Here is a 55,338-nt window from a genome sequence, read left to right on the forward strand (position 1 = left end):
CGTGGAAGGCAGATCATGACGCCCGGAGAGGAACTCCTGGAAGGCGATCTTGGCCTTGATCACCGGTCGCCGCCACCGCTCCTCCCGCCGTAGGGCCTTGGCCAGCTTGCGCGGTGACTGCTTGGCGTAGAGCCAGCGGGCCCACGGGGAGTCGGGGCGTGCCAGCCGTACCGCTCCCACCAGCAGCATCGGCGGGACGAACAGGCCCGCCATCCCCGTCCAGATCTTGCCCTTGAGCAGCGTGATGACGGCCAGCAGGAGATTGGCCACGATCAGCACGGCAGGATTGACCGGCGTGCCGTAGTCCCAGGTGAGGGGGCGCAGGCCGATGAGGAGCAGGCCGGTGACGGCGACCGCGATGAAGACCGCGTCCACCGAGGTGCGCCCCTCCTCCTCCCAGTACACGTCGTGCAGGTGCAGGATCAGCGCGAACTCGTCCAGCACGAGCGCGGACCCGATGCCGAAGATGCAGGCGGCGGCCGCGTAGCCGGGCTGCGAGGCGGAGGAGACGATGAGCCCGGAGACGCCGCCGACCAGCATCAGCACGACCCCGAACACGACGTGGTGGATGTGCATCTCCCCCACGTTCACGTTGCGGAACCAGCCGACCTTCGCCCTGATCAGGCGGACGTTGATGCGGGTGGCGATGAACGCGACGATGAGCGTGACGAAGTAACAGAACAGCGGCAGCCGTCCTGTGGAAACAATGCTCTGCTCGAACCAGCGCTCCATGACTCTAGAAACAGATGGTACGAGCCGTTCGCCCATTCCATGAATCAGGAGAGGAATGCCCGCAAAAGAGCTGCCGTGCCCTCCAGATGCTCGCTCACTGCCCGGCGGGCCGCCTCAGGATCGCCGGCGAGCACGGCGTCCACGATGGCCTGGTGCTGCACGGCCGCGTGCTCGAGGTTGACCTGGAGCATCGGGATCGCGTTCAGCAGGTCGCTGACCCGCGAGCGGGCGTCGGCGCACGCCGTGGCGAGCAGGGTCGAGCCGGTCAGCTCGGCGATGGACAGGTGGAAGGCCGTGTCGAGGCGGCGGTAGTCCTCGATCGGGGCCGCGTTCAGGTCCGCCAGGCGGCGGAGGAGCACGTCCCGCTTGTCGTCCGTGAGATCGGACGCGGCCAGCACCTGCGCCGCCCCGCACTCCACCGCCAGGCGGAACGTGAGCGCGTCCGACAGGTCGTCCCTGCCCATCTCGGCCACGACCTGCCGCAGATCGCCGGGATCGGGCTTGGGCGGCACGTACGTGACGAACGCCCCGCCGTAGCGGCCACGGCGCACGTCGAGATAGCCGGCGTCCGACAGGGCGCGGATGGCCTCGCGCAAGGTGACCCTGCTGATGCCGAGCTGGACGGCCAGCTCGCGCTCGGGCGGCAGCTTGTCGCCGGGCGCGACCACGCCCAGCTTGATCGCCTGGAGCAGCCGTTCCACGGTCTCCTCGAAGGCGTTGCCGGCCCGCACCGGCCGTAACACCGTCATCAAACGCGCCGACTCGTCCAACGTGTCCTCAGGTCTTGACAAGAGATCCGGTCATACTTCTCAATGGTCTGACACTAGCCCAATCAGCGGAGAGCGCCGCGGCCCAGATCGGAGCGGGATAGCGTGAGCGAGGAATCGAGCACCGGGTTCCTTTCCGTCAGCGAGCTGCGCGACGAGGTGGCGGCCGGGCGCATCGACACCGTCCTCCTCGCGATCGCCGACATGCAGGGCAGGTTGCAGGGCAAGAGACTGTCCGCACGCTATTTCCTCGACGAGGTGCTGCACCACGGCTCCGAGGGCTGCAATTACCTGCTGGCCGTGGACGTGGACATGAACACCGTCTCCGGGTACGCCATGTCGTCCTGGGAGCGGGGCTACGGCGACTTCGTCATGAAGCCGGACCTGGCGACGTTGCGCAGGGTGCCGTGGCACGAGGGGACCGCGATGCTGATGGCGGACCTGGGCTGGGAGGGCGGCGGCGACGTGACCGCCTCGCCCCGGCAGATCCTGCGCAGGCAGCTCGCCCGCCTCGCCGAACGCGGCCTGGCCGCGTACGTGGGCACCGAGCTGGAGTTCTGCGTGTACGAGGACACCTACGAGGACGCGTGGAAGCGCGGCTACCGCGACCTGTCCCCCGCCAACCTCTACAACGTCGACTACTCGCTCCTCGGCACCGCCCGCGTCGAGCCGCTGCTCAGGCGGATCAGGCGGAGCATGGAAGGCGCCGGTCTCTACGTCGAGTCCGCCAAGGGCGAATGCAACCTGGGCCAGCACGAGATCGCCTTCCGCTACGACGAGGCGCTCAGGACCTGCGACCACCACGTCATCTACAAGACCGGCGCCAAGGAGATCGCCGCCCAGGAGGGCAAGTCGATCACCTTCATGGCCAAGCCCAACCAGCGCGAGGGCAATTCCTGCCACATCCACATCTCACTGCGGAGCAGCGAGGGCGATCCGGTGATGGCGGGCGAGGGGCCGTACGGGCTCTCCCCGCTCGGCGCCCGCTTCGTCGCCGGTCAGCTCGCCTGCCTGCGCGAGCTCACCCTCATGTACGCGCCCAACATCAACTCCTACAAGCGCTACGTCCCCGGCAGCTTCGCGCCCACGGCCGTCAAGTGGGGCGTGGACAACCGCACCTGCTCGCTGAGGCTGGTCGGCCACGGCCTGTCGCTGCGCGTCGAGAACCGGGTCCCGGGCGGCGACGTCAACCCGTATCTCGCGGTGTCCGCGCTGATCGCGGCCGGGCTGCACGGCATCGACAACGAGCTGCCGCTGGAGAACGCGTACGAGGGCAACGCCTACGACTCCGGCGCCGAGACCGTCCCTCACACGCTGCGCGACGCGCTGGCGCTGTTCGAGGGGTCGAAGCTGGCGCGCGAGACGTTCGGCGAGGACGTGGTCGAGCACTACGCGAACAACGCGCGGGTGGAGCTGGCCGCGTTCGACGCGGCGGTGACCGATTGGGAGCTTTTCCGTGGTTTCGAGCGGATGTGAATGGGGCGCATGAAGATCGTTAATCCGGCCACGGAGGACGTCGTGGCCGACGTCGAACTGGCCGACGCCGCCGAGGTCGACCGGGCCGTGGAGCGTGCCAGGACGGCGTACGAGAGCTGGCGTAAGGTGTCGCCGGGCGACCGCGCGCGACTGCTGCGCAGGTTCGCGGACCTGGTGGACGAGCACGGCGAGGAGCTGGCCCGCCTGGAGCTCGTCAACGCCGGCCACCCGATCGGCAACGCCCGCTGGGCGGCCGGCAACGTGCGCGACGTGCTCCACTTCTACGCCGGCGCCCCCGAACGCGATCACGGCAGGCAGATCCCGGTGCCCGGCGGCGTGGACATCACGTTCCAGGAGCCACTGGGCGTCGTCGGTGTCATCGTGCCGTGGAACTTCCCTATGATGATCATGTCCTGGGGCATGGCCCCAGCGCTCGCGGCCGGCAACACGGTGATCGTCAAACCGGCCGAGTGGACCCCGCTGACCGCGCTGAGGCTGGCCGAGCTGGCCCTCGCCGCGGGCCTCCCCGAGGGGGTGCTCCAGGTTCTGCCTGGGGCAGGGGAGGTGGCGGGTGCCCGCCTGGTGGAGCACCCCGGCGTGGCGAAGATCGTGTTCACCGGCTCGACCGAGGTGGGCAAGGAGATCGCCGCCAAGGCCGCGCGGCACGTCAAGCGGGTCACGCTGGAGCTGGGCGGCAAGTCCGCGAACATCGTCTTCGCGGACGCCGATCTCGACAAGGCCGCGAGCACCGCCCCCTACGCCGTCTTCGACAACTCCGGCCAGGACTGCTGTGCCCGCTCCCGGCTCCTCGTCCAGGCAGAGGTGTACGACGCGTTCATGGAGCGCCTGGCGACGGCCGTACGCGGCGTCAAGGTCGGCGACCCGCTCGACGAGAGCACCGAGATGGGCCCGCTGATCAGCGCCGAACACCTCGACCGCGTGCGCGGCTTCGTCCGCGGCACCCCCTACCTGCAGGGAGCCTGCCCCGACGGCAAGGGCTACTGGTTCCCGCCGACCGTGCTGACGCCCGAGGTGACGGACCCGGCGTTCACCGAGGAGATCTTCGGGCCGGTCGTGTCGGTGGTGCGCTTCGAGGACGAGGCCGAGGCCGTACGGATCGCGAACGACACCCCCTACGGCCTGAGCGGCTCCATCTGGACCCGGGACGTCGGACGGGCGCTCCGCGTGGCCAGGGCGGTCGAGGCGGGCAACCTGTCGGTCAACTCGCACTCGTCGGTCCGCTACTGGACTCCGTTCGGCGGCTTCAAGCAGTCCGGGCTCGGCAGGGAACTCGGCCCCGACGCCCTGGCGGCGTTCACCGAGACCAAGAACGTCTTCATCTCCTGGGAGTGAATTCAGTGCAGCGTTTGCAGGACCGGGTGGCGGTCATCACCGGCGCGGGCAGCGGCATCGGGCTGGCCACCGTGCGCAGGTTCGCCGAGGAGGGCGCCAAGGTCGTCTGCGTGGACATCGACGAGGAGGCGGGCGTCAAGGCGGCGAACGAGGTCGGCGGCCTCTTCGTCAAGGCCGACGTGACCAGCGAGGACGACGTCGTCAGGATGTTCAGGACGGCCTTCGACACCTACGGCAGCGTGGACATCGCCTTCAACAACGCGGGCATCTCGCCCCCCGACGACGACTCCATCCTGGAGACCGGCATCGACGCCTGGCGCCGGGTCCAGGAGGTGAACCTGACCAGCGTCTACCTCTGCTGCAAGCACGTCATCCCGTACATGCGGCAGCAGGGCAAGGGCTCGATCATCAACACCGCGTCCTTCGTGGCGGTCATGGGCTCGGCGACCTCGCAGATCTCGTACACGGCCTCCAAGGGCGGGGTGCTCGCGATGACGCGCGAGCTGGGCGTGCAGTTCGCCAGGGAGGGCATCAGGGTGAACGCGCTCTGCCCCGGGCCGGTGAACACGCCGCTGCTGCAGGAGCTGTTCGCCAAGGACCCGGAGCGGGCGCAGCGGCGGCTGGTGCACATCCCCGTCGGGCGCTTCGCCGAGGCGTCGGAGATCGCGGCGGCGGTGGCGTTCCTGGCCAGCGACGACGCGTCGTTCATCACGGGCAGCGAGTTCCTGGTGGACGGCGGCATCTCCGGCGCGTACGTCACGCCGCTCTAGCTCTGGGGGATCATCGTGCAGCGTCCCGTCATCGGCATCACGTCGTACGTCGAGCCGGCGAACTTCACGGTCTGGGCGGACATGACCGTGGCGCTCCTGCCGTACATGTACGTGGAGCAGGTCGTACGCGCCGGCGGGCAGCCGGTCGTGCTGCCGCCCGCCGGCGAGCCCGCGCAGGTGGTGGGCCGCCTGGACGGGCTCGTCCTGGCGGGTGGCGGGGACATCGACCCGGCGAGGTACGGCGAGCCGCCCGGGGATCACACCGGCTATATCCGGAAATTTCGTGATGAGGCGGAGTTTGCCCTGATCGGTGCGGCCCTCGACGCGGGCCTGCCGTACCTGGGCATCTGCCGCGGCCTCCAGGTGCTCAACGTCGCCCTCGGAGGCAGCCTCCACCAGCACCTGCCCGACGTGGTCGGGCACCCGGGCCACTCCCCCGCGCCCGGCCGCTTCGGCCCGCTGCCCGTCACCGCCGTGCCCGGCACCCGCGTGGCCAAGGCGCTGGGCACCGAGCCCGTGACGGTCCCCCACTACCACCACCAGGCCATCGACCGCCTCGCACCCGGCCTCACGGTCGGCGCCACCGCCGACGACGGCACGATCGAGGCGGTCGAGCTGGACTCGGCCCCCTTCGCCGTGGCCGTGCAGTGGCACCCGGAGGCCGCCGAGGACTGCGCACTCTTCGAGGCCCTCGTCGCCGCCTGCTGACCGCAGGGTCCACGGCGACCGGACGGAAGCCACCATTCGCCAGAGCGGTTCGTGAGAGGCCGGAACGCGACAACACCCCCATCACCGCACTAGGCTGACGAACATCACCGGCAAAACCGTGCGGGAGAGCACCCTGACAGCCGGTCAGGGTCCCTGAAGGAGCAAGCCCTCCCCGCAAACCTCTCAAGGCAAAGGACCGCGCGGTATGTGGTGACCTCTGGAAAGCAGGCCTGCGTGGCCTCGCCGAAGGTGAAAGTCCGGCAAAACTCGGGCGAAGCTCTCAGGCATCGATGACAGAGGGGGAGGATGCTGGCATCCGATCCTGTCCAGAGGTGCGACAAATGTCCCGACCCACACCGCTACGAGACGTTCACGAGAGCCTCGGCGCCATGCTCACCGACTTCGCGGGGTGGCTCATGCCGCTCCGGTACGGGAGCGAGTCCGCGGAGCACAACGCCGTCCGGCAGGCGGCCGGGCTGTTCGACCTCTCGCACATGGGCGAGATCTTCCTGACCGGGCCGCAGGCGGGCGAGGCCCTCGACTACGCGCTGGTCGGCCACCTGTCGGCGTTGGCGCCCGGGCGGGCCAGGTACACCATGATCGTGAACGAGCGCGGCGGGGTGCTCGACGACCTCATCGTCTACCGGCTGGGCGACGAGGAGTTCATGGTCGTAGCAAACGCCTCTAACTACGAAAAAGTCGGAAATGAGCTGAAAGAGCGGTCGAAGGCGTACGACGTGGTGGTCGAGGATCGCTCGGACCAGTACGCGCTGATCGCCGTACAGGGACCCCGAGCCCAGGAGATCCTCGCCACGCTCACCGACGCCGACCTCGACGGCCTCAAGTACTACGCGGGCCTGCCCGGCGTCGTCGACGGGCGGCAGGCGCTCATCGCCCGCACCGGTTACACCGGCGAGGACGGGTTCGAGCTGTTCGTCGCCAACCAGGACGCGGTGCCGCTCTGGCACGCGCTCATGGCGGCGGGCGAGCCGCACGGCCTCAAGCCCGCCGGCCTGTCCGCCCGCGACACGCTCAGGCTCGAGGCGGGCATGCCGCTGTACGGCAACGAACTCGGCGTCGGACTGACCCCGTTCGACGCGGGGCTGGGCAAGGTGGTGAAATTCGACAAGCCGGGCGACTTCGTCGGCAGGTCGGCGCTCGAGGCGGTCAAGGACGACACGCCGCGGCGCCGTCTCGTCGGCCTGGTCGCGCGGGGACGCCGGGTGCCGCGCCACGGCTACCCGGTCACCAAGGACGGCGCCGTCGTCGGCGAGGTCACCAGCGGTGCGCCCTCCCAGACCCTGGGAAAGCCCATCGCGATGGCCTACGTGGACGCGGGCGTCGAATCAGGCCTGGCCGTGGACATCCGGGGCAGCCAAGAACCTATGGACCTGGTTGAGCTGCCCTTCTACAGGAGGAACAAGTGAGCAACATCCCTGACGACCTGAGCTACACCAAGGAGCACGAGTGGGTGGCGGGCCTCGACGACGGCCTCACCGTGACCGTCGGCGTCACGGCCTTCGCCGCCGAGTCCCTTGGTGACGTCGTCTTCGTGCAGCTCCCCGAGGTCGGCTCCACCGTCGAGGCGGGCGACTCGGTCGGCGAGGTGGAGTCCACCAAGTCGGTGAACGAGATCTACACCCCCGTCGGCGGGGAGATCGTCGAGGTGAACCAGGTCGTCGTGGACGACCCCAGCCTGGTCAACAGCGACCCGTACGGCGATGGCTGGATGTTCCGGGTGCGCGTCGAGGGCGAGGCCGAAGACGTGCTCTCCGCCGAGGAGTACAAGGCACTCACCTCAGGCGAGTCCTGACCTGTTCGCCGGGGCCCGATCCCGGGCCCCGGCACCGTACGAAAGGCAGCGCTCATCAATGGCGATCAGCGTCTTCGACCTCTTCAAGATCGGCATCGGCCCGTCGAGCTCCCACACGGGAGGCCCGATGGCGGCCGCGCACAAGTTCGCCCGCGGGCTGCACGAGGACGACCTGCTCCCGCAGGTCGCCCGCGTCGAGGCCATCCTGTACGGCTCGCTCGGCCTGACCGGCAAGGGCCACGGCAGCGACAAGGCGGTCCTGCTCGGCCTCTCCGGCGAGAAGCCCGAGCTGGTGGACGTCGACTCCATCGACGGCCGGCTGGCCGAGATGCGCGAGTCCGGCACGGTCAAGCTGTACGGGACGCAAGAGATCCCCTTCGTCGTGGGCGAGCACCTCGTCTTCGAACGCAAGATCTCGCTGCCCGAGCACCCGAACGGCATGCGCTTCACCGCGTACACGGCCGATGGCGAGAAGCTGAGAGAGAAGGTCTACTTCTCGGTCGGCGGCGGCTTCGTCGTGGACGAGAAGGCCACCGGCGCCGACCGCATCAAGCCGGACGACACCGTCCTGCCCTACCCCTTCACCACCGGTGAGGAGCTGCTCAAGCACTGCTCCAACACGGGCCTGTCCATCTCGGCCCTCATGCTCGAGAACGAGAAGGCGTTCGGCCGCACCGAGGAGGAGATCCGCGCCGGCCTGCTGCGGCTCTGGCAGGTCATGTCGGAGTGCGTGCACCGCGGCATCTCCAAGGAGGGCGTCCTGCCCGGCGGCCTCAAGGTCAAGCGCCGCGCCAACCAGCTCCACCGCCGCCTGCAGTCCGAGCCGCCCGAGAAGGACCCGCTGCAGGCCATGGACTGGGTGACGCTCTTCGCGCTGGCGGTCAACGAGGAGAACGCCGCCGGGGGCCGCATCGTCACCGCCCCCACCAACGGCGCCGCCGGCATCATCCCGGCCGTCCTGACGTACTACACCCGCTTCGTGCCACGCGCGGACGAGGAGGGCGTGGTGCGCTTCCTGCTGACGGCCGGCGCGATCGGCGTGCTGTTCAAGGAGAACGCCTCGATCTCGGGCGCCGAGGTGGGCTGCCAGGGCGAGGTCGGCTCGGCCTGCTCGATGGCCTCGGCCGCCCTCACGGAGGTCCTCGGAGGCACACCCGAACAGGTGGAGAACGCCGCCGAGATCGGCATCGAGCACAACCTGGGCCTGACCTGCGACCCGATCGGCGGCCTGGTCCAGATCCCGTGCATCGAGCGGAACGCGGTGGCCTCCAACAAGGCCATCACGGCCGCCCGGATCGCCCTGCGCGGTGACGGCCGCCACTTCGTGGCCCTGGACAAGGCCATCAAGACGATGCGGGACACGGGGCGGGACATGCTGGACAAGTACAAGGAGACGTCACGCGGCGGCCTCGCCGTCAACGTGATCGAGTGCTGACGGTCGGCGACTGCGGGTGGCCGTGGACCTTACCGATACCTCTGGGAATGTCAGAGCGAGCAGGTAACGTGAGAGCATGACGTCGCATCACCACGACAAGGTCGTCACCATACCTCGTGACGAATACGAGGCGCTGAAAGCCGAGGTCCGGCGGCTGCGTCGAGAGGTAGGGCGTCAGCAGGCCATGCGCGCCATCATGGACAACGCGGCCGACCCGGGCCAGGTGCGAACGTTCACCCGCGACGAGTTTGCCGCCGAGTGGGGCATCGTTGGCTGACGTTGCGGCAGCCCATACGCACAATGAACAGCGTGGCGCGGGAACTCATATTTGTAGGGCCGGTGGGATTCGAACCCACACTAACAGCCACCTAAAGACTGCGCCTCTGCCATTGGGCTACGACCCCTTTTTCGCCTTCCCCTTGCCCGCATAGTTTTCGGTCTGGGAATGGCAATTCGGACATAGGAAGCGTAGATTCTCCACGCGATTGTCGAGCCAGTCACCGTTGATGTGGTCGACGTGGAGCGTCAGCGGCCTTCCCTGCCACGTGTCACCGATTCTACAGCCTACGCAAGTGTACGGGATCCCGGCCTCGCACATTGCACGGCGAAGCGCGGGTGCCTTCTCTCGGATAGAGCCGGGCGGCCGGAGCGCCAGAACCTGCTGGTACGGGCGGAGAGTAAGGGAACGCCGCCCCTTACCGTGAGCCTGGCCGACGAAGTGGGACGTGTCAATGTCGAAGTGCTTCAGCCGCCGACTGATGTGAGCGTGACTGCCGCCCGTCCACTTGATGCCCAGGTGACGGAGCACATCGGCGACGCTGCGAGACTTGACCGCGGCCTCGGCGAGCAATTCTCGGGAATACTTGATATACGCTGCCACGGGGCAAGTCTAGAAAACGCCGCTGACATTTCCACAGGAAAAAGGAATTTCCATATCAGGACAATTGACGCATTCATTGTGAGACGCGGGCCCTCGAGGGAGGACCCGCGGGCAGTGGTCAGCTCAGGCCGAGCTTCTTCTTCAACGAGGCCACGTGACCCGTGGCCTTGACGTTGTAGAGTGCCTGCTCGACCTTCCCGTCCGCGTCGATGACGAACGTCGAGCGGATGACCCCCACGACCTCCTTGCCGTAGAGCTTCTTCGTGCCGTACGCCCCGTACGCCTGGTGCACGGCCAGGTCGGGGTCGGACAGCAGCGGGAAGGTCAGGGCGTCGCGCTCGGTGAACTTGACCAGCTTCGCCGGCTTGTCCTTCGACACGCCGAGGACGACGAAACCCTCGGCGGTCAGCTGGTCGAGGCTGTCGCGGAAGTCGCAGGCCTGCTTGGTGCAGCCGGGCGTCATCGCGGCGGGGTAGAAATAGAGGATCACCCGCTTGCCGCGGTAGGCGTCAAGGGAAACAGCGGTGCCGTCGGCGGCGGGTAGCGTGAACTCGGGCGCGGCGTCGCCGGGCGCGAGCTTGGTTTCGGTCAATGTGCCCTCCTGAGTTCCTTCCCGCCAACTTACCGGCCTGGCCGCCGTGCCGTACGGCGTGCCGACCTGACAGACTGATCACGACCAGAACGGACGGAGCTCGCACGGCACGCGGAGCGGGCGCGGCCCCGCGTACGGTCGAGAGGAGAGACATGGCTGACACCGATCCCGACGAGCTGGAGCGGCGGATCGCGCGGACGCGCGCGGAGTTGGCGCAGACGGTTGACGCCATTGCCGACCGGGTGAGCCCCAAGCGGGTCGCCGAGCGCACGGTGGCCGACGTCAAGACCCGGGCCACGAACTTCGTGGTGTCCGTGGGCGACGCGCTGGGAGTGACGCCGCGGCCGGCCGCCTACGGCGACGACACTGACCAGGTGTGGGAGGAAGAGCGGCCCGACCTGGCACCGGTGCTGATCGGGGTCGGGGCCGTGCTGGTCGTGGGGGCGGCCATCATGCTCTGGCGCCGCCGCAACCGCCGCTGACCCGCCGGGACCGGGGCGGTCAGAGGAAGGTCCGGCCCTCGCCCCGGTAGGTGGGCACCGACTCCACCAGGGTGTCGCCGTCGATGAGGTGGAGCGTGTCGAAGCGCTCGCACAGCTCACCCGCCTTGGCATGCCTGAACCACACCCTGTCCCCGATCCGCAGGTCCTCGGCCGCCTGGCCGAGCAGCGGGGTCTGCACCTCTCCCGCTCCCTCGTCAGGCGCGTAGCGGAGCCCGGCGGGCAGGTACGGCTGGGGCAGGCGGCTCGGCCCCGGGGCGCCCGAGGCCAGGTAGCCGCCGCCGAGCACGGTCACCGTGTCAGGGCCCGGGCGGCGTACCACTGGAAGGGCGAACAGCGCGGCCGGGTGCCCGGTGAAGCGGCGGTAGAAGTCGAACAGCCTCGGATGGAAGAAGCCGGATCCGGCCGCCACTTCCGTGATGGCCTTCTCCCGCACGGTGCGCTCGACCGATCCGGTGCCGCCGCCGTTGACGAACTCGAGGTCGGCGACCTGGCGGACGGCGTTCACGATGCGGCCGCGCCTGAAGACGAGGTCCCTGGCGGAGCGGGCCTGCATGATGCGGATGGCGCGGCTGTAGGCGGCGTTCGCGGGCGGGGCGTCGCCGACTCCGGCGATCTGCGCCTCGTACGCCAGGAGCCCGGCCAGCCTGAACCCGGGGCGCTTGGCGACGGCGGCGGCCAGGTCGGCGGCCTCCTCGGGCTCGCGAATCGGCGAACGGAGAGCCCCCGCCCGAAACTTCCCACCAAAGGCGACATATCCGGCATCGATGTCGATACATATCCGGATTTCGGCCCGAGAGTGCACTCCCGCCACGGCCGCCTCGATGAAGTCCAGGTGGGCGAGCGAGTCGATGGTCACGGTGATGTGCCTGGCCGCGTCGGAGTCCCCGGCCAGCTCGGCGAGCGCGTGCCGGTCGGCCGTCGGGTACGCCACCAGGAGGTCGGTGAAGCCCTGGGAGGCCAGCCACAGGGCCTCGGGGAGTGTGAAGGCCATGATGCCCTGGAAGCCGTCCATGGCCAGGATGCGTTCGAGCACGGGGCGGCTGCGTACCGACTTGCTCGCCACCCGGATCGGCTTGCCGGCCGCCCGCCGCACCAGGTCCGCCGCGTTGGCCCGCATCGCCTCAAGATCGAGGATCGCGAGCGGTGGTTCGAGGACCGCTGTGGCGCGGTCGTAGCGCTGGCGGTCGTCCATATGAGCAGCCTAACGGCATATCCGGCAAGTGAATATGAGCGCCGTTCGCATTACTGCCCGTCCCCGTAATGTTCGGGCAAACGGACGGCGAGGGCGCGGTTCCGGTCACGCGCCACCCATGTACGTCTGTCGTTGTGATGACCACGCTTCAGCAGACAGCGCCCGGCGCCGCCGCCATCACGACGCGGCAGACCGGGCTGCGCAGGGCGAGAAGGGCGCTCAGGCCGGCGCGTACCCTTCCTGGAGCCTTCGTCGCGCTCGCGCTGGCCGCCGGCTTGGGGGCGACGGCGGCCGAGGTGGTGTCGGGGCTGCTCGGCCACCCGCTCGGCTGGGTGCCCGTGAACGACCTCGTGGACCTCGCAGGCAAGACCACCTGGCCGGAGCTGTCCACCGCCGCCCTGGTCACGGTGGGGGCGGGCCTGCTGATGCTGCTGCTGGCGCTCGTACCGGGCCGCTCCGGGCTGGTGCCGGTGGAGACAGCCGACCCGCTGATCGTCATCGGCATCACCCGCTCGGGCCTGCGCCGCACGCTACGCGCGGCCGCCCAGCAGGTGGCGGGGGTGAAGAAGGCCCGGGTACGGCTGCGCCGCCGCACCATCGAGGTCACCGTCGTGACGGAGTCGGAGAGTTCGGGCGCCATGCTCAGGCAGATCGGCACGGCGGTGGGCGACCGGCTCGCAGGCGTGGGCACGCTGGGCACGGGCGAGGTCGTGGTCCGGCTGCGCAGGAAGGGGCGGTAGATGCGGCAGTACACAGGCAACCGCACAGGCCTGGCCGTCGTGGGCGGGACGCTGCTGAGCCTGGGCGTCTACGCCTGGCTGCGCGGCCACGACCGCTTCTTCGACCTGCCGCCCACCGCGAAGGTTCTGCCCGCCCAGGCCCGCAAGGTGCTCGACGAGCCCTGGACCCTGTGGTCGCTGGCCCTGAGCCTGATGCTGCTGGCCCTGTTCTCGCTCCGCTGGCTGCTGCTCAGCCTCGGCTGGGGCCGCCGCCGCGTGCCGAACGGCACGGGCACCGCCATGCTGTTCGTCGGGCTGAAGAACGTGGAGGGGCTGGGCAGGGCGCACGTGCGGGTCGGCGAGGACGGCCTGCGCATCGGCCTCACCTGTCCGTCGTCGGCGGATGTGGGCGCGGTGGTGGGCAAGCTGGACCAGGAGATCGTCGGCAGGATCCGCCGCGAGATCCGCAACGACGACGCGGGCACCGTGGTCCGCCTGCACGTCCGCCGTTAGCTCCGCCTAGCCGGTGCGCGTCGGCAAGGGCTCGGGGGCCATGCTGAAGGTGGGGTCGGGGGGCGCCGAGGATCTGGGGCAGGGTCGCGCGGTGCTTCCTCTTCACCGCGCGACCCGGCTTCGCGATCATGATCCGCCATCACGATCTCCCTTTACTCGCCCGCTAGAGGGGCGCTCCCAGGAACCAGAATGCCCAAATCACCGTAAGACCGGCGTAAGACCCGGCCCTGCCCCGCGTCATGTAAGACCTGGGTCGTAGTCGCACTTCCACCTCCAGGCGGAACAAAGGTCAGATGGAGGTACATATCGTTAGGGTGTGTTCGGCAGGGTACGGGCGTGGTCGAGGCGCCATGAGAAGCCGGCGGCCACCCTCCGGGTGCTGCCGCTCGCCGCGCTCTGCGCGATCCTGGCGATCCCGTACGCGAGCATGCAGCCGCCGGTGGGCAGCACCAGCACGCACCTCAGCGTGGCCGGATATCTGGCCCTGTCGGCGGCGCTGCTGCTGCCGCTGCTGTGGCGGGACCGCCCGATCGCCTCGTTCGCCGTCGTCTCACTGGTCAGCTTCGGCCAGTGGGTGCTGCAGGTCGCTCCGCTGCCCGCCAACCTCGCGGTGCTCGTCGCGCTCTGGGCCGTGGCCTACCGGTGCTCGTTCCGCTGGGCGCTGGCCGCGTGCCTGGTGGCGGAGCTGGGGGTGTTCCTGGCGCTGGTCAACTGGGACACGCCCACGTTCGGCATGTTCTTCAGCGGCTCGATCTTCGTGGTGACGATCTGGCTGACCGGCCTGTACGCCAACACGCGCAGGCGCTACCTCGAAGGACTGGAGGAGCGCGCCGAGCGGGCCGAACGCGAGCGCGACCAGCAAGCCAGGATGGCCGCGGCGGCCGAGCGCGCCAGGATCGCCAGGGAGCTGCACGACGTCGTGGCCCACAACGTCAGCGTCATGGTGGTGCAGGCCGACGGGGCGGGCTACGCCCTCGACACCGACCCGGAGCAGGCCCGCCTGGCCGTCAAGGCGATCTCCAAGACGGGCCGCGCGGCCCTCGCCGAGATGCGCAGGCTGGTCGGCGTCCTGCGCGAGGACGAGGCCACGACCATCGACTACACCCCGCAGCCCGGGCTCGGACAGCTCGAGGAGCTGGTACGTGGCTCGGCCGTGCCCGCCCGGCTCGAGGTCGCCGGGTTCCCGCGCGACCTGCCCGAGGGCCAGCAGCTCGCGGTCTACCGCATCGTCCAGGAGGCGCTGACGAACGCGCTCAAACACGGCGGCCCCGGCGTACGGGCGGTCGTGGAGATCGACTACAGCGGCCCCGAGCTGGTCGTGCGCGTGACCGACGACGGCAGGGGCGCGGCGGCGCCCAGGAGCCCCGACGGCCACGGCCTGATCGGCATGCGCGAGCGGGTCGGCATGTACGGCGGCGCCATCTCGGCGGCCCCTCGCCAGAGCGGCGGCTTCGAGGTGCTGGCCAGGCTGCCCATGGTCAACGCGGCGTAGAGGAGGCGGCAAGGTGATTCGGGTGATGCTCGTCGACGACCAGGAGCTGCTGCGGGCCGGGTTCAGGATGGTGCTGGCGGCCCAGCCGGACATCGAGGTGGTGGCGGAGGCCGGGGACGGGCTGTCGGCGCTGGAGAAGCTCGAGACCACCGAGGTGGACGTCGTGCTCATGGACGTGCGCATGCCGAACATGGACGGCGTCGAGGCCACCAGGCACATCAACGGGCCGAAGGTGCTGATCCTGACCACGTTCGACCTCGACGAGTACGCGTTCGCGGCGGTCAAGGCGGGTGCGGCCGGGTTCCTGCTGAAGGACGTGCCACCGGCCGACCTGGTCAGCGCGATCAGGGTCGTGCACGCGGGCGACGCCGTGGTGTCGCCGAGCACCTTAAGGCGGATGCTGGACAGGTTCGCCGCGCAGTTGCCGACGGACGAGCCGGTGCCGGGGGCCGACCTGACGCCACGCGAGCGCGAGGTGCTCCTCATGGTGGCGCGCGGCCGGTCCAACGCCGAGATCGCGAGCGGCCTGGAGGTGGCGGAGGCGACGGTGAAGACGCACCTGGGGCGGGTGCTGGCCAAGCTGGGGCTGCGGGACCGGGCCCAGGTGGTGGTGTACGCGTACGAGGCCGGGCTGATCGTGCCGTCGCGTCGACCGAAAGTCTGACCGGGGTCATCCAGAGGCCTACACAAAGTCCATCCACAAGGCCCATAAATCCCGAACTTTCCACTCCTAGCGTGATGCGCATGAATGTGACGCTCACGCAAGCCCCGCCCGCCGTGGTGGCCAGAGATCTCACCAAGGTGTACGGCCAGGGCGACGCCCAGGTGCACGCCCTCCACGCGGTGAACGTGTCCTTCGCCACGGGCGCGTTCACCGCCATCATGGGCCCGTCGGGCTCGGGCAAGTCCACGCTGATGCACTGCCTGGCCGGGCTCGACACCGCCACGTCGGGCACCGTGCACATCGGCGACGTGGAGCTCACCGGGCTGAGCGACCGGCAGCTCACGCTGCTGCGGCGCGAGCGGATCGGGTTCGTCTTCCAGGCGTTCAACCTGCTGCCCACGCTCACCGCCGAGCAGAACATCCGCCTGCCCCTCGACATCGCCGCCCGTCAGGCGGACCAGCCGCTGTTCGAGCGGGTCATCGAGACCGTGGGCCTGAAGGACCGGCTCTCGCACAGGCCGGCCGAGCTGTCGGGCGGCCAGCAGCAGCGGGTGGCCGTGGCCAGGGCGCTGATCAGCAAGCCTCAGGTGATCTTCGCGGACGAGCCGACGGGCAACCTCGACTCCCGCAGCGGCGCCGAGGTCCTGTCCTTCCTGCGCGCCTCCGTACGCGAGCTGGGCCAGACCATCGTCATGGTCACGCACGACCCGGTGGCCGCCTCGTACGCCGACCGCGTGGTCTTCCTGCGCGACGGCGAGCTGGTCACCGAGATCACCGCGCCGACGCCGCAGTCGGTGCTGGACACGCTCGTGAAGCTGGAGGGGTGAGGTGCTGAAGACGGCACTGGCCGGGCTGCGCGCGCACAAGCTCCGGCTGCTGCTCACCTCACTGGCGATCACGCTCGGCGTGGGGTTCATCGCGGGCACGTTCGTCCTGAACGACACCATGCAGGCCGGGTTCGCGCAGCGCGTCACGGCCGACGCGGCCAAGGTGGACGTGGCCGTGCTGCCCAAGGGCCCGGACGCCGTGCTGCCCGAGCGGGTCCTGGAGCGGATACGCGCACTGGACGGCGTGACCGAGGCGCAGGGCCTGATCCGCGCCGCCGCGCCCGTGCTCGGCAGGGACGGCAAGACCGCCGGGAACGCCCCGACCACCGCCCTGTCCGTCGTCCGCGGCCCGCTCGACCGCACCGACATCGTCTCGGGCACCGGTCCAGGGACCGACGACCAGGCCGCCGTGCTCGACAAGAACACCGCCAAGGCCCAGGGCTTCCACCTCGGCGACACGATCACCGTGCTCGACGACAGGCAGCGCCCGCACCGGTTCAAGCTCGTCGGCCTGCTCGACCCGGGCGTGGACCAGGAGCTCTCCTACACCGGGGCGGTCGGCTTCACCGCTGCCACCGCGCAGCGGATGACCGGCGCGAAGGGCTACCGCGAGATCGACGTCGCCGGCACGGCTCCCGGCCTGAAGCAGGCCGTCGCGGCGGCGGTCGGCGGCGCGTACGCGGTCAGGACCGGCGACGAACTGGCCGGCGACCTGGCCAGAGCGGCGGGGGTGGAGATCCGCTCACTCACGACGGGGCTGCTGCTGTTCGGCGTCGTGGCGATGATGGTGGCCGCGCTGGTCATCTACAACACCTTCAACATCCTCGTCGCCCAGCGCACCAGGGAGATGGCGCTGCTGCGGTGCATCGGCGCCACGCGCGGGCAGGTGTTCGGCTCGATCCTGCTGGAGTCCGTGGTGGTCGGCGCGCTCGCCTCCGCGCTCGGCCTGGTCATCGGGTACGGCCTGGCCTCGCTCACGCTGACCGTCCTGCGCGCGCTCGACGCCCCGATGCCCACGAACGCGGCCGTCACGCTCACGCCCGCCACGATCGCGCTCGGCCTGGCCGTCGGCGTGGTCGTCACGGTGGGCGCGGCCCTGCTCCCCGCCAGGTCGGCCACCGGGGTCGCGCCGATCGCGGCGCTGCGCTCCCAGCTCGAGGAGCAGACGTTCCGGTCCGGCCGGCTGCGCGGGCTCTTCGCCGCGCTCTTCCTGGTGGCGGGCCTCGCCACGACGTCGGTGGGCGTGTTCGTGCTCCCACCGGGCCAGCAGGTCGCGCTCTTCGTCGTGATGGCCGGGGGCGCGCTGACGTTCCTGGGGGTGTTGATCCTCGGGCCGGTGCTGGTCAGGCCGCTGAGCGCGCTGGCCGGCTGGCTCCCGGGCAGGCTGTTCGGGGTGCCGGGGCGGCTGGCGGTGGACAACTCGGGCCGCAACCCGAGGCGGGCCGCGACCACCACGATCGCGCTGACCATCGGCGTGACGCTCATGACGCTGATCTCCGTGGTCACCGCCTCCACCAGGCTGACGATGACGGCCAAGCTCGACGACCAGTTCCCGATCGACTACCTGCTGGCGACTCAGGAAGGCGACGCGGCCGTCCCCAGGTCCGTGGCGTCGCAGCTGCGCGGCCGGCCCGAACTGGCGTCCGTGGCGCAGATCCGCGACGCCAAAAGCACGGTCGGGGGCAAGCGGCTCAAGGTCGGCACCTTTACCGGCCCGATCAGCCCGTATGTCATCGCCGGCTCCATGAACGGCTTCGGCGCCGGACAGGCGGCGGTGGACGACGACCTCGGCATGCGGCTCGGCGAGTCGATATCGGTCAAGACGCCCAAGGCCGGCACCGTCTCGCTGAAGGTGGTCGCCCTGCTCGACGGTAGCCAGTCGTCACTGCCGCCGGTCACGGTCGCGGAGGCCGCGTTCGACACCTACTTCGGGGCCGTGCCGGACTCCCGCGTCCTGATCAACATCCGGGACGGGGTGCCGCCCGAGCAGGCGCGCAAGGTGGTGGACGCCGCCGTCGCGGCCTATCCGACCGTGCGGGTGACAAGTTCGACGGAGGTACGCGGCCAGTTCGACGAGACGCTGGACATGCTGCTCATGATCGTCACTGGGCTGTTGGGGCTGGCGATCCTGATCTCGCTGCTGGGCATCGCGAACACGCTCTCCCTGTCGGTCCACGAGCGGACCAGGGAGTCGGCGCTGCTGCGGGCCCTGGGCCTGACCAGGGCGCAGCTGCGGCGGATGCTGTCGATCGAGGCGCTGGTGCTCGGGCTGATCGGAGCCCTGGTCGGCGTCGTGCTCGGAGGCGTCTTCGGATGGGCCGCCATCAGGGCGATGCTGGACGGCGCCGTCTTCACCGTGCCTGCCGGGCAGATCGGGCTCTTCGTGGTGCTGTCGGGAGTGGCCGGGATGCTGGCCGCGGTGCTTCCGGCTCGCCGCGCGGCCCGTGCTTCGATCGTCGGCTCCCTCGCCACCGGCTGATCCGGACAAATTGCTACGCAGTCCAATAAAAGCGAAGAAGTCGCATAAAAGCGAAAAACGCGGAAAGGGGGAGCGCGCGGTCGGTCGGGCGTCTCATGGGGGCGGCGCCCGGCCCTCCCCTTGAGGACGTCAGCGGGGCGTGAGGCCGGGCCAGAGGTCGGCGACCGTCTCCGGGTCGAGGAGCGGCCGGGCCACCACCTCGCCCGTGGCCCGGTCGATCACGATGCACCCGCCCCCGATCGTCTCCGGCAGCCTCGCCGGATCGTCGAGATCGAGATCGCGCACCCAGGCGACATAACCGTCATGGAACCCGTACACCCCGACCGGCACCGCCTCGTCGTGCGCCCGCACCCCGTTGAAGTACTCCTCGGCTATCGCCCGGGCCTGGTTCAGGTTCATCGCGGCCGCCCCTGCCGGTCGAGCAGCACGCAGAACACCCCGGTCACCGTCGTGTACGGCGGCTCGACGGACATGTGCCCCCTCTGAGCGTCGATCCAGATCACCTCGCCATCGGCGTTGACCGCGTTCCAGGCATGGGAGCCGCCGCCGGGCCAGCGCACCGCGATGACGGCGCCCGCCCCGTGGCCGGCGTCGAGCAGCCGCCGCGCGATCATCGGGTAGCCGTGCCGGCCCTGCCCCGCGTACTGGAAGCGGTGCCCCACCCACCGCTCGATCCGGTGGAGACTGCCCTGCTCGCCGGTCAGCAGGGGCCGGCCGACCCGGTCGTACTCGGGAAATCTCGGGGCGGCCGTGGCGGGCTCGCCGTGCCAGGTGGACAGCACCGCCAGCGCGCAGTCAGCGGCGTTGGAGGCCCTGAACGGGTCATCGGCGGGGCCGCCGCCGTTGATCAGCCGCACCCAGGTGCCGCGCGGGTCGGGAAATCGGTCGCCGGGCCGCAGCGCCTCGGCGAGGTCCCGCTCCACCTGCGGGTCCGGCTGCGCGAGCCCGCCGGGCACCCCGTACGGCCTGGAGTCGGCGAGCCTGGGCGGCCGACGCGGCCCGTCGAACCAGTCACCCTCGCCGGCGTCAAGCCGGTCGGCCAGTGGTTCGCCGTCGTACAGAAAAGCGTCGGACTGCGAATCGGCCGGCGGGGAGGCGACGGGCGCCAAGGTGGCCGGGCCCTCCGGCGAGTAGCCGTCCCGCGCCGTGACGCCACCGGCCTCGGCGGCGCGCTCGTAGTCGAGCCACCGCACCCCCTCCGCCACCAGGGGGTTGTACTGCCCGTCTCGGACACTCGGCTTGCGCTCGCGGAACACGGCCTGCCTCCTGTCATGCTCGACGACCGATCGTAGAGGCGTCACCGTGACAAGGAGGGGAAGTCGGCAAGATTCTCCGCAGGAACCACCGGCCGTACCTGCGGAAACAGGGACAAGTCAGGCCTGGGCCACCTGCACCGTGATGGTGTGCCAGCCGGTCGCGCCGTCGGGCGCGGGCGGGGCCTCCTGCTCGGTCTGGGTACGCCCGGCCGCGTCGGTCGCCCGTACCTGGATCGTGTGCCGCCCGGGTGCGGCGTCCCAGTCGATCGACCACTGCCGCCAGGTGTCGGGGCCGGGCACCTCGGCCGGCCGCGCCTGCCGCCACTCCCCGCCGTCGACCCGCACCTCCACGGCGTCCACCCCGGTGTGCTGCGCCCAGGCCACTCCGGCGATCGTGGTGCGCCCCGGCTTCAGGGAGGCGCCCGACTTGGGGACGTCGATCCGCGACTGGGTCTTGATGGGACCCTTGGCCGCCCAACCCCGTGGCGTCCAGTACGCCTCGTCCTGGTCGAACCTGGTCACCTTGAGATCCACGACCCATTTGGTGGCCGACACGTACCCGTACAGGCCGGGCACCACCTGCCGCACGGGGAAGCCGTGCTCCACGGGCAGGGCCTCGCCGTTCATCGCGATGGCGAACAGCGCGTCGCGGCCGTCCATGACCACGTCGACCGGGGTGCCGCAGGTGAAGCCGTCGGCCGAGGTGGACAGGAGCATGTCGGCGCCGGACTGGAGCCCGGCCTTGCGCAGCACCTCAGCCATGCGGGCGCCGAGCCAGCGGGCGTTCCCGACGTACTCGCCGCCGACCTCGTTGGAGACGCAGGTGAGCGTGACGTCCGCCTCGGTGAGCGGCATGGCGAGCAGGTCCGCGTACGTGAGCTCCACCGGCCGGTCGACCATGCCGTGAATGCGCAGCTTCCAGTCGCGGGGATCCACCTGGGGGACGATGAGCGCGGTGTCCACCCGGTAGAAGTCGTGATTTTTCGTGATGAACGAGGACAGGCCGTTGATGCGGAGGTCGGCGCCCGCCGGGACGGGCTTGGCGGGCGTCACCGGCTTGGGCAGTGCCACGCCCACCCGCGCGGCATCCACGACCTGCCGCCCGCCGAGCTGCCTCCCCAGCACGGCGGCCGCCCCGGCGACCACCACTCCGCCGGCGGCGCCGGTCAGCAGCCGCCGCCGGTCGAAGGCCCGCAGGTCATCCCCCGCCCGCATCACGGCGGGCCGCTCCACCGCCGCACCGGCGGCTGACGAAGATGCCTCGGCATCGCCGCCGGCATCGGCACCGGCGTCCGGTGTCGCGCGCCGTACCAGCCAGGAAAGCGCCCACGCGCCCGCCGCCACCCCCACGAGGGTCGGCAGCAGGTCCAGGACCCCGGCGCCAGGCCGGGTGAGCACCGCGACGGCGCCGATCACCCCGAACGCGGCCAGCCCGGCGAAGCCGTAGGCGAGCCGGCGCAGGGCCAGCACCCCGATGAGCGCCGCGACCGCGGCGAGCACCACCAGGACGCCGCCGATCAGGACCGTCTTGTCGTTCTCGCCGAACGCGCTGATCGCGAACTCCTTCACAGGAGCAGGCGAAAGATCGACCGTCACATCCCCCACGGCCACGACGGGAAACGTCTCCGGCCCGACGAACGCGGCCACGAGCTGGGCCACTCCAAGGGCCACACCACCGGACACCAGCCCCGCGAGGGCCCCGGCCCAGGCGGGCGCCACCGAATTACGCTGCACAATCCGACGCTACGCCGTCCGGCCCCACACGGTTCTTACGCGGTGATTACGAGCTGAGCAGCTCCCGCACCAGCGGCGACAGCGCGCGGAAGGCCCGCCCTCGGTGGCTGATCGCGTCCTTGTCCTCCGGCGACATCTCGGCCGTCGTGCGCTCCTCGCCGTCGGGCACGAAGATCGGGTCGTACCCGAACCCGTTGGACCCCCGGGGCGAGCTGACGAGACGGCCCGGCAGCACGCCCTCCACCACGCGGGTCTCCCCCGACGGGAGCGCCAGCACGGCGGCGCAGGCGAAGTGGGCGGTCAGCCTGTCGGCAGGCACGTCGGACACCTGCGCGAGCAGCAGGTCGAGGTTGGCCTGGTCGTCGCCGTGCCGCCCGGACCAGCGGGCGGAGAAGACGCCCGGCATGCCGCCGAGCACGTCGACGCAGAGCCCCGAGTCGTCCGCGACCGCGGGCAGACCCGACCCCTGGGCGACGGCGTGCGCCTTGAGCAGCGCGTTCTCCTCGAAGGTGACGCCGGTCTCGGCGACCTCGCCGATCGAGGGGAACTCCTCGAGGCCCACGATGTCGAAGTCGGCCAGGATGCGGCGCAGCTCCGCGATCTTGCCCGCGTTGCGGGTGGCCAGCACGATCTTCATGAGCCCAGGGCCTCGTGCTGGATCAGCGTGAGCTCCTCGCAGCCGGCCACGGCCAGGTCGAGGAGCTGGTCGAGCGCGCCGCGGTCGAACGGGGCGCCCTCGGCGGTGCCCTGCACCTCGACGAAGCTGCCCTCTCCGGTCATCACGACGTTCATGTCGGTCTCGGCGGCCACGTCCTCGGTGTAGCAGAGGTCGAGCATCGGCACCGAGCCGACCACCCCGACGGAGACGGCCGCGACCGAGCCGATCAGCGGGTCGCCCGGGCACATGCGGCGCTCGCGCATCCACGCGACCGCGTCGGCGAGCGCGACGTAGGCGCCGGTGATCGCGGCGGTCCTGGTGCCGCCGTCGGCCTGCAGCACGTCGCAGTCGAGCAGGATGGAGTTTTCGCCCAGCGCCTTGTAATCGACGCAGGCCCGCAGCGAACGCCCGATCAGCCGGGAAATCTCATGAGTCCTGCCGCCGATTTTGCCGCGGACCGATTCGCGATCGTTGCGAGTATTGGTCGCCCGGGGCAACATGGCATATTCGGCCGTAACCCAGCCCTGGCCGCTGCCTCTGCGCCACCGGGGCACACTGTCCTGGACGGAGGCGGCGCACAACACCCGCGTGTTGCCGAATTCGACCAGCACCGAACCTTCGGCGTGGTCCAGCCAATGCCTGGTGATGGTGATCGTGCGTAGCTGGTCAGGGTTGCGGCCATCCTGTCTGGACATGCAGATCACCCTATCTCCGGGCCACGACACTCTTGACCAAATGTGTCCACCACATGGATCCTTACCGAATGACAACGGGGGTGTTGCGAAACCCTGACTTCCTCCGGTTCCTCAGTTCGCATGTCGCGGACGAACTTGGGGCGAATATCTCACGTGTGGCACTCCCCCTGGTGGCCGTGCTCACGCTCCACGCCGGGCCGGCGGCGGTCGGCGCGCTGTCGGCGCTGCAGACGACGGCGTTCCTGCTCATCGGTCTGCCCGCGGGGGTATGGGTCGACAGGATGCGCAAGCGCCGCGTGATGATGGTCACCGACCTGGCGAGGTTCCTGCTGCTCGGCAGCATACCGCTGGCGGCCCAGCTGGGGCTGCTGTCGATCGGCGTGATGTTCGCGGTCGCCCTGCTGGCGGGCGCGAGCCAGGTCTTCAACGACGTGGCCGACCAGACGTACCTGCCGGAGCTGGTCGGCACCGGGCAGCTCAGCGACGGCAACTCGAAGCTGGAGGTCGTCCGCTCCGGCGCGTTCCTGGCGGGGCCGGGCATCGGGGGCGCGCTGGTGCAGCTGCTCGGTGCGCCGTGCACGGTGGTCGCCACCGCGCTCGGCTCGCTCGGCTCGGTGCTCTTCCTCGGCTCGGTCAAGGTGCCCGACAAGCCCCCCGCCGTCGCCGAGCGCACCCCGTTGCTGCGCGGCATCGGCGAAGGTCTCGCGTACGTGTGGCACGACCGGCTGATGCGCATGTTCGTGGCCTCCACGGCGGCCGTCAACCTGTGCGTCAGCGCCGTGCTCGGCCTGTCGGTCTTATTCCTCGCCGACGAGGTCGGGCTCGCGCCCGGCGTCGTCGGCGTGCTGCTCATGTCGGGCGGCATCGGTGGCCTGATCGGCGGCCTGAGCGCCGGCTGGCTGTCCAGGCGGTACGGCATCGCCAGGACGACGTGGCTGGCCGTCAGCGTGGCCTCGCCCTTCGGCCTGCTGCTGCCGCTGACACAGGCCGACTGGCGGGCGGTGTGCTTCGCCATCACTTCCATGGCGCTCTCTTGGAGCGCGACATTGATGAACGTGGGTCAGATCACCTACCGGCAGACCGTGACCCCCGAGCACCTGCTCGGCCGGGTCAACGCGTCGGTGCGGTTCATGGTCTGGGGCATCATGCCGCTGGGCGCGCTGCTCGGCGGCCTCGTCGCCCAGCAGATCGGCGTCCGGGACGCCCTGTGGGTCTTCATGGCGGGCAGGCTGCTGGCGTTTCTCCCGCTGCTGTTCTCGCCGCTCCCCCGAATGCGCGACTTCGGCGAGGTTCAGTCCAGGTCGTAGACCGCGCCGCAGCGCGCCAGCTCGACCGGGCCCGCGAAGCCCCCTCCCATCGCCTGCTCGAGCACCGTGCTCTGGTCGTTCCACGGGACGAGATGGGTGAGCACGAGCCGGCCGACCTCGGCCCTGTCGGCGTGCTCGGCGGCCTGACGGCCGGTCAGGTGCAGGTCGGGAGGCAGGTCGGGGCCCTCGACGAACGACGCCTCGCACAGCATCAGGTCGGCGCCCGCGGCCAGCTTCACCAGTTCGGCGGACTCGCCGGTGTCGCCGGAGTAGACCACGGACCTGGTGCCGTCGGACACGCGGAAGCCGTACGCCTCGACCGGGTGGTTGACCAGCCCCGCGGTCAGCGTGAACGGCCCGATCTCGAAGGAGCCAGGCGCCAGCGGCACGAACTCGAAAGCGGTCTCCATGCCCGGCTCGTCCGGCATCCCGTACGCGGCCGAGAGCCGGCGCGGCGCGTCGGCGGGCGCGTAGACGGGCACCAGGGGGTACGGCGCCGCGGGCCCGTACGTGCGGGCCACGTGGTATCCGCACATGTCGAGACAGTGGTCGGCGTGCAGGTGGGTCAGGCAGATCGCGTCCACGTCGTACACTCCGATGTGGCGTTGGAGCGCGCCGAGCGATCCGCTGCCGAGGTCGAGCAGCATCCTGAACCCGTCCGCCTCGACGAGGTAGCAGGATGCGGGGCTGTCGGGGCCGGGGAAGCTGCCCGAGCACCCGACGATGGTCACCTTCATGTGGGCTCCTTCCGGGCGGCCGAGTGGCCGTTAGAGGTAGTACCCCCCACTGGTGCGACTTCGACCACGTCGATCTCCGGGCCCAGGAAACGCCGCCCGTGCCGGGCGAAGAGCAGGGAGTCGCCGGTGGCGAGGAAGCGGTGCCGGGGGGTGGCCTCGCCTCCCGCCGCCAGATCGCGATCGTGCAGGATCCGGTAGACGTCCTTGGCCGTCTCCTCGGCGCTGGAGACCAGCGTGACCCCGTCGCCCACGACGTAGGAGATCGCGCCGGTGAGCAGCGGGTAGTGGGTGCAGCCCAGGATGAGGGTGTCGCATCCCGCGGCCCTGATGGGCTCCAGGTATTCGCGCACGACCTCGATGAGCTCGTCGCTCATCGTCTCCCCTCGTTCGACGTACTCCACCAGGCGCGGGGCGGCCACGCCGGTGAGGCACACGTCGGGCGCCGCGGTGAAGGCGTCGTGGTAGGCCATGGAGTCGATGGTGGCCCTCGTGGCGATCACGCCGACCCTGCCGGTGCGGGTGGCGCGCACCGCGCGCCTGGTGGCGGGCTGGATCACCTCGACGACCGGCACGTCGTAGCGCTCGCGCGCGTCACGCAGCACGGCCGCGCTGGCGCTGTTGCACGCGATCACGAGCATCTTGACGCCCTGCTCGACGAGGTGGTCCATCACCTCCAGGGCGTAGGCGCGGACCTCCGCGATGCGTTTCGGCCCGTACGGCTGGCGGGCCGTGTCGGCCACGTACGTAATGGACTCGCAGGGCAACTGGTCGATGATCGCACGGGCGACCGTCAGGCCGCCGACCCCGCTGTCGAAGATCCCAATACTCGCGTCCGGCACGCTCTAGAGGGTAGGCGACCTGCGTGATCAACTCTGCGTAAGAATCCTCACACCTATGAGAAGTGGCCTTTGAATCGGTGTCGTCTTCGTCACATTCCTGGTGATCAGCCTCTTCCGACCCGGGCCAGCTGGCGCGACTGGGCGACGAGGCGGCCGGCGGAGTCGCGTACCTCGACCTCCTCGTCGAACCAGCCGTCCGAGATGAGCCGGCCGCCGCCGAGCAGCGTGAGCCAGCCGGGCGCGGGCAGCGCGCGCAGGTGCCAGGTCAGCTCCACGGTCGGCGCCCAGCCCCGTGCGCCCGCGGAGAACACCACGGGCGGCAGCGCGTCCACGGCCAGCGCCAGCACGTACGGGTCCGGGTCTTGGGGCTCGGCCATCCTGAAGTACGCCCGCGACTCCGGCCTGCCGGTCGGCTCGCCCTTCAGCCAGCCGATGGTGGGCGGGTCGAAGAGCAGCTCCATCTGGGCGTTCAGGGTCATGCCCGAATCGGGCTTGGGATCGGGAAGCCTGACGCACTCCGCACGACTCGGCATGTCCTGGGCGGGCGCCTCGAAGACCGGCTCGGCCTCGTTCAGCGTGGCAGTCGTGATCAGGCCCTCGATGTGCGCCACGCCGTCCTGCACGAGCGTGGCCCTGGCGAAGGCGGCCGTCCTGCCCGCTTTGAGCGGCTCGATCCGGACCTGCGCGGGCCCGGCGATCGGCGCCTTCAGGAACTGCGCGGTCGTGCTCACCGGATGCTCGAACGGCGAGGCGTCCACGGCGGCCCGGAGCATCACGGCCATGAGGTAGCCGCCGTTGAGCGGGCCGCCGATCGCGTAACCGGGATCCAGGCACACGTCGTACACGCCGTCATCGACCTTGATCGCCTGTGTCGCCTCGTCGAACTTGGTCATCCACGCCTGCCTCAAATCCAGAACACTATTCTGGAGGCATACTCTAGTGCATCCCGCTATCAGCGCGCCTACCTGCGAAAACGTGATACGGCTGAGAAAGTTCGATCATGTCGAGTGTCACCGAACTCATCGGTCAGTCCGTCTGGGACTCCAATGGGGTGTGGGTCGGCCACGTGGTGGACATCCGCGTGGTCAAGCACAAGGGGGAGCTGCAGCAGAGCCACACCGTCTACGGACTCGTCGTCTCGAGCATGCGCGCGCCGCTGCTGCTGGGCCTCACGCGCGAGCGCGCGGACCGCCCGGAATGGCTCTCCCGGATCCTGTCCCGTCTGGCCTATGCGGGTTGCACGTTCGTGCCGTGGGAGTCCATCGCGGAGTACGGCGAAGGCGAGGTCCACATCAGCACGCTGAGAAAGGAGCTCACCCGGGTCTGAATCTCACTTCAGCACATTTCAAGCGCCCGTCAAGCAACATCAGCTAACTTCTTTTGGGTCCAAAGTCCACATTGTGAGTTGAGTGATGTCTGCGAATAATCCCCCCTACGGCCAGGATCCTGACCGGACCGCGACGTACAACTGGAACCAGGGGCAGCAGCCGGAGAACCCTCCGGCATCGGGCCAGCCGTACCCGCCGCAGCAGCCCTACCAGCAGCCGTACGGCCAGCAGGCGTCCTACGGCCAGCAGCAGCCGTACAACCCTCAGCCCGGCTACGGGCAGCAGCAGCCCTCCTATGGCGACCCCTACGGTCAGCAGGGCCAGCAGAATTGGCAGCAGGGCCAGCCGCAGGCACAGAGCGGCTGGCAGCAGCAACCGCAGCAGGGCTGGCAGCAGGAGCAGCAAGGGTGGCAGCAGGGCCAGGGATGGCAGCAGGAGCAGCAGGGTTGGCAGCAGGAGCAGCAGGGTTGGCAGCAGGACCAGTACGCCCAGGGCGGCTGGCAGCAGCAGGGGCCTGAGGGCTTCGGCCCCGCGGAGCCGGCCAAGAAGGGTCGCAAGACGTGGATCATCGCCGCCGCGGCGGCGCTCGCGGTGATCCTGCTCGGCGGCGGCGCGGTGTGGGCCACGGGAGCCATCGGCGGCGGCGGCACGCAGCCGAACGAGGTGCTGCCCGCCAACTCGATCGCCTACGTCCGGCTCGACATGGACCCGGCGGCGAACCAGAAGCTGGCGCTGTTCCAGGTGGCCAAGAAGTTCACGATGACCAAGGACACCTTCACCGGCGAGGACCCGCGCAAGGCGATCTTCGACATGTTCAACGAGGGCTCCGACTCCAAGATCGACTTCGCCAAGGACGTCGATCCCTGGCTGGGCAGCAGGGCCGGTTTCGCGGCCGTGCCCTCGGGCAAGGAGCAGCCCGACTACGCGGTGGCCATCCAGGTCAAGGACGAGGCGCAGGCCAAGGCCGGCATCGCCAAGGTCATGAAGGGCGAGAAGTACGGCATCGCCTTCCGCGAGGACTACGCGCTGCTCAGCTCGACCCAGCAGCTGGCCGACAAGTTCGCGCAGTCCGACACCAGCCTGGCCGACAACAGCGAGTTCAACGACGACATGGGCGCGGTCGGCGAGCAGGGCGTGCTGTCGTTCTGGGCCAACATGGGCGGGCTCATGCAGCTGGCCAAGGAGGAGATCCCGGCCGAGCAGGCCGCCGCCGTCGAGCAGTTCAAGGAGGCCAGGTTCGCCGGCGCGCTCCGCTTCGACAGCGCGTACGTCGAGCTCGCCGGTGTCATGCGCGGCGCCAAGGGCCTGAACGCCGAGGGTGACCTGCCCAAGGCCGAGCTGGGCACCCTGCCCGCCACCACGGCGGGCGCCGTGTCGGTCTCCGGCCTCGACCAGATCATCACCAAGCAGTGGGCCGACATCCAGAAGCAGGCCGCGGCGGCCGGCGGCGCGGAGGTCAAGCAGTTCATCGAGCAGGCGCAGAGCCAGCTCGGCCTGCAGCTGCCCGGCGACCTCGCCACGGTCGTCGGCCAGAACTTCACGCTCGCGGTGGACAGCCAGGGCCTGGGCGGCGAGCAGATCAAGGGCGGCGTGCGCGTCGTCACCGACCCCGCCAAGGCGCAGGCCGTCCTGGACAAGGTCCAGAAGGCGCTGGGCTCCCAGGGCCAGGGTGCGCCGCAGATCGCCAAGGTCGCCGGCGACGGCGTCCTCGCGGTGGCGACGTCGGACGAGTACGCCAAGCAGCTGGCCGGGGAGGGCTCACTCGGCGACTCGGAGACGTTCCAGACGGCCGTCGCCAACGCCGATGACGCCAACTTCGCGGTCTTCGTGGACCTGGACAAGGTCGAGAACCTCTACCTCAAGTCCATGGACGGCGACGACAAGGCCAACGCGCAGGCGCTGCGGGCCATCGGCATCAGCGGCACCCGGACCGACACCGAGGCGACGTTCTCGGCGCGGGTCCTGTTCAACTGACGCAAAAGAGAAGGCCGCCGGTCATGGGACCGGCGGCCTTCTCTCTGTCGTCTCACGCCCAGAGCTGGCCTTCGAGGCGCTCTTCGGCCTCGTCCAAGGTGCCCTCGTAGGCACCCGTGGACAGGTATTTCCAGCCGCCGTCGGCCACCACGAACACGATGTCCGCGCGTTCGCCCGCCTTGACCGCCTTGTTGGCCACCCCCAGCGCCGCGTGCAGCGCCGCGCCGGTCGAGACCCCGGCGAAGATGCCCTCGGAGGCGAGCAGCTCACGCGTGCGCCGCAGCGCGTCGGCCGAGCCCACGGAGAAGCGGGTGGTCAGCACGGACTCGTCGTAGAGCTCGGGGATGAAGCCCTCGTCCACGTTGCGCAGCCCGTACACCAGCTCGCCGTAGCGCGGCTCGGCCGCGACGATCTGCACGCCCGGCACCCGCTCGCGCAGGAACCGGCCGACCCCCATCAGCGTCCCCGTCGTGCCGAGCCCGGCCACGAAGTGGGTGAGGGTGGGCAGGTCCTCGAGGATCTCGGGGCCGGTGCTCTCGTAGTGGGAGCGCCAGTTGGCCGGGTTGCCGTACTGGTAGAGCATCACCCAGGAGGGATTCTGGGCCGACAGCTCCTTGGCCACGCGTACGGCCTCGTTGGAGCCGCCCGCGGCCGGCGAGGAGATGATCTCCGCACCCCACATGCGCAGCAGCTGGCGGCGCTCCTCCGAGGTGTTCTCCGGCATCACGCAGATCAGCCTGTAGCCCTTGAGCCTGGCCGACATCGCGAGCGAGATGCCGGTGTTGCCGCTGGTGGGCTCGAGGATCGTGCAGCCCGGGGTGAGCCTGCCGTCCTTCTCGGCCTCCTCGATCATCCAGAGGGCCGGCCTGTCCTTGATCGACCCGGTCGGGTTGCGGTCCTCCAGCTTGGCCCAGATCCGCACCTCCGCGGAGGGCGACAGCCGCGGCAGGCCGACGAGCGGCGTGTGGCCGACCGAGTCGATCAGCGATTCGAACCGCATGTCACCCGCCTGCGACGGCAGGCAGCACGGTGACCGTGTCGCCGTCGGACAGCGGCGTGCCCAGGCCGCCCAGGAAGCGCACGTCCTCGTCGTTCAGGTAGACGTTGACGAAGCGGCGCAGGCTGCCCGCGTCGACCAGGCGCTCCTTGATGCCGGGGTGACGCGACTCAAGATTGCTGATCAGCTCTTCGAGGGTGGCGCCCTCGGCGTCGACGGCCTTGGCGCCGCCGGTGTAATTACGCAGGATGGTCGGAATGCGAACTTCGATGGCCATCGCGCTCAGTCTCCTCAGGTCAGGTCGTCCCATCGGCAGCAACGCCGACGGCTGAAGGGGGATTCCGGGCAGGGGGCTTCCAGGAAGAAACCTGCTCAGACTGCTGCTGCCGCCGCCCTACTCTCCTGCCCGGCCAGGACCGTAGCGGCAGTGAGACGGCAGATTTCTCAGCGACAGTCGTAAACGACGACAGCCGGAGTGTGCGCGAAGAGGAAGCTCTGCACCGGCCTGGCCATCATGGGAGAAACCTTACCTCTTCCTCCGTAATCACTCCGTCGAGGATCCGGTACGAGCGGAACTCGGCCTTGTCCTCGTCCCGCGTGGAGACCAGCACGTAGTGGGCGTCCGGCTCGGAGGCGTAGGACACGTCGGTGCGCGACGGGTACGCCTCGGTGGCGGTGTGGGAGTGGTAGATCACGACGGGCTCCTCGTCGCGGTCGTCCATCTCCCGCCAGACGCGCAGCTGCTCCATGGAGTCGAAGCGGTAGAAGGTGGGCGAGCGTTCGGCGTTCTCCATCGGGATGAACCGCTCGGGAACGCCGTTCTTGCCCGCGATGACGCCACACGCCTCATCGGGGTGGTCGGCACGGGCGTGGGCGACGATCTTGTCTGCCAGTTCCTGCGCGATCGACAGCATGCCCGGAAATTACCAGAGCGCCCGTACCAGGCTGTCCTGGAGGTAGGTCAGCCAGTCGTAGGTGACGTAGGCCGGGTAACGCGGATCGTCCTCGGACATCATGGCGATCTCGTCGTGGACCTCCTCGGTCACGTCGAGCTTGGTGCCGAGCGTGAGGCGTACGTCGTTGAGCGAGCGCAGCCACGCCTGGGCCTGCTCGGGTGTGAGCTCGGCCCGGCCCGACTTGGCGGTGTCGAAGACGGTCTGGGCGTCGGCCCGCTTGCCGTCGCGCAGCGTGGCCTCGGTGTAGCGGCGGAACTCCGCCGACTCCTGCTCGTCCTCGTACGCCGACGGGAACAGCCTGGCCAGCACCGGGTCGGACGGCGCCTCGCCCCCGCCGATGCCCAGCGCGCGCTCCAGCGGGTCGTCGCTGGTCTGCCCCGGCTCCACGATGCCCAGCATCATCGAGACGAGCGAGCGCAGGAGCGAGACCTCGGCGGCCTCGAACTCCGCGATGACGCCGCCGCCCTTGCCCGGTGAGAATCCCGATGTCACCCGTGCCGCCGCCTCACTTGACCGAGTCCGGCTGGAGCGTCGCCCACAGGCCGTAGGAGTGGAGAATCTGCACATCGCGTTCCATCTCTTCCCGCGTGCCGCTGGACACGACGGCCTTGCCCTTGTGATGAACGTCCAGCATGAGTTTCTCGGCCTTCTCCTTCGTGTAGCCGAAGACCGTTTGGAAGACATAGGTCACGTAGGACATGAGGTTGACGGGGTCGTTCCAGACGATGGTCACCCATGGCAGATCGGGTCGGACGTCCGATGACGGACGCTCAACGGCGATTGGAGCGGTGCTACCCACATCCCCGAGTCTGCCCTATCTGGGCCGTAGTCTTCGAGTCGTGAGGATGGCCATGAGCACTGCGTTGCTGACAGATCACTATGAGCTGACGATGCTACAGGCGGCCCTGCAGAGTGGGGCCGCACACAGACGCGCCGTTTTCGAGGTTTTCGCCAGACATCTACCAGGCGGCAGGCGCTACGGGGTTGTCGCCGGGACGGGACGTGTCCTGGACGAACTGGAACGCTTCCGTTTCGGTGAGGAAGAACTCACCTATCTGCGGGAGAACCACGTCGTCGACGGCTCCACTCTGGCGTTTCTCGCCGATTACCGGTTTTCCGGGAACATCTACGGCTACCGCGAGGGCGACCTCTACTTCCCCGCCTCTCCCATCATGATCGTGGAGGGCACGTTCGCGGAGGCCGTGCTGCTGGAGACGCTCGCCCTTTCGATACTCAACCATGACTGCGCCATCGCCTCCGCCGCCTCGCGCATGACCAACGCGGCGGGCAAGCGGCCGATCATCGAGATGGGCTCGCGCCGTACGCACGAGGGCGCCGCCGTGGCGGCCGCACGGGCCGCGTACATCGCCGGGTTCGCCTCCACCTCCAACCTGATGGCCGGGCACGTGTACGGCGTCCCCACGGCCGGCACGGCGGCGCACGCGTTCACGTTGCTGCACGACACGGAGAAGGACGCGTTCAAGGCCCAGATCGCCTCGCTCGGCCGCTCGACGACGCTGCTGGTGGACACGTACGACGTGGCCGAGGCGGTACGCACGGCCGTCGAGCTGGCCGGGCCGGAGCTGGGCGCGGTCCGCATCGATTCGGGCGACCTGGCCGCCGCCGCGCAGGAGGTCCGCGAGCAGCTCGACGCGCTCGGGGCCTTCAACACCCGCATCCTGGTCACCTCCGACCTGGACGAGTACGCCATCGCCGCGCTCGCCGCAGCCCCCGTGGACGGCTACGGCGTCGGCACCTCCCTCGTGACGGGCTCCGGCGTCCCCACGGCGGCCCTGGTGTACAAGCTGGTGGCGCGTGAGACGGCCACGGGCAAGCTGGAGGCCGTGGCCAAGCGCTCGGTGGGCAAGCCGTCGCGCGGGGGCCGCAAGCAGGCGTACCGGCTGCTGGACGAGTCGGGCAACGTGGAGACCGAGCTGGTCACCACCGGTGGCCTGGCCCCCGAGGGCGGCATCCCGCTGCTGCACGAGCTGGTGCGCGACGGCGAGGTCGTGGGCAGGGAGCCCCTGTCGGCCGCCCGCGAGCGCCACGCGCAGGCCGTCGCCAGCCTCCCCCAGGAGGCCCTCCACCTCGGCCGGGGATATGCGGCGGTCCCCACGGAATTCGCCTGACATATGGTGCTACGTATGGGTACCGCGTTGATCATCGTGGATGTGCAGAACGACTTCTGCGAGGGCGGCAGTCTGCCCGTGGCCGGAGGCGCCGAGGTGGCGGCGGCCATCACCCGTCACGTGGCCGAACACGGCTACGACCACGTGGTGGCGACCCGCGACTACCACGTCTCCCCCGGCGCCCACTTCTCCGGCACGCCCGACTACGTCGCGACGTGGCCCGCGCACTGCGTGGCCGGCTCCCCGGGAGCGGACTTCCACCCGGCGTTCGACGTGTCGGGCGTGGAGGAGGTGTTCAGCAAGGGCGCGTACGCGGCCGCGTACAGCGGTTTCGAGGGCGCCTCCGGCGACGGCGTGCCGCTGGCCGAATGGCTGAGGCAGCGCGGGGTGCACGAGGTCGACGTGGTGGGGATCGCCACGGACCACTGCGTGCGCGCCACGGCGCTCGACGCGGTGAAGACCGGGCTGGCGGTGCGGGTGCTGCTGGACCTGACGGCGGGCGTGGCCCCCGCGACCACGGAGGCGGCGGTGGCGGAGATGAAGAAGGCGGGCGCCACTCTCCGGGGAGCGCCTGTCGTGGAGTGAATTCGCCACTGATCACGATGCGTACATGATGGGCAACGCAGAGGTCATGTGATATTCATGAGGGCGAACCCTCTCCGGAGCCGTAGTAATACGGAGAGTCACATACTTCTTTTCGTGTGAGGTCCTTTCATGTTGGCCGTCTCCCTGGGTGTGGCCTGGCTCCTGCTCGGCCCCCTGTGCCTGTGGCTGCTCGTGAGGGGCCGCGCCGGCGAGCGGGTGGGCGCCGTCGTGGCGCTGGCGCTGCTGGAGGGGGGCACGATCGCGATGAGCGACATCCATCCGGCCATGCCGCCCGCCCACGCCGTCGCGGCGCACGTCGAGCCGTCCTGCGACGGACGTGTGCCGGTGCCCCGGTCCGCGAAGGTGGGGCGCGAGATCGTGCTCACCTGGCCGGCGGCCCCGCACGAGTGCCAGGCGGCCGAGGCCGTCGTACGCACTCAGGGGCGGAAGATGCTGGTCTGGCTGTACGAGGGGCCGAGCATCGGCCGGCGCGTCTCCGTGCTCACGGTTCGTCACCAGCGCGTTTTCACGCTGCCCGTCCGCGTGGACGGCGGTAGAGCGGTGCTCAGCGTTCCGATGCGCGGAAAACCGCATGATGTTCTGACCGATGGGCGCACAGGGCGGCGCATCCCGGAGCACTCCCCGCAGGCGGCCTGAGCTCAGGTCTTGGCCACCGCCAGCCGCAGCGCGTCGTCGAGCCGGGCGAAGACCTCGAACGCGTGCCGCAGCCCGGTGATCGACAGCACTCTGGCCATGACTCCCTGGACCCCTCCGAGCAGGAGCCTGGTCCCCCTGGCCTCGCACCGCTGCAGGACCCCGAGGAGCTCGTTCACCCCCATCGAGTCGCAGAACCGCAGCTCGCCCAGGTCCAGGATCAGGAAGGGTCTCGGGGGCAGGTCCCAGATGGGCTCCATGTGCTCGCGCAGCACCGGCAGCGCATAGACGTCGAGCTCACCCTCGAGCCTGACGAGAACCGCAGTTCGGGTGAGGCCGGAAGTGACGCTCAACGTCGGCTTTCTGGTGGCCTCAGACGACATGGGCAAAGTCCTTCTGCGTATCCCGAGACAAGCCAAAAGTGGTTGTTGCCGTATCGGTCGAGTTTCTAACAAGAGGGCATGGTTCTGTGGCGAAATGCACAGAGTTACGGAGCGTAACAGGGGCCGATCGGCAGAGCTGAGGCGGTCCCCACCCCCCGCCGTACTTCGGCCGGGGAGCGGGGACGGCGATCGCTCGGGACGTCGATGAAGAGCGGGGTCAGCGGCGTTGGGTGGCCCAGCGGCGGATCGTGTCGATCCGCTCCTGGATCTGCTCCGCCGTCGCCTGCGCGATCGGCGGGCCGCCACAGGAACGCCGCAGCTCCGAGTGGATGACGCCGTGCGGCTGCCCCGTGCGGTGGTTCCACGCGCCCACCAGGCCGTTGAGCTCGCGCCTCAGCTCCGCGATCTGCTCGTGCGGCGCCAGGGTCTCGCTCGGCTGCTCCACCGCCTGCTTGCGCTTGGCCGCCTGCTGGTCGGACTGGCGCTTGCGCAGCAGCGTCGCCACCTGGTCGGGCTCCAGCAGCCCCGGCAGGCCGAGGAAGTCCTCCTCCTCGGCAGAGCCGATCTCCGCGCCCGTGCCGAACTCGCCTCCGTCGAACAGCACCCGGTCGAACGTGGCCGACGTCTCCATCGTCTCGAACGGGAGCTCGTCGCCCAGGACGTCGGGATTGTCCTTCTGGCGGTTGGCCTGATCGAGAAGGCTGTCGTCGAGGCCGTCCTCCGGGGGCCGCTTGTTGAGCACGTGGTCGCGCTCCACCTCCATCTCGTTGGCCAGCCCCATGAGGGTGGGCACCGAGGGGAGGAAGACCGAGGCGGTCTCGCCGCGCTTGCGCGCGCGCACGAAGCGGCCCACGGCCTGGGCGAAGAAGAGCGGGGTGGAGGTGGAGGTGGCGTAGACGCCCACGCACAGGCGGGGGATGTCGACGCCCTCCGACACCATGCGTACGGCCACCAGCCAGCGGGCCTGCGAGGCCGCGAACTCCTTGATCTTCTTCGACGCCCCGGGGTCGTCGGAGAGCACGACCGTGGCGCCCTCGCCGGTGATGTTGCGCAGGTGCCGGGCATAGGCCCGGGCGGTCTCGTGGTCGGTGGCGATGACCAGGCCGCCCGCGTCGGGCACGCCCCTGCGCACCTCCGTGAGACGGCGGTCGGCGGCCTGCATGACCTGGCGGATCCAGTCGCCCTTCGGGTCGAGCGCGGCCCGCCACGCCTGCGAGAGCTGGTCCTTGGTGAGCGGCGTGCCGAGCGTCGCGGCGATCTCGTCGCCCGCCCGGGTGCGCCACTTCATCTCGCCGGAGTACGCCAGGAAGATGACCGGGCGCACGACGCCGTCGTCGAGCGCGGGACCGTAGCCGTAGGAGTAGTCGGCGACGCTGCGCTTGAGGCCCTCGACGTCCTCCTCGTAGCCGACGAAGGGGATCGGGTTGTCGTCCGACCTGAACGGGGTGCCGGTGAGCTGGAGGCGACGGGTGGCGGGCTCGAACGCCTCGCGCACGCCGTCGCCCCACGACTTGGCGTCGCCCGCGTGGTGGATCTCGTCGAAGATCACCAGCGTCTTGCGCGCCTCCGTGCGTGCTCTGTGCAGCGCGGGGTGCATGGCGACCTGCGCGTACGTCACCGCGACACCCGTGTAGTCGCGCGAGGTGGCGCCCTGGCTGTTCTTGAACTCGGGGTCGATGGCGATGCCGACCCGCCCGGCGGCATCGGCCCACTGGCGCTTGAGGTGCTCGGTGGGCGTGACGATGGTGATCGCCTTGATCACTCCGTTGGCGATCAGCTCGCTGGCGATCCGCAGGGCGTAGGTCGTCTTGCCCGCGCCCGGCGTCGCCACGGTGAGGAAGTCACGCGGCTCGCGCCTGAAGTAGAGGTCGAACGCCTCCTGCTGCCAGGCACGCAGTTTGGGCGCGGTGCCCCATGCGGCTCGGTCTGGATAGGAAGGCGATAGGTGGGACGCGGCGAAGGTGCTCACCGCATCACCTCTGGGGTTCGTGTGCTTCGCTTTCTCACAGTGACCCAAGGGTAATCGGGCCCACCGACAAGACGTGCCGTGAGTCGAGGATTCTGGCCAAGGTCATCTCCACGTGCTATGCGGCTTATCTGATCTTCGCCATGACCGAGTCCAGCGCCTGTCTGCGAGCGGTGTCCTCGGGTTGGAGCAGTCCGACGAGCAGGACTCCGTCGCCGCTCCGAGTGAGCAGTGTCACTCTCATGAACGCCGGCCGGTTGACCACATCCTGATATTCCGCCCGCAGCGCCCGCGTGCACCCTCCCGGAAGTTCCTTGTTCTCGACGACCGTCACCCGGTCTCCCTTGAGCAGCAGCCGGGAGTACAACTCGGCGGCCTCCGTGGTGGCCTTCTCGGCGTCCTCCACGGGCCCCGGGACGGGCCTGGCCATGACGAGCCCGCCGCTGCCGTCCCTGATCACCGACGTGAACCCCGTCACCGGCGCCACCGCCTCCTGACTCCACCCCTGCGGCAACGTCACGGACACCCTGGCCAGCGAGTCGCTCAGCCGGCCGCTCTCCACCGGTGGCGCGGTGATCCGCAGCACGACCGCGCTCGCCCCCGCCACCAGGGCCACCCCGGCCAGCACCGCCGCCGCCACGCCTGCCCACCGCCGGCCCGGTCCTGGCGCCCGCATGCGCGGCCCCGGGTCCGCCGGGGTGCCGCGCAGCCGGGCGGACGGGGGAAGCGAGTCCCAGGGGTCCTCGTCGCGCTGCACGGTCCTGTGGATGCGCGGGTTCCAGGGCTCGACCGGGTCGGGGTCCAGCGGGGAGGGCCCGGCCGGGTCGGGGCTTCGGCGCGGGTAGGGCTCGCCGCGTACCGGCCGCAGGTCGAGCGGATGCGGGTGCCGGCGTATCGGCTCGGTGTCACGGACGGGCTCCGGCTCTGGGTCCGGCACGGCCTCCAGGGGGCCCACGCGCCCGCGCCGCGGCTCCTCCTCGTGAGGCGGGCCCCACGTGTACCGCGGAGGAGTACGGCGGTGCCTCGGGCCCGGCTGAGGCGGCCAGACACGGCGATCATCCTCCATGGCACCTCCCTGTCCCGCTGTCCTATCACTCCTCAGGACGGGCGGCAGGAGAACCGTGGTGGCTGTGACAGGAGGGGCGGAATTCAGCGGGTGCGTCCGGCGAGCGCGGTGGCGCTCAGCGCGATCGCGGCCATGAGGAACGAGATCACCACGAACCCGGTGGAGATCTGGGCCGGTGCGTGCCCGATCAGGTTGACCAGCGCGCCGCCGATCCCGACCGACAGCGCGGAGCCGAGCATGTCCGTGACCGACAGGGCGGCCGAGTTGGCCCCCTGCTCGTTCACCGGCGACTGCTTCAGCGCCGTGACGCTGACCGTGGTCATGCCGAACCCCATCCCGAACCCGGCCACGATCCACGCGGGAACCGCGATCCACCCGGTCACCCCAGGAAGGACACAGAGCACACAGATCAGGATGGCGACGGTGACGCACCCGGCCCCCAGCCGGATCCTCTTGTACGCCTCCCCCTCCTGCCTGCTCTGCAGGTACGACCCCGTGGACCACCCGATCGCCCCGGTCGTCAGCGCGATCCCCGCGTAGCTCGGGTCGAAGCCCTTCACCTCTTCCAGCGCCAGCGGGATGAAGGAGTTCACCCCGAAGAAGGCGGCCGAGAAGAACCCGCGCATCAGCACGGTCGTCGCCAGCCCGCGCCCGAACCGCAACGCCCGGGGCGGCAGCAGCCGGTACAGCCCGTACACGAGGAACGCGAGCCCGGCCACCGTCTCGACGGCCGCCGGCACGACGTCCACGTGCAGCCGGTCCGCCCCGTGCAGCAGCGCCCCGGCCCCGCCCGCCGTGGCGGTGGCGGCCAGCGTCATCGCCAGCGGCCTCGACCGCGGCCCCTGCGAGGGCGCAGCCTCGGACGAGGAGGGCATGCGCAGCGCCGGCACGAGCATCGCCAGCGCGGGCACGACCAGCGGGATGATCCCGAAGAAGACGTAGCGCCATCCCCAGTGCCCGGCCACGAACCCGGCCACGGCCGGCCCCACCATGGCGGGCACCACCCAGGCCGCGGAGACGGCCGCGAACACCTTGGGCCGCAGCCCCGACGGATAGACCCGGGCGATCATCACGAGCAGCGCCACGATGGAGGCCCCCGCCCCGAGGCCCTGCACCGCCCGCGCCACGAGGAACAGCACCGCCGACTGCGCCGCGCCGGCCAGCGCCATGCCCGCCACGAAGAGGACCACCCCGGCCAGGAACGGCAGCGCGTAGCCGCGCCGGTCCGACCAGAGCCCCGCCACCACGTTCGCGAACAGGCTGGCGATGAGGAAGGCGGAGATGCTGATCCCGTAGAGGTTGAGGGCGTTCAGCTCCTTCGCCACCGTGGGCATGATGACCGCGACCGACATGCCCTCGAAGGCGACCAGCGTGATCGTCAGGACGATGCCGACCGTCGCGGTGCGGAATTCGGGTGCGAGGATGCGCGTGGGCGTGTGCGGAGTGTCGAGTGCCTTCGGTCCTGTCACCTACACATCGTAATTTGTCGGACACCTAAGCCGATGTCGCGTGCCGGTACACCGCCCACATCTCGTGCATGCGCTCGGCCTGCGCCCGCGTGAACTCCGACATGCACCGGTCGTACGCGTAGTCCATGAAGTTGCGGGTGGGGTCGGTGCCCGGGTTCGTGCAGGTGTCCTTGGCCGGCGGGCAGCCCTCGGTCGGCCCGGCCTCCATCGGGGTGTCGTCGATGCCGTCTCCGGGCGCCGCGCAGCCGTTCTCGAACGGGTGGAAGAGGCCGAGCCAGTGCCCGACCTCGTGAACCCCGGTGAATCCGCGGTTGTACTCGGCCATCGGGCCGCCGGGCAGGCTGCGCCAGTCGATCACGACGCCGTCGAGGCCGGGGGACTCGGCGTACCAGAAGGGGTAGCTGGCGAAGCCCAGCATCTGCTCGCTGAGCTGGGCGATGTAGAGGTTGAGCGTGGTGGCGTCGCCGCGGTGCAGCTTCGCCTTCATCGGCCGCTCGTTGCCGATGGGGTCGGCGAACCACAGGGCGTTCTCGTCGACCGTGACGCCCTCGAGCTTGAAGCGCACGCCGGTGTCCACGCCGCCGTAGCCGCCGCCGTACGCGGAGTTGAGCGCCTTGATCTGGGCCGCGACGTCCTGGTCGGAGACCCGGCGCGCGCCGGCGGTGATGATGTGCACCCAGATGGGCACGGTGATCCGGGCGGGCGGCGTGGCGCCGCTCAGCCTCCTGGTCAGCTCGGCCATGACCCTGGCCACGTCTTCCGGCTTGGGCGAACGTGGCCACGGCCCCCGTGACGGCCCCCGTGACGGCCCCCGCGCGGCATGGGCGGCGCAGCCTGCCGCGCGCGCGGCCTCGAGCCGGAGCGGCGGCGGGTGCCCGGCCGCGAGCAGGCATGCCAACGAGACGGCGGCCACGCGCCGGGCCATGCGATCCCCCACTACGAACGCGAGCTGGTCTGGCTACCGACCGTAACTCGACGTGGTGGGATTACCGCTCAGCAACACTCACTGCTTGTCGTCGCCGCCGTCGCCGCCCTTGGGCAGACCCTCGTAGATCTCCTTGCACTCCGGGCAGACCGGATATTTCTTGGGGTCCCGGCTGGGCACCCAGACCTTGCCGCACAGAGCGCGGATGGGCGTGCCCGTCACCATGCTCTCGGTGATCTTGTGCTTGTCCGCGTAGTGGGCGAACCGCTCGTGATCGCCGTCGCCGTGCGACGTCCGCGGCGTGGTCTCCTGCTCTGGGAGGATCTTCGTGGTGCTCACCCACTGATTTTATGCCCGCCCGCCCGTTGGTCCCCCACACAGCGGTACGGCCCCCGCCGCGTGGCGAGGGCCGTACGTGAAACCGGGGGTCAGCCCACGTGGACCGGCGCGCTCTCGGTCTTCCTGCCCGCCTTGACGAACACCGTCAGCGCGGCGGTCAGCACCGCGATGCAGGTGCTCACCAGGAAGGCCACGTGCATGCCGTCCATGAAGGAGTTGTGCACGGCGTCGCCGATCTGCTGCGGCAGGCCGGGCGGCACCTTGCCGAAGGAGGCCGCCTTCTCCAGACCGGCCAGCTGGTCGGGCTGGAACATCTTGGCGGCCGGGCCGAGGTAGCCGGGCAGCTTGTCGGAGATCTCGCCGGCCATCACGGCGCCCAGGATCGCGGTGCCGAGCGCGCCGCCGACCTGCATGGCCGACTGCTGCACGCCGCCCGCGACGCCGGTGAGATGCACCGGGGCGTTGCCCACGATGATCTCCGTGGCGCCCACGAACACCGGCGACATGCCGAAGGCCAGCAGCACGAACGGGATGGCGCTCTGGAGGAACGACGCGTCGATGCTGAGCTGGGACATCAGGAACATCGCGAGGGCGGTGATCAGCAGGCCCGTCGCCATCGTGATCTTCGGCCCCAGCTTGCCGATCGCCATGCCGGCCAGCGGCGAGGCGACGATCATGCCGGCGCTCATCGGCAGCATGCGCAGACCGGCCTCAAGCGGGGACAGGCCGTGCACGCCCTGGAAGAAGAAGCCCAGGAAGAACATCGCGCCGAACATGGCGAACGCGACCATCATCATCAGCACGGTGCCGATGGAGATCGAGAGGTTCTTGAACAGCGACAGCGGCACCAGCGGCTGGCTCGCCCTGCTCTGCCAGAAGATGAACGAGCCGACCAGCACCACGAACACGGCACCGAAGGTCAGCGTCGTGCTGTCGCCCCAGCCCCACGTAGGAGCCTTGATGATCGTCCAGACGAGCGAGAACATCGCGCCGGACAGCAGCAGCACGCCGAGCCAGTCGATCCTCGCGAGCGTCTGCGCGCGGTTGTCCTTGATCAGGATGGTGCCCAGGACAAGGGCGGCGAGGCCGACGGGGGCATTGATGAAGAAGACCGTCTCCCAGCTCGCGTTCTCGACCAGCAGGCCGCCCACGATCGGGCCGGCGGCACTGGACAGGCCGATGATCGCGCCCCAGGCCCCCATCGCCTGGTTGAGCTTCTCGCCGGGGAACGCTCCACGCAGCAGCGCCAGGGCGGCCGGCTGAAGCAGCGCGCCGAACAGACCCTGCAGCACCCGCAGGGCGATCAGCGCGCCTACCGGGCCGAGACCGGGAATGATGTCGGCGAGCTGGGCGCTGAGTCCGATGCCCACCGAAGACAGGGCGAAGCCGGCCACGCCGATCAGAAAGACGCGCTTGTGCCCGAACAGGTCGCCCAGCTTGCCGGCGGTGATCAGGAACACCGCCAGCGCCAGCAGATAACCGCTGGTCACCCACTGCAGATCGGACAGCGAGGCCTTGAGGTCAGCCTGGATGGACGGGTTGGCGATGCCCACGACCGTGCCGTCGAGCATGACCATGATGACGCCCAGGCTGACCGCCAGCAGCACGAGCCACGGGTTGCCACCTGTCCCCGGTTTCGCGGGGCCGAGCGACGGCGGCGCGTCTACCGCCTTCGCGTGAGCCATGAAGTCCCCCTAAGTAAGCCCCCACCGGGGCAAAGAACGCGTAGTCGAATCGACAGGTAATCTATGGCAGAGGATGACTTATCACAATCGATTTTCGATCGTCACACTATGACTTATGGCACACTGTGACAGAAAGGTGTCGAGGGAGTGGCCACTGTGGGTCTTCGGGAACGCAAGAAGGAGAAGACGCGCCTGGCGATCCTCGACGCCGCGCTCGAGCTCTTCCTCGAACAAGGATACGAGTCGACCACGGTGGAGCAGATCGCGGGGGCCGTCGACATCTCCCCTCGCACCTTCTTCCGTTACTTCACCAGCAAAGATCACCTTGTGCTGTGGTTCCACGACCACGGCGAGGAGATCATGCTCGAGACCCTGGACTCCCGCCCGGAGGACGAGCCGGCGTTCACCTCGCTCATGCACGCGGTCCGCGCGGTGCTGCACGACATCGAGAGCTCAACGCCCGATGAGACGGAGAGGTTCCTGAAGCTGCGGCGGCTCCTTGACGACCAGCCGCGCCTGGTCGGACTGTCGGTGGCCAGAGGCGCGACGACGGAGCGCAACCTGGTCGAGGCGGTCGCCGCCCGCCGGGGCGTGAACCCCGACGAGGACCAGCTCTCGCACCTGATCGTCGCGTTCGCCTCCTGTGCCATGCGCGTCGGCTTCGAGTGCCCGCGCCACGACGCCACCGTGCCGGAGATCACGCGGCGGATGGCGGAGACCATCGAGCTGGCCGAGCGCTCGCTGCGGCCCGGCTGGGACCGCTGAGGTCAGTTCATCGTCGGGTCGTCCGGGCAGGTCGCCACGAAGGCCAGCTCGCCGCGCTGGCGTCGCAGCACGTGCCGCCAGAGCGCCCTGGGGTCGGCGTGGAAGGTGTCGCCGGCCTCGGAGTCGACGACATACCAGGCGCCTTCGGCGATCTCGCTCTCCAGTTGGCCGGACGACCAGCCCGCGTAACCGGCGAAGATGCGCATCTGCGCGATCTCCCCTTGCAGGATCTCGGGCGGCGCGTCCAGGTCGACCGTGCCCAGCCGCGAGACGGCCGGAGTGCCCGCGTGCAGTCTGCGCCAGCCGAGCGGCTCCTGGCCGCTGGGCACCGCCGCCAGCGCGAGCGCGCTGTCCGTCTGCACGGGCCCGCCCTCGAAGAGCACGGACGGCCCTGTCACCAGCGGATCCCACACGGGGAGCACCTGGGTCACCGAGATGTCGCTCGGCCTGTTGAGCACCACGCCCAAGGTCCCGCCGTCTTGATCGTGTTCGAGGATCAGCACGACACTACGCCGGAAATTGGGGTCGTCGAGAAGCGGCGTCGCCACCAACAAACCGCCGACGTAGATCGCTTCCGCCATACCTCCATCATGAAGGGTCCGGGGCGCTCTGCGCTCCCCCAGTGCGCTCATGTTACTTTTGGTGCTCGCTTGGGCACCTTACGTAACAAAGATCGCGCCGAGGGGAGTTCAATGCGCACAAGTTCACGTGCCGTCCTGGCGGCGCTCGCGGTGTGCGGTGCGCTGTTCCTTCCCCACCAGGCGCATGCGTGGCCGTGGCCCGACCGCGGCGACGACCCGTTCACCCTGACCGTGGACGACGTGGCCTGCCGCTCGGGACGCGCGGAGGTCACCCTGCGGAACCTGACCTCCGCGCCCGTGCGTTTCGACGTCCAGGCCGACGGGGAGAGCGTGGCGACCGGCTCGATCGCGGCCCGCAAGACGGTCTCGAGGCAGGTCCGGGTGCGCAAGGGCAGCGCGGCCGAGATCGAGGCGTACTGGGTCGACGGAGGCCGCCAGAACGCGCTCATCGACTCCACCCGCGTCACGAACGACTGCCCCTGGGGTCACCACCGCGGCAACCTGCCCTTCACCGGCCCGCCCGCCGACCTCATGGCCAAACTGGCCACGGCGGGGGGCCTGATCGTGATGGGTGGCATCCTGTGGTGGTACGGCTCCATCTGGCCGCGCTCGACCCCCTAGGGCGCCGTCTCCCGTACGACGAACGCCCCGGCCCTGGCGGCGGTCAGCGTGCGTGACACCGACCGTTCGGCGTCCTCCCGGGTCACCGGCTCCCTCGTGACCACCAGCCGGTAGTAGAGCGGCGCCGAGATCGCCCGGATCACCTCCCCGCCGTCCGTGCCCTCGGGCAGCTCGCCCCGCTTGACGGCCAGGTCCACGACGCCGGCCCACTCCTCGATCCGGCGCAGATAGAAGACGCGCAGCGCGCCGGCGGCCTGCTCGTCGCAGGTGGCGGCGGCGATCACCGCCTGGAACGTGGCCCCGAGCCGCCCGTCGGTGATCGCCCCCAGGACGGACAGGGCGTTGGCCCGTAGGTCCTCTTCGACGTCACCCGTGTCGGCATGGGGCGTGGACTGGTTCGCCAGCTCGGTCATGAGGTCGGTGACCAGGCCTGCCCTGCTCCCCCAGCGCCGGTAGACCGTGGTCTTGCCGACGCCCGCCCTGGCCGCGACCTGGTCCATGGTCAGGCCGTGGAAGCCGTGCTCGACCAGCTCGTCCTGCGTGGCCTCCATGACGGCCGCGCGGACCCTCGCCGTACGGCCCCCTGGCCGCACGGTTCCCGCCGAACGGGAAGGTTGGTCCATCAATGCTCCTTGTCGCAACGTTCCATTTTAACGGAACTTCCATTCCATTAAGGATCAACATCGCGTTTTCCCCTCCTCCTGGACGCGGATGCGGGGTGATCGGTTCCACCCCACAATTCGTTCGGCAATACCGAACGCAACTGCGCTATGGTTCGGGTTGTGGGAGAGACGATTCAGTCGGTCGAGCGGGCGGCCGCGATCCTCCGCCTGCTCGCCTCAGGGCCGCGCCAGCTCGGTGTGGCCGAGCTGGCCAGGGCGCTGGGGCTGCCCAAGGGCACGCTGCACGGCATCCTGCGCACCCTGGTCCACGTCGGGTTCGTCGAGCAGGACCAGGTCAGCGGGAAGTACCGCCTCGGCGCCACGCTGCTCCATCTGGGCAGCAGCTACCTCGACGTCAACGAGTTGCGCACCCGCGCCATCAACTGGGCCGACGCCCTGGCCGGGCGGAGCAGGGAGAGCGCCTGGATCGGCACGCTCCACGAGGGCCACGTGCTGGTGATCCACCACGTGTTCCGGCCGGACGACAGCATGCAGACCCTCCAGGTGGGTACCTACCTGCCGACGCACGCCAGCGCGCTCGGCAAGGTCCTGCTCGCCCACGACCCGTACGGCGAGGCGCCCGCTCCGCCGCTCCAGCCGTACACGAAGCACACGATCGTCGACCCCGCGGTGCTGGAGCAGGAGCTCGACCTGGTCAGGACGCGCGGCTGGGCGGCCGAGACGGAGGAGCTGACCGAGGGCGAGGTGGCCATCGCCGCGCCTATCAAGGACCCGCGCGGCCTGGTGGTGGGCGCCATCGGCATCCGCGGCGCCGTCGAACGGCTGGCCGCCGACGGCGTCCTGCACATGGAGTTCGTCTCGTACGTACGGGACGCCGCCCGCGCGATCACCCGCTCACTTGAACATCCCTAAGGCCACGAAATAGCATTCGTTCGGCATTGCCGAACCTGAACCAAGCGAGGAACCTCGTGCCTCGATCTCACTACGTCGCAGCCATCGACCAGGGCACCACGTCCAGCCGCTGCATCGTCTTCGACCAGGCCGGCAACATCGTCTCCGTCGCCCAGCGCGAGCACCGCCAGATCTTCCCCAAGCCCGGCTGGGTGGAGCACGACGCGGCCGAGATCTGGCAGGCCGTGCAGGGCGTGCTGGCCGATGCCGTCGGCGGCGCCGGACTCGAGGACGGGCAGATCGCCGCGCTGGGCATCACCAACCAGCGCGAGACCACCGTGCTGTGGGAGCGGGCCACCGGCCGCCCCGTCTGCCCCGCGATCGTCTGGCAGGACACCCGCACGGACCAGCTGACCCGGGCGCTGGCCGAGCACGAGGGGCTGTTCAAGGAGAAGGCCGGGCTGCCGCTGACGACGTACTTCTCCGGGCCGAAGATCCGCTGGCTGCTGGACGCCTATGGGCTGCGGGAGCGGGCGGAGCGCGGCGAGGTGCTGTTCGGGACGATGGACAGCTGGCTGCTGTGGAACCTCACCGGCCGCCACATCACCGACGTGACCAACGCCAGCCGGACGATGCTGATGAACATCCACACGCTGGCCTGGGACGACGAGCTGCTCGCCGCGCTCGGCGTGCCCCGCGCGATGCTGCCGGAGATCCGCCCGTCCGCCGAGGTCTACGGGCACACCGCGGCCGGCGTGCCGGTCGCCTCGGCGCTCGGCGACCAGCAGGCGGCGCTGTTCGGGCAGACGTGCTTCGCGCCCGGCGAGACCAAGAGCACCTACGGCTCCGGCAGCTTCCTGCTGATGAACACCGGCCAGGAGCCCGTCGTCTCCAAGCACGGCCTGCTGACCACCGTCGGCTACCAGATCGGCGACGGCCCCGCGACCTACGCCCTGGAGGGCGCGATCGCGGTCACCGGCTCGCTGGTGCAGTGGCTGCGTGACAACCTGGGCCTGATCTCCAGCGCGGCCGAGATCGAGACGCTGGCCAGGACGGTCGACGACAACGGCGGCTGCTACTTCGTACCGGCCTTCTCGGGGCTGTTCGCGCCGCACTGGCGCTCGGACGCGCGCGGGGTGATCGCGGGGCTGACCGGGTTCGTCAACAAGGGGCACATCGCGCGGGCCGTGCTGGAGGCCACGGCGTGGCAGACCCGCGAGGTGGTCGACGCGATGAACGCCGACTCGGGGCTCGATCTCACCACGCTGCGCGCCGACGGCGGCATGACCGCCGACAACCTGCTCATGCAGACGCTCGCCGACGTGCTCGCGGTGCCGGTGATCCGCCCCATGGTGGCCGAGACGACCGCCCTCGGCGCCGCCTACGCCGCGGGGCTGGCGACCGGCTACTGGCCCGACATCGAGAGCCTGCGCGCCAACTGGCACAAGGCCGCCGAATGGCGCCCAGCCATCGACGAGGCCGCCCGCGAGCGCGAATACCGCAACTGGAAGAAGGCCGTGGCCCGCACCCTCGACTGGGTCGAGCAGTAGGGAGTTTGGACATGAGGACCACGACCGGCGCCGACCGGGCGGAGATCCGCGAGGAGCTCTCCCGCACCGCCTACGACCTGCTCGTCATTGGCGGTGGCATCCTCGGCACGTCGGTGACCTGGATGGCCGCCCAGGCCGGGCTGCGGGTGGCCATGGTGGACGCGGGCGACTTCGCCGGCGCCACCTCCAGCGCCTCGTCCAAGCTCGTCCACGGCGGCCTGCGTTACCTGCAGACCGGCAACGTCAGGCTGGTCGCCGAGAACCACCGCGAGCGCCGCGCCCTGGCCGCCGACATCGCCCCGCACCTGGTCAAGCCGCTGACGTTCCTGGTGCCCATCTACAAGGGCGGGCCGCACGGGGCGGCCAAGCTGGGTGCGGGGGTGTTCCTGTACTCGGCGCTGTCGGTGTTCGGCGACGGCATGGGCAAGGTGATCACTCCGCACCAGGCTCTCTCCAAGGTTCCGGCGCTGCGCACCGAGGGCCTGCGGGCCGCCGCCGTCTACGGCGACCACCAGATGAACGACAGCCGCGTCGCGGTCATGACCGTCCGGGCCGCCGTGGACGCGGGCGCCGTCGTGCTCAACCACGCCGAGGTCGTCGGACTGCGCCAGACCGGAGCGGGCACGGTCATCGGTGCCGAGCTGCGCGACCGGCTCGACGGCACCGAGTTCGGCGTCTCGGCCCGGCTCGTGCTGAACGCCACCGGGCCGTGGGTGGACCACCTGCGGCGCATGGAGGACCCGGGCGCGGCGCCGAGCATCCGGCTGTCCAAGGGAGCCCACCTGGTCCTGCGCCGCCACGAGCCGTGGAAGGCCGCGCTGACCACGCCGATCGACAAGTACCGGGTGTCGTTCGCCATCCCGTGGGAGGACCACCTGCTGCTCGGCACCACGGACGAGGCGTACGAGGGCGACCCGGGCGCGGTGGGCGTCACCGAGGCCGACATCGCCCAGATCCTGGACGAGGCCGGCCACGCGGTACGCGACTCCCAGGTCAGGCGCGAGGACATCACCTACGCCTTCGCCGGCCTGCGGGTGCTGCCCGGCGGGCCCGGCCAGGTGACGGCGGCCAAACGGGAGACGGTGGTGACCAGGGGCGTGGGCGGCATGCTCTCGGTGGCGGGCGGCAAGTGGACCACCTACCGCCACATCGGCAGGCATGTCCTCGACACGCTCGCCCACCTGCCGGGGCAGCCGCTGGGCGACGACCTGGCAGACATCCTGCCCGCCGTACCGCTCCCGGGCGTGGCCAGCCCCGACGCCGTGGCCATGCGGCTGTGGACCGACCGCGACCCGGGCGCGCGCATGGACCCGCTGGTCGCCAGGCATCTGGCCACGCATTACGGCTCGATCGCGTTCGACCTGGCCCGGCTCATCCGCGAGGACCCCGCGCTCGGCGAGCGCATCCACCCGGACGGTCCCGACATCTGGGCCCAGGCTGTCTACGCGCGCGACCGCGAGTGGGCGGCCACGGTGGACGACGTCGTACGCCGCCGCACGACGCTCACGGTCCGCGGCCTGGACACACCCGACGTACGGGACAGGATCCAGGAGTTGCTCGGCTGATCCCAGGGCCGACACGAGGGCCTGACAGTGGTCTGGCCGTCCGGCGGCTGGGAAGGGGGGTGGCATGTGCACTCCCATGAACCAAGCCCTGATCCGTCACTTCTGCGATCTTCGCGACGGCATCCACGGCCAGGCCGTCTCGCGGGAGGACAAGGAGCGCCTGTTCGCCACGGCCACCGAACTGCTGGACCCGGTGGCGCGCAGAGCCCTCGACGAGGTCAACGCCGACCTGCTGCTCGGCACCGGTGAAGTGGTGGCGAGCGGGGTCACCCGGTCCCGCGAGGGCGGGCTCAACGCGATGTGGTCGCTGACGTGGCCGGAGCAGCGCGCCAGCCACGTCCAGCCGATCGCCGTCGTGGCCCATTACGGGTGCGACTTCCACCACCCGCACCTGCGGGGGAACACGGTCGGTGACTGGCCGTTGAACGTCTTCGACGCGGCGGACGCGGAAGCGCAGCTCGACACGTTGCGCGTGATCGCCGCCGGCGACGCCCACAACCTGGTCTTCCAGGAGAGCTACCACCTCATGCCCGCCATCGAGACCCCGGTCTCCTGAGGGATGGGTGCGTAACACCCCTGAACGCCCCTCCGAGCAACGCGGCGTTCCCGGATCAAGGCGCTCATCCACGGGCGGCGGGTGGCGCCGCCCGTGGCTCGCCGTACCGAGCCTTACGCCTCGGTGAAGCCCCGCGCACGTCCGCCGGCGGATTCGCGCACGGCGGCGGCGACGGCGGCCGCCACGTCGGGGTGGAACACGCTGGGGATGATGTAGTTGGGACCCAGCTCCTCCGGCGTCACGACGGCGGCGAGGGCGCCGGCGGCGGCCAGCAGCATCTCCTGCGTCACCCCGTCCGCCTGCGCGTCCAGCAGCCCGCGGAAGACGCCGGGGAAGGCCAGCACGTTGTTGATCTGGTTGGGGTAGTCGGAGCGCCCCGTGGCCACCACGGCCGCGTGCTCGCGGGCGTCGTCGGGCGACACCTCAGGCTCCGGGTTGGCCAGCGCGAACACCACCGCGTCCTTGGCCATCGTGGCGATGTCGTCACCGGTCAGGATGCCCGGCGCGGAGACGCCCACGAAGACGTCGGCGTCCTTGACCGCCCCCCGCAGGTCGCCCGAGTAGCCTTCGGCGTTGGTGTGGTCGGCGATCCACTGCAGCGACTCGTCGAGGTCGTCGCGCCCGCGGTGCACGGCACCCAGGTAGTCGCACACGACCACGTTGCGCGCGCCGGCCGCCAGCAGCAGCCGCAGCACCGCGTTGCCGGCCGCGCCCGCGCCCGCCATGGTGATCTTGACATTCTCGATGCCCTTGTTGACGACCCGCAGCGCGTTGGTGAGGGCGGCGAGCACGCAGATCGCCGTGCCGTGCTGGTCGTCGTGGAAGACGGGGATGTCGAGCAGCTCGCGCAGCCGCCGCTCCACCTCGAAGCAGCGCGGCGCGCCGATGTCCTCGAGGTTGATCCCGCCGAACCCGGGCGCGATCACCTGCACCGTGCGGACGATCTCGTCGACGTCCTGCGTGTCGAGGCAGATCGGCCAGGCGTCGATGCCCGCGAACCGCTTGAACAGCGCCGCCTTGCCCTCCATCACCGGCAGCGCGGCCTCGGGGCCGATGTTGCCCAGCCCCAGCACGGCCGAGCCGTCGGTGACGACGGCGACCGTGTTGCGCTTGATGGTCAGCCGCCTGGCGTCCTCCTTGTTGCGCGCGATGGCCATCGACACGCGCGCCACGCCCGGCGTGTACGCCATGGACAGCTCGTCGCGGTTGCGCAGCGGCACCTTCGACTTCATCTCGATCTTGCCGCCGAGGTGCATGAGGAACGTGCGGTCGGACACCTTGTGGATGACGACGCCCTCGACGGCCTCGAGCTGGTCGACGATGGTCTGGGCGTGGTCGGTGTCCCTGGCCGCGCAGGTCACGTCGATGCGGAGCTTCTCATGGCCCGCGTTGCTGACGTCGAGGGCGGTGACGACACCTCCTGCCGACTCTACGGCGTGGGTGAGCTGGCTGACGGCCTTGCCGCCGGCCGGAACCTCGAGACGCACGGTGATGGAGTACGACACACTCGGGACGGTCGCCACGTCAATCGCTCCTTCGGGACTGACCAAGAATGTCCCCCATGATAGGGCTCCCCAGGTCAGTCCAGTGCCTCGGCCGCCGTGACGATCAGATCGACGCATGCCGGAACGGGGATCGTGGTGCTGTCGATCACCAGGTGATATTGACAGGGGTCAGTCGGATCCACCCGGTAGAAGTGGCGTACGTAGGACACCCTGGCGCGGTCGTTGTCCTCGATGATCTTGCGGGCGTCGCGCTCGCTCATCCCGCCGAGCGTGGCCGTCTGCCGGATCCTGCGCCTGACCGGCGCGTCGAGCCGGACGTGCAGCGCGCCCGGATGGTCGGCCAGCACCACGGCCCCGGCCCGGCCGAGGAACACCCCGCCCTGGTCGCCGGCCATGTCCTTGAGCATGCGTTCGGTACGGCGGACGAACTCCTCGGGCGCGAGCGGCATCGCGCCCGGCACGTACATGTCCACACCGCCGAAGGTGACCGTGGGCAGCCGCATCGCACCCGAGAGCAGCCTGCCGAGGCCGTGTTCGGCCCGGTCGTCGTGGGCCAGCGCCTCCTCCAGCGTGCAGCCCAGCTCCTGGGCCACGGCGCTGGGGATGGCGCGGTCGACGAACGGCACGCCGAGACGCTCCGCGACGGCCGGGCCGATCTGGCTGCCGGCCGTGCCGTATGTCGCGGATATGGTGACGACCCGCATACACCCAGGTTAGAACAGGGCGCTCGCCAAAGCTCTACGGGCTTTCGCCAAAGATGGGTCGTCGGCCGGCAACGCGTCGAACAAGCCGAGCAGGTGACGCCTGGCCTTGTCGCGCTCGTCGCCCGAGGTGCGCTTGACCACGGCGATGATGCGGGCGAACGCCTCGTCGACCGAGCCGGACAGCATCTCCAGGTCGGCGGCGAGCAGGTGCGCGTCGATGTCGTCCGGGGCCTGCAGACGCCGCTGGACGTCCGCGTGGTCGACGCCCTCGGTGCGCCTGATCAGGTTGACGCCGGCCAGGCCCATCTTGGCGTCCTCGTCGCCGGGCGCGCGGGCCAGCAGGCGCTCGTAGGCCGCCGCCGCGGCGTCGAGGTCGCCCTTCTCGATGGCCTGCTCGGCGGCCAGGATGTCGGGGTCGACCGGCGGCCCCACCGGCTCCTCCTGCCCGCCGGGCGCCGTCTCGGGCCGGGCGCCGGGGTTGGCCTGGTAGAACTGCTCGACCGCGCCCATCAGCTCGTCGAGCCAGCGGCGCACCTCCTGCTCGGGCAGCACCTGCTGGAAGCCGGTGACGGCCTGCCCCTGGAAGATCGCCAGCACTGTCGGCACGGCCTGCACGCGCAGCGCCTGGGCGATCTGCGGGCTGGTGTCGACGTTGACCTTGGCCAGCACGGCCCGGCCGCCGAGCTCGCCGACCACCTTCTCCAGCACCGGGCTGAGCTGGGAACTGCCCGGCGCCCTCGGCGACCACAGGTCGAGGACCACGGGCACGGTCATCGACCGGTCGATGACCTCGGTCGTGAACGTCTCCTCGGTCACGTCGACGACCGAGGCCGACGAGGCCGCCTGGGGACCCGCCGCCTCCCGCCGGGCCTGCGCCTCAAGGGCCTGCTTGCGCGCGCCCAGGTCAATCGCTCCGTAGAGCGACCCGGGCCTAGAGAAGTCCGCCATGCTCTTCATCTTGCCGCATTGTCGAGGCGACGAGTCACTCGCCGCCCTCTTGGAAGTCTCCCGCCGCCACCCTGAGGGTGCGCAGGTGGGCGAACATCTGGTGGAGTTCGTCCTCGGCGTACATCGTCAGGCCGAACTCGGCGTCCATCAGGTCGCGGGTGGCCCGCTCCACGACGTCCCTGCCGGTCTTGGTGATCTCGGCGAGCACGCCGCGCCCGTCGCGCGGGTTGGGCAGCCGGATGACGAAACCGGACTTCTCCAGCCTGTCCACCGTGTTCGTGACGCTCGTGGGATGGACCATCAGCCGTTCGCCGATCTTGGACAGCGGGAGCGCGCCCGTCTTGCTGAAGGTCAGCAGGACGAGGGCCTCGTACCGGGCGAACGTCAGGCCGTACGGCTTGAGCAGGGCGTCGAGCTGCGACAGCAGGATCTGGTGTGCTCGCATGATCGAGGTCACCGCGGCCATGGCGGCGGAGGGCCCGAAGTGGGCACGCCAGCTCTCCGCGGCGCGGTCGATGGGGTCGAACGGCAGGTTGAGCGGCTTGGGCTGCGACACAGCGCATACGCTAGCGCGCCGGTCATCCCGGTTCGTCCGGTGACCTGGAGCAACAGGCGTCCCCGCTTGACCAAGAATACGGACGTCAATCATCACGCTCAGTTATGGTTCTCGTACACATGGTGACGCGGAAGCCAAGTCCATGGGCCTGTGGGGACAGGCCGGACTGACCGTTTTCGTCTTGCCGAGGGGCACGGGGGGTGCTTGATGAACGTCAACGGGGAAAAGGGTGCGTGAGCACGCGGGCGTTTCACGAGAGGAGCTGAAACACAGCGCGGCCGTCACGGTGGCCGTGCTCCTGGCTCTCGGCCTGGTGGCGGCGTGGAACGTCCTGATACCCGGCGTGGACGCGTGGGAGAACATCGTGGCCGCCGTCATCGGCTCGCTGCGGATGACCGGGCCCGTGGCCGCGGCGTTCGCGGCCTGGGTGGCGCTGCGCAAGCGCAGGGCGTTGCGCGGGCGGTCGCTCACGACGTGGCGCGCGCTGAAGGCGCCGCTGGCGATCGTGGTGGTCGTCATGTGCTCGTTCGGGGCGACGGTGCTGGTGCTGGCGGTCAAGACGGTGATCACCGACCAGGCGGGGCGCCTGAGCCTGTCCGGTCTCGGGATGGGCATGGCGGGGCTGGCCCTGTACTCGGTGATCGGGTGGGTGGCCGGGTGGGTGCTGCCCAGGGCGTTCACGCCGCCCCTGGCAGGGCTCGCCTGTTACGGATTGTTCTCGTGGCTGGCCGAGGACCGCGGCTGGGCCGACAAGCTGGCGCCCGGCACCGGGGAGCCGTACGACCTGTTCCAGGGGTTGAGCGGGGCGCCGTTCTTCGACCAGACCATCTGGCTGCTCGGCCTCACGGCGGCGCTGCTGCTCGGCTGGGCGGCGCTGGTGACCAGGCAGGCGCTGGTGCTGGCGTGCGCGCTGCTGTCGGTTTTGGCGGCCGGGACGGGCGTGGCCAGGATGCTGGCCGAGCCCAAGCCGGCCGCGGCCGTGGACATCGCGTACAGCTGCCAGGACTGGCCGATCACGGTGTGTGTGCATCCGGGGATGCGGGCGGGGCTGACCGAGCTGGGCGCGACGTTCACGCAGATCGCCTCGCGGCTGGCGGGCACGCCCGCGGCGTTCACGCGGGTGGAGCAGCGGCCGCTGGAGGAGGAGCTGAGGCCGTCGAACGGGCTGGCGCCCATCCATGTGCCCGACCTCTCCGCGGGGTTCGCCGAGGAGGCCGCGTACGAGTACATCGAGTCCCTGGCCGCCCGCTGCCAGGGCACGGTGGCGGACGGCTACCGGGAGATCGTGATGGCGTGGCTGCGCGGGGAGCCGCTGCCCGGGGGCCCGCTGCCCGAGCACCAGTACGCGGCGTCGTGGTTCTCGTGGCTGAGCGAGCACCAGCGGAGGGAGTGGCTGCGGATGTTCTACAGCGACTTCCAGAACTGCGGCCTGTCGAGCACGCACTTCGGCGGAGGCCCGGCGCGGGCGCAGGTGGCGCCGTCGTCGGCCCACCCGTCGCCGGAGTCGACCCACGTGTATCCGGTGTACCCGGAGACCGAGGGCACGCCCAACTCGGCGCCCAGCACGTCCATGGCCGGCTTGGGATCCCCGACCGACTGACGGCCGGATTGGAAGATGTCACCTGACGGCTGGGAATGGTGATCGCCGGGCGGGTAGTCATGCTCGCATGACGACTTCCCGTACGTTGCCGCCCGGGGTCACCCCCGAGCGGCGCCGCAGGTGGCGATATGTAGCGGGGCTCCTCGTCCTGGCGGTCCTGCTCGTCGTGGGCGGCCGCCTGGCCTGGACCTGGCTGAACCCGCTCGGAGAGCGGAGCATCGACCGCAGCCAGCCGGTCCTCCTGCAGTCGATCAAGGACCTGAGCCGTTTCGAGGC

General features: G+C 70.1%; 59 protein-coding genes, 1 tRNA gene and 1 riboswitch (2 of these 61 cut by a window edge). Of the genes, 29 read left to right on the top strand and 31 right to left on the bottom strand.

Annotation, left to right across the window (positions count from 1 at the left end):
• Together ABD830_RS13110 and ABD830_RS13115 are read right to left on the bottom strand one after the other, a co-directional pair.
• Nucleotides 1-732: the 5' portion of a hypothetical protein gene (locus ABD830_RS13110; RefSeq protein ID WP_344986984.1), read on the bottom strand. 24 nt of this gene lie to the left of the window's left edge; only the first 732 of its 756 coding nucleotides appear in the window; it begins with the start codon at nt 730-732; its stop codon lies off the left edge, out of view.
• Nucleotides 733-776: 44 nt separating this feature from the next.
• Nucleotides 777-1,481, bottom strand: a complete 705-nt coding sequence (locus ABD830_RS13115; protein ID WP_344986985.1) for a FadR/GntR family transcriptional regulator — start codon at nt 1,479-1,481, stop codon at nt 777-779.
• A 123-nt stretch (nt 1,482-1,604) separates the two neighbouring features.
• Here ABD830_RS13115 and ABD830_RS13120 point away from each other — a divergent pair, with 123 nt between their 5' ends.
• The 8 genes from ABD830_RS13120 (at nt 1,605) to ABD830_RS13155 (ending at nt 9,331) form a co-directional block, all read left to right on the top strand.
• A complete protein-coding gene (locus tag ABD830_RS13120) occupies nt 1,605-2,975 on the top strand; it encodes a glutamine synthetase family protein (protein ID WP_344986987.1) in 1,371 nt (456 codons plus the stop codon).
• Nucleotides 2,976-2,984: 9 nt separating this feature from the next.
• Nucleotides 2,985-4,328 (top strand): aldehyde dehydrogenase family protein, encoded by a 1,344-nt coding sequence (locus ABD830_RS13125; protein ID WP_344986989.1) that lies wholly within the window; start codon nt 2,985-2,987, stop codon nt 4,326-4,328.
• Nucleotides 4,329-4,333: 5 nt separating this feature from the next.
• Nucleotides 4,334-5,098 (top strand): 3-oxoacyl-ACP reductase, encoded by a 765-nt coding sequence (locus ABD830_RS13130; RefSeq protein ID WP_344986991.1) that lies wholly within the window; start codon nt 4,334-4,336, stop codon nt 5,096-5,098.
• A gap of 15 nt (nt 5,099-5,113) precedes the next feature.
• Nucleotides 5,114-5,806, top strand: coding sequence for a gamma-glutamyl-gamma-aminobutyrate hydrolase family protein (locus ABD830_RS13135; protein ID WP_344986993.1), 693 nt, complete (start codon nt 5,114-5,116; stop codon nt 5,804-5,806).
• 111 nt (nt 5,807-5,917) lie between these two features.
• A riboswitch (glycine riboswitch) is annotated at nt 5,918-6,015 on the top strand.
• A 132-nt stretch (nt 6,016-6,147) separates the two neighbouring features.
• On the top strand, nt 6,148-7,233 hold the full coding sequence (gcvT, locus tag ABD830_RS13140) for a glycine cleavage system aminomethyltransferase GcvT (RefSeq protein WP_344986995.1): 1,086 nt from the start codon (nt 6,148-6,150) through the stop codon (nt 7,231-7,233).
• Entirely contained in the window at nt 7,230-7,619 is a 390-nt protein-coding gene (gene gcvH / locus ABD830_RS13145; RefSeq protein WP_344986996.1) for a glycine cleavage system protein GcvH, read from the top strand. The genes gcvT and gcvH overlap by 4 nt, the downstream gene beginning before the upstream one ends.
• A gap of 58 nt (nt 7,620-7,677) precedes the next feature.
• Nucleotides 7,678-9,054, top strand: coding sequence for an L-serine ammonia-lyase (locus ABD830_RS13150; protein ID WP_344986998.1), 1,377 nt, complete (start codon nt 7,678-7,680; stop codon nt 9,052-9,054).
• A 76-nt stretch (nt 9,055-9,130) separates the two neighbouring features.
• A complete protein-coding gene (locus ABD830_RS13155) occupies nt 9,131-9,331 on the top strand; it encodes a hypothetical protein (protein WP_344987000.1) in 201 nt (66 codons plus the stop codon).
• Between the two features lie 54 nt (nt 9,332-9,385).
• Here ABD830_RS13155 and ABD830_RS13160 read toward each other — a convergent pair.
• Together ABD830_RS13160 and bcp are read right to left on the bottom strand one after the other, a co-directional pair.
• Nucleotides 9,386-9,458: transfer RNA gene (locus ABD830_RS13160), tRNA-Leu, on the bottom strand.
• Between the two features lie 594 nt (nt 9,459-10,052).
• Nucleotides 10,053-10,526, bottom strand: a complete 474-nt coding sequence (bcp, locus tag ABD830_RS13165; RefSeq protein ID WP_344987002.1) for a thioredoxin-dependent thiol peroxidase — start codon at nt 10,524-10,526, stop codon at nt 10,053-10,055.
• Between the two features lie 152 nt (nt 10,527-10,678).
• On the opposite strand from bcp, the gene ABD830_RS13170 reads away from it, so the two are divergent.
• Nucleotides 10,679-11,008, top strand: a complete 330-nt coding sequence (locus tag ABD830_RS13170; RefSeq protein WP_344987004.1) for a DUF3618 domain-containing protein — start codon at nt 10,679-10,681, stop codon at nt 11,006-11,008.
• Nucleotides 11,009-11,027: 19 nt separating this feature from the next.
• On the opposite strand, the gene ABD830_RS13175 is transcribed toward ABD830_RS13170, so the two are convergent.
• Nucleotides 11,028-12,221 (bottom strand): amino acid deaminase/aldolase, encoded by a 1,194-nt coding sequence (locus tag ABD830_RS13175; protein ID WP_344987006.1) that lies wholly within the window; start codon nt 12,219-12,221, stop codon nt 11,028-11,030.
• A 137-nt stretch (nt 12,222-12,358) separates the two neighbouring features.
• Between ABD830_RS13175 and ABD830_RS13180 the strand changes: the two genes are divergently transcribed.
• The 6 genes from ABD830_RS13180 (at nt 12,359) to ABD830_RS13205 (ending at nt 18,915) form a co-directional block, all read left to right on the top strand.
• Entirely contained in the window at nt 12,359-12,961 is a 603-nt protein-coding gene (locus ABD830_RS13180) for a DUF6286 domain-containing protein (RefSeq protein ID WP_344987008.1), read from the top strand.
• Nucleotides 12,962-13,453, top strand: coding sequence for a hypothetical protein (locus ABD830_RS13185; protein WP_344987010.1), 492 nt, complete (start codon nt 12,962-12,964; stop codon nt 13,451-13,453).
• Between the two features lie 316 nt (nt 13,454-13,769).
• Complete coding sequence (locus ABD830_RS13190; protein WP_344987012.1) at nt 13,770-14,945, top strand: sensor histidine kinase; 1,176 nt, start codon at nt 13,770-13,772, stop codon at nt 14,943-14,945.
• A 13-nt stretch (nt 14,946-14,958) separates the two neighbouring features.
• On the top strand, nt 14,959-15,609 hold the full coding sequence (locus ABD830_RS13195; RefSeq protein ID WP_344987013.1) for a response regulator: 651 nt from the start codon (nt 14,959-14,961) through the stop codon (nt 15,607-15,609).
• A gap of 80 nt (nt 15,610-15,689) precedes the next feature.
• Nucleotides 15,690-16,436 carry an ABC transporter ATP-binding protein gene (locus ABD830_RS13200; RefSeq protein WP_344987014.1) on the top strand — a complete coding sequence of 249 codons (747 nt, stop codon included), beginning with the start codon at nt 15,690-15,692 and terminating at the stop codon, nt 16,434-16,436.
• 1 nt (nt 16,437) lies between these two features.
• Nucleotides 16,438-18,915, top strand: a complete 2,478-nt coding sequence (locus ABD830_RS13205; protein WP_344987015.1) for an ABC transporter permease — start codon at nt 16,438-16,440, stop codon at nt 18,913-18,915.
• 129 nt (nt 18,916-19,044) lie between these two features.
• Here ABD830_RS13205 and ABD830_RS13210 read toward each other — a convergent pair whose 3' ends face one another.
• From ABD830_RS13210 to rph, 5 genes are all read right to left on the bottom strand, one after another.
• Complete coding sequence (locus tag ABD830_RS13210) at nt 19,045-19,314, bottom strand: hypothetical protein (RefSeq protein WP_344987017.1); 270 nt, start codon at nt 19,312-19,314, stop codon at nt 19,045-19,047.
• Complete coding sequence (locus ABD830_RS13215; RefSeq protein WP_344987018.1) at nt 19,311-20,216, bottom strand: toxin glutamine deamidase domain-containing protein; 906 nt, start codon at nt 20,214-20,216, stop codon at nt 19,311-19,313. The genes ABD830_RS13210 and ABD830_RS13215 overlap by 4 nt, the downstream gene beginning before the upstream one ends.
• 72 nt (nt 20,217-20,288) lie before the next feature.
• Nucleotides 20,289-21,905 (bottom strand): molybdopterin-dependent oxidoreductase, encoded by a 1,617-nt coding sequence (locus ABD830_RS13220; protein WP_344987019.1) that lies wholly within the window; start codon nt 21,903-21,905, stop codon nt 20,289-20,291.
• Nucleotides 21,906-21,951: 46 nt separating this feature from the next.
• Nucleotides 21,952-22,542, bottom strand: coding sequence for an RdgB/HAM1 family non-canonical purine NTP pyrophosphatase (rdgB, locus tag ABD830_RS13225; RefSeq protein ID WP_344987020.1), 591 nt, complete (start codon nt 22,540-22,542; stop codon nt 21,952-21,954).
• Nucleotides 22,539-23,258 carry a ribonuclease PH gene (gene rph / locus ABD830_RS13230; RefSeq protein ID WP_344987021.1) on the bottom strand — a complete coding sequence of 240 codons (720 nt, stop codon included), beginning with the start codon at nt 23,256-23,258 and terminating at the stop codon, nt 22,539-22,541. Before rph ends, rdgB begins: the two co-directional genes overlap by 4 nt.
• A gap of 68 nt (nt 23,259-23,326) precedes the next feature.
• On the opposite strand from rph, the gene ABD830_RS13235 reads away from it, so the two are divergent.
• A complete protein-coding gene (locus ABD830_RS13235) occupies nt 23,327-24,565 on the top strand; it encodes an MFS transporter (RefSeq protein WP_344987022.1) in 1,239 nt (412 codons plus the stop codon).
• On the opposite strand, the gene ABD830_RS13240 is transcribed toward ABD830_RS13235, so the two are convergent.
• From ABD830_RS13240 to ABD830_RS13250, 3 genes are all read right to left on the bottom strand, one after another.
• Nucleotides 24,550-25,302, bottom strand: coding sequence for an MBL fold metallo-hydrolase (locus ABD830_RS13240; protein ID WP_344987023.1), 753 nt, complete (start codon nt 25,300-25,302; stop codon nt 24,550-24,552). The genes ABD830_RS13235 and ABD830_RS13240 overlap by 16 nt on opposite strands.
• On the bottom strand, nt 25,299-26,141 hold the full coding sequence (murI, locus tag ABD830_RS13245) for a glutamate racemase (protein ID WP_344987024.1): 843 nt from the start codon (nt 26,139-26,141) through the stop codon (nt 25,299-25,301). Before murI ends, ABD830_RS13240 begins: the two co-directional genes overlap by 4 nt.
• A gap of 104 nt (nt 26,142-26,245) precedes the next feature.
• Nucleotides 26,246-27,034, bottom strand: coding sequence for a thioesterase family protein (locus ABD830_RS13250; protein WP_344987025.1), 789 nt, complete (start codon nt 27,032-27,034; stop codon nt 26,246-26,248).
• A 107-nt stretch (nt 27,035-27,141) separates the two neighbouring features.
• Between ABD830_RS13250 and ABD830_RS13255 the strand changes: the two genes are divergently transcribed.
• Nucleotides 27,142-27,468, top strand: a complete 327-nt coding sequence (locus ABD830_RS13255; RefSeq protein WP_344987026.1) for a hypothetical protein — start codon at nt 27,142-27,144, stop codon at nt 27,466-27,468.
• A gap of 85 nt (nt 27,469-27,553) precedes the next feature.
• Nucleotides 27,554-29,443 (top strand): hypothetical protein, encoded by a 1,890-nt coding sequence (locus ABD830_RS13260; RefSeq protein WP_344987676.1) that lies wholly within the window; start codon nt 27,554-27,556, stop codon nt 29,441-29,443.
• 52 nt (nt 29,444-29,495) lie between these two features.
• Here the strand turns inward: ABD830_RS13260 and ABD830_RS13265 are convergent, their stop codons facing one another.
• The 5 genes from ABD830_RS13265 to clpS form a co-directional block, all read right to left on the bottom strand.
• Nucleotides 29,496-30,443, bottom strand: coding sequence for a PLP-dependent cysteine synthase family protein (locus tag ABD830_RS13265; protein WP_344987027.1), 948 nt, complete (start codon nt 30,441-30,443; stop codon nt 29,496-29,498).
• A gap of 1 nt (nt 30,444) precedes the next feature.
• A complete protein-coding gene (locus tag ABD830_RS13270) occupies nt 30,445-30,717 on the bottom strand; it encodes a MoaD/ThiS family protein (RefSeq protein ID WP_185071430.1) in 273 nt (90 codons plus the stop codon).
• Nucleotides 30,718-30,952: 235 nt separating this feature from the next.
• The gene (locus ABD830_RS13275; protein WP_344987028.1) at nt 30,953-31,354 is read right to left on the bottom strand and encodes a M67 family metallopeptidase; all 402 of its coding nucleotides are present in this window, start codon (nt 31,352-31,354) and stop codon (nt 30,953-30,955) included.
• Nucleotides 31,355-31,363: 9 nt separating this feature from the next.
• Nucleotides 31,364-31,888 carry a DUF2017 domain-containing protein gene (locus ABD830_RS13280; protein ID WP_344987029.1) on the bottom strand — a complete coding sequence of 175 codons (525 nt, stop codon included), beginning with the start codon at nt 31,886-31,888 and terminating at the stop codon, nt 31,364-31,366.
• 13 nt (nt 31,889-31,901) lie between these two features.
• Entirely contained in the window at nt 31,902-32,195 is a 294-nt protein-coding gene (clpS, locus tag ABD830_RS13285) for an ATP-dependent Clp protease adapter ClpS (protein ID WP_090935661.1), read from the bottom strand.
• Between the two features lie 46 nt (nt 32,196-32,241).
• Here clpS and ABD830_RS13290 point away from each other — a divergent pair, with 46 nt between their 5' ends.
• The 3 genes from ABD830_RS13290 (at nt 32,242) to ABD830_RS13300 (ending at nt 34,767) form a co-directional block, all read left to right on the top strand.
• Complete coding sequence (locus tag ABD830_RS13290; protein WP_344987031.1) at nt 32,242-33,525, top strand: nicotinate phosphoribosyltransferase; 1,284 nt, start codon at nt 32,242-32,244, stop codon at nt 33,523-33,525.
• A gap of 15 nt (nt 33,526-33,540) precedes the next feature.
• Entirely contained in the window at nt 33,541-34,110 is a 570-nt protein-coding gene (locus ABD830_RS13295; protein WP_344987032.1) for an isochorismatase family protein, read from the top strand.
• 129 nt (nt 34,111-34,239) lie between these two features.
• Nucleotides 34,240-34,767 (top strand): hypothetical protein, encoded by a 528-nt coding sequence (locus ABD830_RS13300; RefSeq protein ID WP_344987033.1) that lies wholly within the window; start codon nt 34,240-34,242, stop codon nt 34,765-34,767.
• 2 nt (nt 34,768-34,769) lie between these two features.
• On the opposite strand, the gene ABD830_RS13305 is transcribed toward ABD830_RS13300, so the two are convergent.
• The 7 genes from ABD830_RS13305 to ABD830_RS13335 form a co-directional block, all read right to left on the bottom strand.
• A complete protein-coding gene (locus ABD830_RS13305) occupies nt 34,770-35,147 on the bottom strand; it encodes an STAS domain-containing protein (RefSeq protein WP_344987034.1) in 378 nt (125 codons plus the stop codon).
• 217 nt (nt 35,148-35,364) lie between these two features.
• On the bottom strand, nt 35,365-37,116 hold the full coding sequence (locus ABD830_RS13310) for a DEAD/DEAH box helicase (protein WP_344987036.1): 1,752 nt from the start codon (nt 37,114-37,116) through the stop codon (nt 35,365-35,367).
• A gap of 124 nt (nt 37,117-37,240) precedes the next feature.
• Nucleotides 37,241-38,050, bottom strand: coding sequence for a hypothetical protein (locus ABD830_RS13315; RefSeq protein ID WP_344987037.1), 810 nt, complete (start codon nt 38,048-38,050; stop codon nt 37,241-37,243).
• Between the two features lie 212 nt (nt 38,051-38,262).
• A complete protein-coding gene (locus ABD830_RS13320; protein ID WP_344987038.1) occupies nt 38,263-39,648 on the bottom strand; it encodes an MFS transporter in 1,386 nt (461 codons plus the stop codon).
• 25 nt (nt 39,649-39,673) lie between these two features.
• On the bottom strand, nt 39,674-40,573 hold the full coding sequence (locus ABD830_RS13325) for a zinc metalloprotease (RefSeq protein WP_344987039.1): 900 nt from the start codon (nt 40,571-40,573) through the stop codon (nt 39,674-39,676).
• Between the two features lie 78 nt (nt 40,574-40,651).
• A complete protein-coding gene (locus ABD830_RS13330) occupies nt 40,652-40,912 on the bottom strand; it encodes a DUF3039 domain-containing protein (protein ID WP_344987040.1) in 261 nt (86 codons plus the stop codon).
• Nucleotides 40,913-41,001: 89 nt separating this feature from the next.
• Nucleotides 41,002-42,597: a DHA2 family efflux MFS transporter permease subunit gene (locus ABD830_RS13335; protein ID WP_344987043.1), complete on the bottom strand. Its 1,596-nt coding sequence runs from the start codon at nt 42,595-42,597 to the stop codon at nt 41,002-41,004.
• A 156-nt stretch (nt 42,598-42,753) separates the two neighbouring features.
• On the opposite strand from ABD830_RS13335, the gene ABD830_RS13340 reads away from it, so the two are divergent.
• Complete coding sequence (locus ABD830_RS13340; RefSeq protein WP_344987045.1) at nt 42,754-43,362, top strand: TetR family transcriptional regulator; 609 nt, start codon at nt 42,754-42,756, stop codon at nt 43,360-43,362.
• A 2-nt stretch (nt 43,363-43,364) separates the two neighbouring features.
• On the opposite strand, the gene ABD830_RS13345 is transcribed toward ABD830_RS13340, so the two are convergent.
• Nucleotides 43,365-43,943 carry a YqgE/AlgH family protein gene (locus ABD830_RS13345; protein ID WP_344987046.1) on the bottom strand — a complete coding sequence of 193 codons (579 nt, stop codon included), beginning with the start codon at nt 43,941-43,943 and terminating at the stop codon, nt 43,365-43,367.
• 111 nt (nt 43,944-44,054) lie between these two features.
• Here ABD830_RS13345 and ABD830_RS13350 point away from each other — a divergent pair, with 111 nt between their 5' ends.
• Nucleotides 44,055-44,564 (top strand): hypothetical protein, encoded by a 510-nt coding sequence (locus ABD830_RS13350; protein ID WP_344987047.1) that lies wholly within the window; start codon nt 44,055-44,057, stop codon nt 44,562-44,564.
• Here the strand turns inward: ABD830_RS13350 and ABD830_RS13355 are convergent.
• Nucleotides 44,561-45,187: a TetR/AcrR family transcriptional regulator gene (locus ABD830_RS13355; protein WP_344987048.1), complete on the bottom strand. Its 627-nt coding sequence runs from the start codon at nt 45,185-45,187 to the stop codon at nt 44,561-44,563. The two genes, ABD830_RS13350 and ABD830_RS13355, sit on opposite strands and share 4 nt — an antisense overlap.
• A 159-nt stretch (nt 45,188-45,346) precedes the next feature.
• Between ABD830_RS13355 and ABD830_RS13360 the strand changes: the two genes are divergently transcribed.
• The 4 genes from ABD830_RS13360 (at nt 45,347) to ABD830_RS13375 (ending at nt 49,749) form a co-directional block, all read left to right on the top strand.
• Nucleotides 45,347-46,099, top strand: a complete 753-nt coding sequence (locus tag ABD830_RS13360) for an IclR family transcriptional regulator (RefSeq protein ID WP_344987049.1) — start codon at nt 45,347-45,349, stop codon at nt 46,097-46,099.
• Nucleotides 46,100-46,155: 56 nt separating this feature from the next.
• Nucleotides 46,156-47,628 (top strand): glycerol kinase GlpK, encoded by a 1,473-nt coding sequence (gene glpK, locus ABD830_RS13365; protein WP_344987050.1) that lies wholly within the window; start codon nt 46,156-46,158, stop codon nt 47,626-47,628.
• Between the two features lie 11 nt (nt 47,629-47,639).
• On the top strand, nt 47,640-49,193 hold the full coding sequence (locus tag ABD830_RS13370) for a glycerol-3-phosphate dehydrogenase/oxidase (protein WP_344987051.1): 1,554 nt from the start codon (nt 47,640-47,642) through the stop codon (nt 49,191-49,193).
• Nucleotides 49,194-49,257: 64 nt separating this feature from the next.
• Nucleotides 49,258-49,749, top strand: a complete 492-nt coding sequence (locus ABD830_RS13375) for a hypothetical protein (protein WP_344987052.1) — start codon at nt 49,258-49,260, stop codon at nt 49,747-49,749.
• Nucleotides 49,750-49,862: 113 nt separating this feature from the next.
• Here the strand turns inward: ABD830_RS13375 and ABD830_RS13380 are convergent, their stop codons facing one another.
• From ABD830_RS13380 to ABD830_RS13395, 4 genes are read right to left on the bottom strand one after another with little or no spacing between them, the layout of a single operon-like run.
• On the bottom strand, nt 49,863-51,272 hold the full coding sequence (locus ABD830_RS13380; RefSeq protein ID WP_344987053.1) for an NAD-dependent malic enzyme: 1,410 nt from the start codon (nt 51,270-51,272) through the stop codon (nt 49,863-49,865).
• A gap of 56 nt (nt 51,273-51,328) precedes the next feature.
• Entirely contained in the window at nt 51,329-51,958 is a 630-nt protein-coding gene (locus ABD830_RS13385) for a cytidylate kinase-like family protein (protein WP_344987054.1), read from the bottom strand.
• 9 nt (nt 51,959-51,967) lie between these two features.
• The gene (locus ABD830_RS13390; RefSeq protein WP_344987055.1) at nt 51,968-52,906 is read right to left on the bottom strand and encodes a tetratricopeptide repeat protein; all 939 of its coding nucleotides are present in this window, start codon (nt 52,904-52,906) and stop codon (nt 51,968-51,970) included.
• Nucleotides 52,907-52,940: 34 nt separating this feature from the next.
• Nucleotides 52,941-53,462 (bottom strand): MarR family winged helix-turn-helix transcriptional regulator, encoded by a 522-nt coding sequence (locus ABD830_RS13395; RefSeq protein WP_344987056.1) that lies wholly within the window; start codon nt 53,460-53,462, stop codon nt 52,941-52,943.
• Between the two features lie 229 nt (nt 53,463-53,691).
• Here ABD830_RS13395 and ABD830_RS13400 point away from each other — a divergent pair, with 229 nt between their 5' ends.
• Nucleotides 53,692-55,062, top strand: a complete 1,371-nt coding sequence (locus tag ABD830_RS13400) for a hypothetical protein (RefSeq protein ID WP_344987057.1) — start codon at nt 53,692-53,694, stop codon at nt 55,060-55,062.
• A gap of 67 nt (nt 55,063-55,129) precedes the next feature.
• Nucleotides 55,130-55,338: the start of a DUF4230 domain-containing protein gene (locus tag ABD830_RS13405; protein ID WP_344987058.1), read on the top strand. The gene runs 463 nt beyond the window's last position; 209 of the gene's 672 nt are visible here — the first part of the coding sequence; it begins with the start codon at nt 55,130-55,132; its stop codon lies beyond the right edge, outside the window.

The sequence above is a fragment of the Nonomuraea helvata genome (assembly GCF_039535785.1).
In the GTDB taxonomy this organism is placed as follows: Bacteria; Actinomycetota; Actinomycetes; order Streptosporangiales; family Streptosporangiaceae; genus Nonomuraea; species Nonomuraea helvata.

Excerpts from the sequence above, each read along its gene's own strand:
- ABD830_RS13175 (WP_344987006.1), bottom strand. The coding sequence starts at position 12,221 with ATGGACGACCGCCAGCGCTACGACCGCGCCACAGCGGTCCTCGAACCA.
- ABD830_RS13385 (WP_344987054.1), bottom strand. The coding sequence starts at position 51,958 with ATGCGGGTCGTCACCATATCCGCGACATACGGCACGGCCGGCAGCCAG.
- ABD830_RS13240 (WP_344987023.1), bottom strand. The coding sequence starts at position 25,302 with ATGAAGGTGACCATCGTCGGGTGCTCGGGCAGCTTCCCCGGCCCCGAC.
- ABD830_RS13260 (WP_344987676.1), top strand. The coding sequence starts at position 27,554 with ATGTCTGCGAATAATCCCCCCTACGGCCAGGATCCTGACCGGACCGCG.
- ABD830_RS13350 (WP_344987047.1), top strand. The coding sequence starts at position 44,055 with ATGCGCACAAGTTCACGTGCCGTCCTGGCGGCGCTCGCGGTGTGCGGT.
- ABD830_RS13390 (WP_344987055.1), bottom strand. The coding sequence starts at position 52,906 with ATGGCGGACTTCTCTAGGCCCGGGTCGCTCTACGGAGCGATTGACCTG.
- ABD830_RS13290 (WP_344987031.1), top strand. The coding sequence starts at position 32,242 with ATGGCCATGAGCACTGCGTTGCTGACAGATCACTATGAGCTGACGATG.
- ABD830_RS13300 (WP_344987033.1), top strand. The coding sequence starts at position 34,240 with ATGTTGGCCGTCTCCCTGGGTGTGGCCTGGCTCCTGCTCGGCCCCCTG.
- ABD830_RS13210 (WP_344987017.1), bottom strand. The coding sequence starts at position 19,314 with ATGAACCTGAACCAGGCCCGGGCGATAGCCGAGGAGTACTTCAACGGG.
- ABD830_RS13270 (WP_185071430.1), bottom strand. The coding sequence starts at position 30,717 with ATGGCCATCGAAGTTCGCATTCCGACCATCCTGCGTAATTACACCGGC.
- ABD830_RS13170 (WP_344987004.1), top strand. The coding sequence starts at position 10,679 with ATGGCTGACACCGATCCCGACGAGCTGGAGCGGCGGATCGCGCGGACG.
- ABD830_RS13345 (WP_344987046.1), bottom strand. The coding sequence starts at position 43,943 with ATGGCGGAAGCGATCTACGTCGGCGGTTTGTTGGTGGCGACGCCGCTT.
- ABD830_RS13180 (WP_344987008.1), top strand. The coding sequence starts at position 12,359 with ATGACCACGCTTCAGCAGACAGCGCCCGGCGCCGCCGCCATCACGACG.
- ABD830_RS13275 (WP_344987028.1), bottom strand. The coding sequence starts at position 31,354 with ATGCTGTCGATCGCGCAGGAACTGGCAGACAAGATCGTCGCCCACGCC.
- ABD830_RS13325 (WP_344987039.1), bottom strand. The coding sequence starts at position 40,573 with ATGGCCCGGCGCGTGGCCGCCGTCTCGTTGGCATGCCTGCTCGCGGCC.
- rdgB (WP_344987020.1), bottom strand. The coding sequence starts at position 22,542 with ATGAAGATCGTGCTGGCCACCCGCAACGCGGGCAAGATCGCGGAGCTG.
- ABD830_RS13305 (WP_344987034.1), bottom strand. The coding sequence starts at position 35,147 with ATGTCGTCTGAGGCCACCAGAAAGCCGACGTTGAGCGTCACTTCCGGC.
- ABD830_RS13375 (WP_344987052.1), top strand. The coding sequence starts at position 49,258 with ATGTGCACTCCCATGAACCAAGCCCTGATCCGTCACTTCTGCGATCTT.
- ABD830_RS13115 (WP_344986985.1), bottom strand. The coding sequence starts at position 1,481 with ATGACGGTGTTACGGCCGGTGCGGGCCGGCAACGCCTTCGAGGAGACC.
- ABD830_RS13185 (WP_344987010.1), top strand. The coding sequence starts at position 12,962 with ATGCGGCAGTACACAGGCAACCGCACAGGCCTGGCCGTCGTGGGCGGG.
- ABD830_RS13150 (WP_344986998.1), top strand. The coding sequence starts at position 7,678 with ATGGCGATCAGCGTCTTCGACCTCTTCAAGATCGGCATCGGCCCGTCG.
- ABD830_RS13355 (WP_344987048.1), bottom strand. The coding sequence starts at position 45,187 with ATGGACCAACCTTCCCGTTCGGCGGGAACCGTGCGGCCAGGGGGCCGT.
- rph (WP_344987021.1), bottom strand. The coding sequence starts at position 23,258 with ATGTCCAGACAGGATGGCCGCAACCCTGACCAGCTACGCACGATCACC.
- gcvT (WP_344986995.1), top strand. The coding sequence starts at position 6,148 with ATGTCCCGACCCACACCGCTACGAGACGTTCACGAGAGCCTCGGCGCC.
- ABD830_RS13200 (WP_344987014.1), top strand. The coding sequence starts at position 15,690 with ATGAATGTGACGCTCACGCAAGCCCCGCCCGCCGTGGTGGCCAGAGAT.
- ABD830_RS13250 (WP_344987025.1), bottom strand. The coding sequence starts at position 27,034 with ATGACCAAGTTCGACGAGGCGACACAGGCGATCAAGGTCGATGACGGC.
- ABD830_RS13335 (WP_344987043.1), bottom strand. The coding sequence starts at position 42,597 with ATGGCTCACGCGAAGGCGGTAGACGCGCCGCCGTCGCTCGGCCCCGCG.
- ABD830_RS13265 (WP_344987027.1), bottom strand. The coding sequence starts at position 30,443 with ATGCGGTTCGAATCGCTGATCGACTCGGTCGGCCACACGCCGCTCGTC.
- ABD830_RS13370 (WP_344987051.1), top strand. The coding sequence starts at position 47,640 with ATGAGGACCACGACCGGCGCCGACCGGGCGGAGATCCGCGAGGAGCTC.
- ABD830_RS13255 (WP_344987026.1), top strand. The coding sequence starts at position 27,142 with ATGTCGAGTGTCACCGAACTCATCGGTCAGTCCGTCTGGGACTCCAAT.
- ABD830_RS13235 (WP_344987022.1), top strand. The coding sequence starts at position 23,327 with ATGACAACGGGGGTGTTGCGAAACCCTGACTTCCTCCGGTTCCTCAGT.
- ABD830_RS13295 (WP_344987032.1), top strand. The coding sequence starts at position 33,541 with ATGGGTACCGCGTTGATCATCGTGGATGTGCAGAACGACTTCTGCGAG.
- ABD830_RS13155 (WP_344987000.1), top strand. The coding sequence starts at position 9,131 with ATGACGTCGCATCACCACGACAAGGTCGTCACCATACCTCGTGACGAA.
- ABD830_RS13125 (WP_344986989.1), top strand. The coding sequence starts at position 2,985 with ATGAAGATCGTTAATCCGGCCACGGAGGACGTCGTGGCCGACGTCGAA.